The following is a 57,671-nucleotide window of genomic DNA, read 5'->3' as shown; positions in this document are numbered from 1 at the left end:
GGGCCATCGCACTGCCCGCGGATATGTTCGCAGAAATAAACCAGCACGTCGTCGCCTGCGGAATGGCCCCAGCGATCGTTGATTTGCTTAAAGTGATCAAGATCGATCATCAGCATCACAAAATGGGTATCATACTGTTCAGTCTGGCAATTATCGAGGCAGTGCTGGAGATGATCGAGGATCGCCAGTCGGTTATAGCAGCGGGTCAACGCATCGGTGGTCGCCTGAAACGCCAGCAAATTTTCGGCACGTTTACGCTCGGTAATATCCACACCAATATTCATGATCTCACCATCCGGCAACAGGATATTAGACCACAGCGTGGTAAGCACGACCCCATCACGGCGGTGCGGATACCATTCGTGCATCTCAAGCGTGGGAGAACAATTGACGGAATCCCTCACTCGTCGTCGCACATCCGGATCAGGGTAAAACAGCGCCAGCGGATCGGGCTGGTCATTTAATTCCTCCAGCGTCCAGCCAAATACCCGTTCACACTCGCCGTTCCACAACGTGCAGCGATTATGTTTATCAAACGAATTCATTAATACCGGCGCTTTATCAAAAAGCATGCGGTACTGGTTAAGAATATTTTTTAATTCGACGGCGGTACGCTGGCGGGAAATAATTTCCGTCATCGAATCATGGAGTTTCTCAGCAATGATCTGCGCCACGCTGCGCAAAACGGCGGGCGCTAACAAAGGCTGGTCGAAGGCCAGAAAAAGATAAGCGCGGGCATCGTCCTGCATCGGAAATATTCGGCAGAGCACGCCGCATTTTAATTCCTGCGCTAAAGGATTGCCTTCGGAATAAAGCAGCTTGCCGACGTCACGGTGCCAGCATTTTACGCGCCACGGCGTCTGATGCTTTCGCAGCGCCGCCAGAAGGCGTTCAGCGCTGTCACTCGTCAGCCGTTCGCCCTGCACTTCCAGATGGCGTAAATCCTCTGACTCCAGCATGATCCAGGAGAGGCGTGCGCCAAAGACATCATGGATAAGCAGCAACACATCGGCAAGTGAGCGATGTGCTGAGAGTCCAGGCATAACTCTGGCCAGCCGGCGCAGGCAAAGTTCTGCATCGTTAATTGCTGCGTGTAGTTTCTCTTTTTTCATGGCTTCAATCACAGGTTTGTTAGGGGCAAAACCTGCAATGAATAAATCAGATACTGATTTGCATGATTAAGCACAGGTTAATCATAAATCTGTAAGCCAGAGAGAACAAAAAAAAAGTGTGTTGTCTTAAAAGAATTACAAAATATTAAAATAGCCAATAAAATCAATAGCTGATTGATTGATCGCAAGTAAAATATATTGTCCAGAAAGCATAAGCCAACTATTTCCCGATGTAAATATTGTACAACCACTTAACTTTCGTGACAGTTTGCTATCTCACTGATATCTCAGTTAACCCCTTTCAAAACGGGCAAAGAATATATTCTCAATAGCAATAAGTCAGAGAACATTTCGGTCGGTGCCACAGATTTTTTTTACCATACCAGTGGCGAATAAAAGAACAAACGTGATATAGTTCACATTATCTTATGAAACGTAAAATACCGTTTCATTGTGTTGATCAATGCCTGCCGATAGCCAGAGTGTGATACACCTGATGAGCCACGTCGTGCTATCCCTGGCTTCGTTCTTTGAGGGTATGTTTCATGGTTTCTGTTACCACCGGCATGGTTCTCCTGCGCTGGCCGCTCGTGAGCGCCGTACTGATGTTCCTTGCCAGCACGTTGAAAATTCAGTTCCGTAAATCCGACTATGCCGGGCTGGCGGTTGTTTGCAGCGCTTTTGGCATCGCCGCCGCCTGCTGGTTTGCCACCGGGCTGCTGGGCATCACTCTTGTCGACATGACGCTTGTCTGGAACAACATTAAAGATGTGATGATAGAGGTAATGAGCCAGACTCCGCCAGAATGGCCGGTGATGGTGAGCTAAAAACCTGCTTCAGGCAGTACAAGCCAACAAAAAAGCGCTTCCCGAAGGAAAGCGCTTTTTTTATGTGATTTGTCCGTCAGACAATACGGGACATAATCAGAACGGGATATCGTCGTCGAAATCCATTGGCGGTTCGTTAGACGATGCCGGGGCTGCAGGCTGCTGCGGGCGAGACTGTGCACCACCGCTGAACTGGTTTCCGCCCTGAGGCTGCTGTGGCTGACCCCAGCCGCCGCCCTGCTGCTGACCGCCACCTGCCGGTGCGCCGCCGCCCTGACGGCCACCGAGCATCTGCATGGTGCCGCCTACGTTAACCACAACTTCCGTGGTGTATTTTTCAGCGCCGGACTGATCGGTCCATTTACGGGTACGCAGCTGGCCTTCGATATAGACCTGAGACCCTTTACGCAGATATTCACCGGCCACTTCCGCCAATTTGCCGAACAGCACAACGCGGTGCCATTCAGTCTGCTCTTTCATTTCGCCGGTCGCTTTATCACGCCAGGATTCGGAAGTAGCCAGCGTAATGTTGGCAACTGCGCCACCACTCGGCATGTAGCGTACTTCCGGGTCCTGGCCCAGATTACCGACGAGAATCACCTTGTTGACGCCTCTGCTGGCCATGATCGTGTCTCCTGAATACGTTTCTTAATAGTGTAAACGCGCGAGTGTACCATTTCCATGCGGCAATTTGCATAGTTGCGTAGCAGCTTCAGATATCTCACGCGGACTCGACATTATTGCACAGAGAATCAGAGCGCGCATTCCAATACTGTATATTCAAACAGGTCAAACTGTGTCATAATTAGCCGTTTCTGCCGTTTGTCCTTCTGACAAACCCGCATTCCGAGTCTCTACCGGGAAAGGTGAATGGATAAGATCGAAGTTCGGGGCGCCCGCACCCATAATCTCAAAAACATCAACCTCGTCATCCCTCGCGACAAACTGATCGTCGTGACCGGGCTTTCGGGCTCAGGTAAATCTTCGCTGGCGTTTGATACGCTGTATGCCGAAGGGCAGCGGCGCTACGTTGAATCACTCTCTGCTTATGCACGTCAGTTCCTGTCACTGATGGAAAAGCCTGATGTGGACCATATTGAAGGTCTGTCTCCGGCCATTTCTATTGAGCAGAAGTCCACGTCGCACAACCCGCGTTCCACCGTGGGGACCATTACTGAAATTCACGATTACCTGCGCCTGCTTTATGCTCGCGTGGGCGAACCGCGCTGCCCCGATCACGACGTGCCGCTGGCGGCGCAAACCGTCAGCCAGATGGTGGATAACGTTCTGTCGCAGCCAGAAGGCAAACGCCTGATGCTGCTGGCGCCGGTCATCAAAGAGCGTAAGGGCGAGCACACCAAAACGCTGGAAAACCTGGCAAGCCAGGGCTACATCCGCGCCCGTATCGACGGCGAAGTCTGCGACCTTTCCGATCCGCCGAAGCTTGAATTGCAAAAGAAGCACACCATCGAAGTGGTGATTGACCGCTTTAAGGTGCGTGACGATCTCACGCAGCGCCTTGCAGAGTCCTTTGAAACCGCGCTGGAGCTCTCCGGCGGCACCGCCATTGTCGCCGATATGGACGACGAGAAAGCGGAAGAGCTGCTGTTCTCCGCCAACTTTGCCTGCCCGATTTGCGGCTACAGCATGCGCGAACTGGAACCGCGCCTGTTCTCGTTCAACAACCCGGCAGGTGCCTGTCCGACCTGCGACGGCCTCGGCGTGCAGCAATATTTCGATCCGGATCGCATTATCCAGAACCCGGAGCTTTCCCTGGCAGGCGGCGCCATTCGCGGCTGGGATCGCCGAAACTTCTACTATTTCCAGATGCTGCGCTCGCTGGCGGAGCATTATGAGTTCGACGTCGAAGCCCCGTGGGGCAGCCTGAGCGCGCACGTGCAAAAAGTGGTGCTGTACGGTTCAGGAAAAGAGTCGATCGAATTCAAATATATGAACGACCGCGGTGATACTTCCGTGCGCCGCCATCCGTTTGAAGGCGTGCTGCATAACATGGAGCGCCGCTATAAAGAAACCGAATCTAACGCGGTGCGCGAGGAGCTGGCGAAATTCATCAGCAACCGCCCGTGCGCCAGCTGTGAAGGCACTCGCCTGAATCGTGAAGCGCGCCATGTGTTTGTGGAAAACACGGCGCTGCCAACCATTTCTGACATGAGCATCGGCCACGCCATGGACTTCTTCAATAATATGAAGCTGTCCGGCCAGCGCGCAAAAATCGCCGAAAAAGTGCTGAAAGAGATTGGCGATCGCCTGAAGTTTCTCGTTAACGTCGGCCTGAACTACCTGACGCTTTCCCGCTCGGCAGAAACGCTCTCCGGCGGTGAAGCTCAGCGTATTCGTCTGGCAAGCCAGATTGGCGCGGGGCTGGTTGGTGTAATGTACGTGCTGGATGAGCCGTCCATCGGCCTGCACCAGCGCGATAACGAGCGCCTGCTCGGCACGCTGATTCATTTACGTAATCTCGGTAATACGGTGATTGTGGTTGAGCACGATGAAGACGCCATTCGCGCGGCAGACCACGTGATCGATATCGGGCCAGGCGCTGGCGTGCACGGCGGTGAAGTGGTTGCAGAAGGCCCGCTGGAGGCCATCATGGCCGTGCCGGAATCGCTCACCGGCCAGTTCATGAGCGGCAAACGCAAAATCGAAGTGCCAAAAGAGCGCGTGCCTGCGAACCCGGAAAAAGTCCTGAAGCTGACCGGCGCTCGCGGCAACAACCTGAAAGACGTGACGTTGACGGTGCCGGTTGGCCTGTTCACCTGCATCACTGGCGTATCCGGCTCAGGTAAATCGACGCTGATTAACGATACGCTGTTCCCGATTGCCCAGCGCGCGCTGAATGGCGCAACCATTGTCGAACCAGCGCCGTACCGCGATATTAGCGGCCTGGAGCACTTCGATAAGGTCATCGACATCGATCAGAGCCCGATTGGCCGTACGCCGCGTTCCAACCCGGCGACCTATACCGGCGTGTTCACGCCGGTGCGTGAACTGTTCGCTGGCGTTCCTGAATCCCGTTCGCGCGGATACACGCCAGGTCGTTTCAGCTTTAACGTGCGCGGTGGTCGCTGTGAAGCCTGCCAGGGCGACGGCGTGATCAAGGTAGAAATGCACTTCCTGCCCGACATCTACGTGCCGTGCGATCAGTGCAAAGGCAAGCGCTATAACCGTGAAACGCTGGAGATTAAGTACAAAGGCAAAACCATCCACGAAGTGCTGGATATGACCATTGAAGAAGCACGCGAGTTCTTTGATGCCGTACCAGCGCTGGCGCGCAAGCTGCAAACGTTGATGGACGTGGGCCTGACGTACATTCGCCTGGGACAATCCGCCACCACGCTCTCCGGCGGGGAAGCGCAGCGCGTGAAGCTGGCGCGTGAGCTGTCAAAACGCGGCACGGGTCAGACGCTGTACATCCTCGACGAACCGACCACCGGTCTGCACTTTGCTGATATTCAGCAACTGCTGGAAGTGCTGCATCAACTGCGCGACCAGGGCAACACGATTGTGGTTATCGAGCATAACCTCGACGTGATTAAAACCGCGGACTGGATTGTCGATCTCGGCCCGGAAGGCGGCAGCGGCGGCGGGGAAATTCTCGTCTCCGGCACGCCTGAAACGGTCGCGGAATGCGAGGCTTCGCACACGGCGCGCTTCCTGAAGCCAATGCTGTAATTACTCGAGCTGCTGTCGGACCTCTTCCGGCAGCAGCCCCATCGCCTGCTGATACGACGCATCCACCAGGAAATAAATTTGTGAATCCGGCAGCGAGCCGTCAAGGTAAACCGTGCTCCAGTGCGCTTTATTGAGATGCTGACTGGGCCTCACGTCGCTGTGCTGCTCACGCAATAATTCCGCGAGTTCCGGGCTGGTTTTCAGCGAAGTCGCCGGACGGCCCTCCACTTCTTTCACCATCGCAAACAGCACATCCGATACCTTAATTTGCGTGGCCTTCCAGTCGCTGTGCACGCTCTGCTCAGCCCCCGGTTTATTCATGCAATATTGCAGCAGCTCCGAAATGGTCATGGCATTCCCCTGAAGAGACGTGAATCTTTTCTTAGTGTGCAACAAGAAAGGGGAAAGGGAAACGCTTCTGGTCAAAAAAACGGCAACCCCATGAATTGCCGTTTTCGCTGTCAATATTCTGAATTGACGATCACTTCTTCACCGTACGCTCCGGCATTCGGCAGCGGTTTGTAGGTGGAATTAGAGGCCCGCAGAACGCGGATGCCGCGGGCGCCTGCGTCATGGGCGGCGGTGATGTCATTATCAGAATCGCCGTAGAAGACCTTGATATTTTTTTCCTGCAGCCACTGCGTTTTGGTGTTCTGATCGGGTTTGTCGCCCGCGAAAATCACCGGATTCATGCTGGCCGCCGGGATCAGGAAATCATCCTGCAGCGTTTTGCTGACGGTTTCTGTCTTTGTCTGGCTGCGGCCGGTGACAAAGTAAATGGTATCACCGCGCTTAACGTGCATGGCGATAAGCGAGCGGGCCACCTCTTTCGGGATGCTGAATTCATCCCAGCCGTTATTCATTTTTTCCCAGAATTCGGGGTTCTTCAGATACGCTTCGCTGTCCGGCGACCAGATTTTTTTCCCACGCCAAAAGCCCGGGCTCGAGAAAAGCACCGTGTCATCGATATCAAAACCGACGGCTATCGGTGAGCGACCTAATAGACTGTTTTCGATCTGCGCCACCGAAACCCAATGGATCGGCGCCTGTTCGGCGAGTTTTGCGACATTTGTCCCCGCATAAAGCGGAGAAGGTGATGAGGCGTGAGCATCGACAACGGTGCTGTTTACGGTAAACAACAAGCAGATAGCGCTGAACGCTAAAGTAACCTTGCGCATAATTTTCCCTGAATCATCCGATTGTTATTATTGGAAAGTGTTGAGACGTCAAAAATCAACCTGACCTTAACCGTGATGCAGGATGAATGAAAGGAATATATGGATTGGATGCCATAGAAAAAGGTGATGATCACAATCAGGTTCTCATCACCTTGCAGAAAGGCTGCCAGGGCTCCTTAAAACAGAGCGCCAAAGTCAGTAAGTACTTACATCACAGCGGAGAACGCCTGGGCTACGCGCTGAACGTTGCGGGAGTTCAGGCCTGCCACGCACATGCGGCCGCTGGCAATCAGGTAAACGCCAAACTCTTCACGCAGGCGCTCCACCTGGGCGGCGCTCAGGCCGGTATAGCTGAACATGCCGCGCTGCTTCAGCAGGTAATCGAAATTACCCTCAGGCATGGTCTGCTTCAGCACGTTCACCAGCTCCTGGCGCATTGCCAGAATACGAGTGCGCATGGCTTCTACTTCCGCCAGCCAGGAGGCCTTGAGCTTCGCATCATTCAATACGGCAGAAACCACCTGCGCCCCGAAATTCGGCGGGCTGGAGTAGTTGCGGCGCACGGTTGCTTTCAGCTGACCCAGCACGCGGCCTGCGGTATCGCTGTCCTCACACACCACGGACAGGCCGCCGACGCGTTCACCGTACAGCGAGAAAATTTTAGAAAAGGAGTTGCTGACCAGCACCGGCAGGCCTGCGCTCGCAATGGTGCGAATAGCCCAGGCATCTTCCTCCATGCCTGCGCCAAAGCCCTGGTAGGCGATGTCGAGGAACGGAATCAGGTTGCGCGCTTTCAGTACTTCCGTGACGGCATCCCACTGCGCATTAGTCAGATCGGCCCCGGTCGGGTTATGGCAGCATGGGTGCAGCAACACGATGTCTTTTTCCGGCAGCGTACTCAGCTTTTCCAGCAGCGCGTCAAAACGCACGCCGTTCGTTTCGGCATCAAACCAAGGGTAAGTGCTTACTTCGAAGCCAGCACCTTCAAAGATGGCGATGTGGTTTTCCCAGGTCGGATCGCTGACCCACACTTTCGAGCCAGGGAAATAGTGCCTGAGGAAATCAGCGCCCACTTTCAGCGCGCCAGAACCCCCCAGTGTCTGAATAGTGGCCACACGTTTCTGTTGCAGGACCGGATGGTCTGCCCCAAACAGCAGCGGCGCAACGCCGTTACGATAGGTGTTAAGCCCTTCCATCGGCAGATAAACCGATGCGCCATGCGGCTGGGCATTCAGTTGTGCTTCAGCTTCAGTAACCGCCTGTAATTGCGGAATAATGCCGTCTTCGTTGTAGTACAGGCCAATGCTGAGGTTCACTTTGTCACTGCGGGGATCTTCTTTGAATTTTTCCATCAGCGAGAGGATGGGATCGCCTGCGTAGGCGTCGACGTTCTGAAACACGCGATGATTCTCCAGGGTTATACAGGGCAGGAATCACCACAATAAACCGGATGGAGGGGAAGATCGAGAGGATGTTGGGATCGAAGACTTGCGATGACAGATGGCGGCCTGTTAAGTCAGTAAACCTCGTAGGCCCGGTCAGCAGAGCGTCACCGGGCACAAAAGGCTATTCGTCGAGATACTTCATCGCCACCCTTGACGTCAGTCGCGTGATAAGTTCGTAAGCACTCACTTTTGTTATTTCGGCAATGCGCTCCACCGGCAGACCATCGCCCCAAAGAATAACCGGATCGCCGGCCTTTTCCTGGGCTTCCGGTCCTAAATCCACGCAGATCATATCCATCGCCACGCGGCCGACCATCGGCACTTCCCGGCCGTTTACCAGCACTGGCGTGCCAGACGGTGCTGCACGCGGGTAACCGTCGCCGTAGCCCATCGCCACCACGCCAAGGCACGTGTCCCGCTCGCTTGTCCAGGTACCGCCGTAGCCCACGGGCTCACCTGCTTTATGATCGCGTACAGCGATCAGGCTTGAGGTCAGCGACATCACCGGCCTGAAGCCAAAATCCGTGCCCCATGGTTTTCCTTCGAGTGGCGATACGCCATACAGAATAATGCCAGGGCGCACCCAGTCAAAATGGGACTGCGGGAACAGCAAGATACCGCCAGAGGCGGCGATAGAACGCTGGCCCGGCTTGCCTTCGGTGAAGGTGTTGAAGATATCCAGCTGCCGCTCGGTCGCACCGCATTCCGGTTCGTCTGCACGTGCGAAGTGGCTGACCACGTTTACCGGCTGGCGCACATTTTTGCACTGGCACAGGCGCTGATAAAAGGCATTCGCCTCTTCCGGGCGCACACCCAGGCGGTGCATACCCGTATCGAGCTTCATCCAGACGGTCACTGGTTCAGGTAACGTGGCCTGCTCCAGCGCTTCGAGCTGCTCAAGGTTGTGGATGGCGGTTTGCATCCCCTGCACGGAAATAACCGGTAAATCTTCGGCGTTGAAGAACCCTTCCAGCAGGAGAATCGGCTGAACGATACCGCCAGCCCGCAGGTGCAGCGCCTCTTCCAGGCGAGCGACGCCGAAGGCATCGGCATCAGGGAGCGTTCGCGCGGTCTCAAGAAGACCGTGTCCGTAGGCGTTCGCTTTCACCACCGCAACCAGCTTACTGGCGGGAGCCAGTTCACGCAGGCGTTGCAGGTTGTGTCGCAGAGCGCGGCGGTTAATCACTACAGTTGCCGCTTGCATTTGAATTCCTTGAAAAATATTTGCTTTGATGACCGGACTCAGATGACTGACTGCCCGTTACTCCATTTTGCCGGATGGCGGCATGAATGCCTTATCCGGCCTACAAAACTCTTCAATTTCAGATAATCGCCCGAATCTCGTAGGCCTGATAAGCGAAGCGCCATCAGGCAATGGGGCTTTGCCCTCAGTCTTCTGATTAGCGGTCGTTATTCGTCGTCGTACTGCGGACCCGCGTAATTATCAAAGCGGGACCATTGCCCGTTAAAGGTCAGGCGCACCGTACCGATTGGACCGTTACGCTGTTTACCAATGATGATTTCGGCGATCCCTTTCAGATCGCTGTTTTCGTGATACACCTCATCACGATAGATAAACATGATTAAGTCGGCGTCCTGCTCGATAGAGCCGGATTCACGCAGGTCGGAGTTGACCGGGCGTTTATCCGCACGCTGTTCCAGGGAGCGGTTAAGCTGCGACAGCGCCACCACCGGCACCTGAAGCTCTTTCGCTAACGCTTTGAGCGAGCGAGAAATTTCTGCGATCTCAAGCGTACGATTGTCCGACAGAGACGGCACGCGCATCAGCTGGAGGTAGTCAATCATGATAAGCCCGATGCCGCCGTGTTCACGGGCAATACGGCGCGCGCGGGAGCGCACTTCCGTAGGCGTCAGGCCGGAAGAATCATCGATATAGATATTGCGTTTTTCCAGCAGAATGCCCATCGTGCCGGAAATGCGCGCCCAGTCTTCATCATCAAGCTGGCCGGTACGAATACGGGTCTGATCGACGCGCGACAGCGACGCGAGAGAACGCATCATAATCTGCTCGGAGGGCATCTCGAGACTGAAGATAAGTACCGGCTTATCCTGCAACATCGCTGCATTTTCGACGAGGTTCATCGCAAATGTCGTTTTACCCATCGACGGACGTGCCGCAACAATAATCAAATCCGACGGCTGTAACCCGGCGGTCTTTTTATTGAGATCGTCGTAGCCGGTGTTTACGCCCGTCACGCCATCGTGCGGCTGCTGGAAAAGCTGTTCGATACGCGCAACGGTGGCATCAAGCACATCGGCGATATTTTTTGGGCCTTCGTCTTTATTGGCGCGGCTTTCGGCAATTTTGAAGACGCGCGATTCGGCTAAATCCAGCAGATCTTCACTGGTGCGGCCCTGCGGGTCAAAACCGGCTTCGGCGATTTCATTCGCTACTGAGATCATCTCACGGACAACGGCACGTTCACGTACGATATCAGCATAAGCGCTGATGTTCGCCGCACTTGGCGTATTTTTTGATAATTCCGCCAGATAGGCAAAGCCGCCGACGCTGTCCAGCTGCCCTTCCCGCTCCAGCGATTCCGCAAGCGTGATAAGGTCAATCGGGCTGCCCGTTTCCTGCAGGCGCGCCATCTCGGTAAAGATGTGGCGGTGTGGACGGGTATAGAAATCTTCCGAGACGACGCGTTCGGCGACATCGTCCCAGCGCTCGTTATCCAGCATCAAACCCCCCAACACCGACTGCTCCGCTTCAATCGAGTGCGGCGGCACTTTCAGCCCGGCAACGATGGGATCGCGCTCGCGTGGCTCAGTCTGCTGTTTGTTGAAGGGTTTATTTCCTGCCATAGTGAATGGAGTTACCGGTTAAAGAGTGGGCCGTAAGATTATCATATCTGAGGCTCCTTCACATCTGGAGGAAAAATGGCAACGCGAATTGAATTTCACCAGCACGGTGGGCCTGAGGTCCTGGCCGCCGTGGACTTTACCCCGGCGGATCCGAAGGAAAACGAGGTCCAGGTCGAGAACAAAGCCATCGGCATTAACTACATCGATACCTATATTCGCAGCGGGCTGTATCCACCGCCGTCCCTGCCGAGTGGTCTGGGTACGGAAGCGGCGGGCGTGGTCAGCAAAGTCGGCAGCGGCGTGAAGCACATTAAAGCAGGCGACCGCGTGGTGTATGCCCAGTCTGCTCTCGGTGCCTACAGCACCGTGCACAACGTTCCTGCTGATAAGGCCGCCATTCTTCCTGCCGCCATTTCTTACGAGCAGGCCGCGGCCTCATTCCTGAAAGGGCTGACGGTATTTTATCTGCTGCGTAAAACCCATGAAATCAAGCCCAATGAGCCATTCCTGTTCCACGCTGCCGCCGGGGGCGTGGGCCTGATTGCCTGCCAGTGGGCAAAAGCGCTGGGCGCACAGCTAATTGGCACCGTCGGTTCAGCGCAGAAAGCACAACGTGCATTGCAGGCCGGCGCCTGGCAGGTGATTAACTACCGCGAAGAAAATCTGGTTGAGCGCGTGAAGGAGATCACTCATGGCAAAAAACTGCGCGTGGTTTATGACTCCGTAGGCAAGGACACCTGGGAATCCTCGCTCGACTGTCTGCAACGCCGGGGCCTGATGATTAGCTTTGGCAACTCTTCCGGCGCGGTGACGGGCGTCAATCTGGGTATTCTGAACCAGAAAGGTTCGCTGTATGTGACCCGCCCTTCGCTTCAGGGCTACATCACTACCCGCGAAGAGCTGGAGGAGGCAAGTAACGAGCTGTTCTCGCTTATTGCCAGCGGCGTGATCAAAGTGGACGTGGCAGAAAGCCAGAAGTTTGCCCTGAGCGATGCGCGAAAAGCGCATGAGACGCTGGAGAGCCGGGCGACGGAAGGATCGAGCCTGCTGATCCCTTAATCGCAGATATAAGTAGGGCTTCCCGAAGGAAGCCCTTTTTTTCTCGTTAGCTGTATGTAGGGTACAGCACGATGAATTCGTTATCGTGCTAAGCATGACAGAATAATGATGGAGTGCCTAAGTGACTTTTCTCAGGTTGTGATACACCCCTCAATCCGTCAATAACGCCAGCGGTCATCCCGACGGTACTGCGGTATTTTTGGCGCTTTCACCGCCCGGATGATCCATACCACGGCAACGGCCAGCAGCAGCCATGGCAGGAGTTTGATCATCAATGCCAACAGGCCGCCAAAAAACATCACAATAGTTGCCACCACAATCGCCGCCAGAATGCCCAGCACCGACACACCGGTGACCAGCAGCATAACGAAGAATCCGATGATAAAGAGCAGTTCAAACATGGCTTTTCCCCTTAAAAATAACCCACTGCCCTTGTCTGTACAAAAATCATGCCAAAGCGTAATCCATTGAATAAAAACGAAAATGCCCCGCAGCGGTATGCGAGGCGTGGTCAACCTGACTAACTTTTAGCGTATTTATTAGCGCTTGTTCGCCACTAACTGCAGCGCCTGCTCCAGCACGTCAATGTTTGCGCCCGCTTTGTGCGCATTTTCGCTCAGATAGCGACGCCACTGGCGCGCACCGGGAATCCCCTGGAAAAGACCGAGCATATGGCGAGTCACGTGCCCAAGATAAGTACCTGCACTCAGTTCGCGTTCAATGTACGGATACATAGCGCGCACCACGTCTACCGGATCGGGGTCAACAGCGTCAACGCCAAAAATTTCACGATCCACTGACACCAGAATGCCAGGGTTCTGGTACGCCTCGCGCCCCACCATCACGCCATCCATATGTTCCAGATGCGCTTTGGCTTCTTCCAGCGACTTAATGCCGCCATTGATGGACATTGTCAGATGAGGAAAATCACGCCTGAGCTGATAGACGCGCGGGTAATCCAGCGGCGGTATTTCTCGGTTCTCTTTCGGGCTCAGGCCGGAAAGCCAGGCTTTACGCGCGTGGATGATAAACATCTCACACTCGCCGTTACCAGAAACGGTATTGATGAAGTCGCAGAGAAATTCGTAGCTGTCCTGGTCATCGATACCGATGCGGGTTTTCACGGTTACCGGAATCGAGACCACATCACGCATCGCCTTGACGCAGTCCGCTACCAGCTGCGCATTGCCCATCAGGCATGCGCCAAACATCCCGTTCTGTACACGATCGGACGGACAACCGACGTTGAGATTGATTTCGTCATAGCCACGCTCTTCTGCCAGCTTCGCGCAGTGGGCCAGCGCCGCCGGATCGCTGCCTCCAAGCTGTAATGCCAGCGGATGTTCGTCTTCGCTGTATGCCAGATAATCGCCTTTACCGTGAATAATGGCCCCGGTTGTTACCATTTCCGTGTACAGCAGCGTGTGGCGCGACAGCTGGCGCAGGAAATAACGACAATGCCTGTCCGTCCAGTCGAGCATCGGTGCGATGGAGAAGCGGTGTGCAGGATAAGCGGTGGATTGTGTTTCTGGCAGCATGGCGAAATTATGAGCGTTTTTGAGAAAAGGGCGGCTACTATAGCACAAAGAAGGTTCGGAGGAATTGCCCGGCAGCGCTTAGCTTACCGGGCCAACAAAAACAGCCAGGCCGGATCAGGCAAGGCCACAGCCGGACAAACGTCTAAAACGTCAGACCCAGCTGGACACCTGCACCCCAGGTTTGATCTTCGCCGTAAAGCCCCATCAGATCGACGTGAACGGTGTTCATCGGCGCAAAGCCGACGCCTGCGGTGAAGACGTTGCTGTCATTGCCTTTCACGTCGGCACGGTAGCCTGCACGTACCGCCAGCCAGCTGAGCGGTGTCACTTCGGCCCCAACGCCAACATACTGCGAATCATCTTCGCTCTTAAAGCCCTTAGTTTCGGTCAAATCACCATCGGCGCTCAGAGTGAGCAGATCGGTATGCCACGCGACACCCGCCGTCACTAACGGGCGAATCTGATAAGTGTCTTTGTAGTTGGTGGTGACGCCCGTTGTGCCATTGGTGATACGCACATCTTTGGTATCAATATCGCGAGACATCAGATTCTGCCCGCTCAGGCCCACCGTCCAGTTTTCACCGAAATCCGCCGCAATCCCGGCATCAACGTTAAAGCCGGTATCGTCGGTTCGGTATTTGTCCTTTTTCCAGTCGTCGCTGTGGTAGTTATCGATTGAAGTCGTGTAGTTATAGAGCCAGGTTTGCTGCAGTTTTGGCGTGACGCCGAGCGAAACCGGTACGCCGCCGATATCAAACTTTCGGGCAATCGCTACGCCGTAATCTGAAACGATGGCGGCTCTTCCTGAAGCGGTCGAATTAAGGTTTTTCTTCAGCTGATCGCTGCCGTTAATCAGAGCCTCGGCGGCCTGACCTGCGGCAAACGCATCTGAGTTCTGAATATTGTGCAGGTAGTCGATATCACTCTGATCGATATTGGAGCTGACGCGAGCATGCGCATAGGCTTTAGTGACGAAGGCCAGCGAAACGGCGGATGTCGGTACGCTGACCGCAATCCCTGCTCCCGCATTTGCCCGAGCGGTTTTGCCGCGCAGATCTTCAAGCTGTCCGGCCAAATCGCCCGCTGCGCCCTGGAACTGGTTTAACGTACCGGCGGGATCCTGCAGGATCCCCGACGGGGTCAGGCTATCAATCACATCTTCGTAATGATCGATATCGTTGCTGATATCATCAATCCGATCGCGCAGGTTGTCTTTGTCGGTAATCTGAGCGCCTACGGATGGAATTACGACGGAGACATCATCATCCGGTTTTGATTTTGCCAGCAGCGCGGGGTTAATCAGCACCGCGCTGCCGTAATTGGCCGATGCCACGCCGGTTCCCCCCATCGCATCGTTTCTTGCCTCTGACCAGGTATTGGCGGCCTCCGCCTGATTTGCCATAAAAAGTGAAACTGCAGCAGACACCACCGAATATTTAAATATTTTATTCACAGTATTCTCGTTATTTGCAGATGAAGTTTTTTCCGTTCCAGTTATGCGCTGAAAAGGGCCGAGCTATTGCTGTGAATAACGATGTAAAAGGCGCCTTATTGGCCGATTTAAGTTAAGAGGAGCACCGTTATCGGGGTTGGAATAGGTGGCGCCCCTCACTATTTATAGAAGAGAATGCTATTTCCGCGAGGGCCTGCCGTTGTGAGGGCCGAAAAACTGCGGTGGATGATCAACCCAGCGGTCCTGCCGCGTGGCGGCATACTCCTGATTTAATGGGTAGTAAATACGGTTATGCTTCTTATTCGCCTCCCCCACCACAATCAGATTTACCTCATCCTCACTGTTATTAATAAACGTATGACAAACGCCGGTTCCGGCGGGAAAACCGACGCAGTCGCCCGGCTCTAATTGCCACAAATAACCGTTAATCCACGCCTGCGGGCGGCCCTCAATCACATAAATAAATTCTTCTTCATCGCTTTCAGCATGGGGATAAGATGTACGTCTGCCCGGCGGAATACGTTCATGGTGAATACCGATATGCCTTAATCCCAGCTTTCGGGCAAGCGGTGCACCAATGGAAAAGAGTTCGTTGCTATCGGGATAGGTCGAATTATCCGGCTCTTCAAGTTCACGCCAGTGACGAATACAGTCTGGTCTTTTCATAAGGGTTCCTCAGAGGGCTATGCGTCAGGTATAGCATACCCGGCAGGATATCGGCGTTTCGGTCATAACATGATAAAGTAGGCGTTTACTTTACACCCGACCCGAGGCGCCTATGGATAAGATCACTCCACAAGACATGCTCGTACAGGCCGAAAGGCTGTGCGCACAACGTGGCGTTCGTCTGACCCCTCAACGCCTCGAAGTTTTACGCCTGATGACCCTGCAACAGGGCGCAATCAGCGCATACGATCTGCTGGACTTACTGAAAGTCAGTGAACCGCAGGCAAAACCGCCTACCGTCTATCGGGCGCTGGAATTCCTGCTTGAGCAAGGCTTTGTGCACAAGGTGGAGTCGACCAACAGCTACGTACTGTGCCATTTGTTTGATAATCCATCACACTCTTCTGCAATGTTCATTTGCGATCGCTGTGGCGTGGTGAAAGAAGAAGCGGCTGACGGGGTCGAGGATATTATGCATACGCTGGCAGCAAAGATGGGATTTGCGCTGCGCCATAACGTGATTGAAGCGCATGGGCTGTGCTCTGACTGCGTAGAAGTAGAAGCCTGCCGCAAGCAGGACTGCTGCGGTCATGACCATACCATTCAGATTAAAAGAAAGCCGGGCCAGAAGTAAGGCCCAAAAAGCGCGGGCGGCCTTAAGCCGCCCTGAGGGTTGTACTTCCGTATACGCACGGGTAGTGCTGTCGATTACCAGCGGTAATCGTTACGGGTTTCCCAGTCTTTGACCTCTTTCTCGGCCTGATCTTTCTGGTAGCCGTAGCGTTCCTGAATTTTCCCGACCAGCTGGTCGCGCTTCCCTTCAACAACTTGCCAGTCGTCGTCGGTCAGTTTACCCCATTGCTCTTTCATTTTACCTTTGAACTGTTTCCAGTTACCGCCGATTTCGTCTTTATTCATGATCCTTTCCTCATCGTTCGGTGGTGCAGGGTGAAGTAACATCGTCCGTAATGCCTGTTTCTGCTGGACGTGAGATTCAGTATAGGTAAGGATTTCGCCCTTCTGGAATTATTCAGAATCTTTAACCATCAGGCGAAACGAAATCACTACGAAAACCAGGTACCGTGCTGCCAGTGACGCCGCCATATCCACGCCAGTGACAGACCGCGCAATCCGAGGAATACCGCCAGCGCCAGCCACAGTCCGTGGTTACCCAAAACGGGCACGGTCAGCAGCGTCAGGGCAAATCCGGCTGCCGCCACCGCCATACTGTTACGCATTTCCGCCCCGCGCGTGGCGCCGATAAACATGCCGTCCAGCAGATAACACCACACGCCAATCACCGGCAAAATCACCTGCCAGACAACATAACGATCGGCCAGATCGCGCAGGGCGGAAATAGAGGTCAGCATAGCAACGATATGCTCGCCCAGGACGGCGTAAATCAGCGCAAAGGCCAGCGCCACCAGCCCGGATTGTCGACAGGCCGCACGCCAGACGTGCAGCAGCTGGCTGCCATCTCTTGCACCATATGCCTGCCCGGAATGCGCCTCTACCGCATACGCAAAGCCATCCAGCGCGTAGGCGGTAAACGTCAGCATAGTCATCAGGACGGCGTTAACCGCCACGATATCGCTGCCCAGCCGCGCCCCGAATACCGTTAACGCACCAAAGCAGAGCTGTAGCAGCAGCGAGCGCAGCATGATGTCGCGATTCAGCGCCAGCAGGCGGCGAATGTTGCCGCGCCAGGCGTCTTTAAGCAGTGTCAGTGAGATCCCACGCAAATGCAGTACGCGCCGCACCATCAGCAGGCCAATGAAGAACGTAGCATATTCGGCGCACACCGTTGCCAGCGCCGCGCCCTGCACGTTCATGTGCAGCCCCATCACCAGCCACAGGTCGAGCACAATATTCAGCACGTTGCCGACGACCAGCAAAATCACCGGCGCACGCGCATACTGAACGCCGAGCAGCCAGCCCAGCAGCACCAGGTTTGCCAGTGAAGCGGGCGCACTCAGCCAGCGGATAGACAGGAAGCGTCGGGCCTGTTCGAGTACCGCATCGCTACCGCCGACAATGTGCAGCGCCAGATCGATAAGCGGAGTACGAAGCAATACGATAGCGAGCCCGGCCCCGAGAGCCAGCAGCAGCGGCTGCACCAGCGCGCGCGCCAGACGAACGGGGTCTTTCGCGCCATAGGCCTGAGCCGTCAGGCCAGTGGTACTCATACGCAGGAACAGCAGCAGCATGAACAGGAAGCTGGTCGCCATGGAGCCGACCGCTACGCCGCCGAGGTAAACGGGGCTGTCGAGATGGCCGATCACCGCCGTGTCCACCAGCCCAAGCAGCGGTACGGTGATATTGGAGAAAATCATCGGCAGCGCAAGGCGCCACAATGCTTTGTCGGCAGCGGTGAAGAACGACATGAGAAACCTGTGCAAATAAGTTCAGAAACAGAAGCGGCGCCAGAGTAGCGCCGCTTAGAAGAAGATTAGCAGGCCCGCAGGAAGGTTACAGCCACTCGCCGTTACGGATCACGCCAACGGCCAGCCCCTCGATGGAGAAGTTCTGTTCGCGCAGATTCACCACAATCGGGGAGAACTCGCTGTTTTCAGGCAGGAGTTCAACAGTGCTGCCCTGCTTTTTCAGACGCTTCACCGTCACCTCATCGTCGATGCGCGCCACAACCACCTGGCCGTTACGCACATCCTGGGTTTTATGCACCGCCAGCAGGTCGCCATCCAGAATGCCGATATCGCGCATGGACATGCCGCTGACGCGCAGGAGGAAATCGGCGCTTGGTTTGAACATGGACGGATCGACCTGGTAATGCCCTTCGATATGCTGCTGTGCCAGCAGCGGCTCGCCTGCCGCCACGCGCCCGATCAGCGGGATGCCCGATTCTTCTTCAACAAGCAAACGAATTCCGCGAGATGCGCCGGAGACAATCTCGATCACGCCTTTACGCGCCAGCGCTTTCAGATGCTCTTCAGCCGCGTTAGGGGACTTGAACCCCAGGCGCTGCGCGATTTCCGCACGCGTCGGTGGCATGCCCGTCTGGCTGATGTGATCCCGAATGAGATCGAACACCTCTTGCTGCCTGGTCGTTAACGCTTTCATTCCGCCCCCTGGGTGTATATACAGTTATGCTGTGAGTATATACAGTTGATGGCGATTTTGGAACCGCTAAACGCACAAAAAACCAGACATTTGCCTCATTCTGCGGGCGTTATCGGAAATGTGACCACAGCAGCGTTGCCCAGGTGATAACCGCAATAAAAATAGCCAGCAGTACGGCGGCGGATCCCATGTCTTTTGCCCGACCGGACAGCTCGTGACGTTCGGTGCCGATACGGTCCACGACCGCTTCAATCGCACTGTTTAAAATTTCCACTATCATCACCAGAAGGACAGAGCCAATCAGCAAAACGCGGGTGATGGCATCCACATCCAGCCAGCAGGCGAGAATGACCGCGATGATGGCGACGCTGCCTTCCTGACGGAACGCAGCTTCGTTTTGCCACGCGGCACGGAATCCTTTCCAGGAGTAGCCTGCTGCTTTGACGATTCGGGTGAGCCCGGTGGTATCATTAGCCATCAAAAGAACCTTTTACATTATTTAGCGTCAATGTCACTGCGCGCCGGGCGTAGCAGAACAGATATTCTGTGCACTTTCTGTTATCCTTGCGGCGCATTTGCATGATTAACCAGAGGCTTTACATCGTTTATGTCTGGCTGGCCACGAATTTACTATAAATTACTGAATTTACCATTAAGCGTACTGGTAAAAAGTAAGTCCATTCCGGCAGAACCTGCTCAGGAACTGGGACTCGATACTTCGCGCCCTATTATGTACGTTCTGCCGTATAACTCGAAGGCAGATCTGTTGACCTTACGCGCCCAGTGTCTGGCGCACGATCTCCCGGATCCGCTGGAGCCGCTGGAAATCGACGGTACCGTGCTGCCGCGCTACGTGTTCATTCACGGCGGGCCGCGCGCGTTCACCTATTACACGCCAAAAGAAGAATCTATCAAGCTGTTCCACAACTATCTGGATCTGCATCGCAGCAATCCGGACCTCGACGTGCAGATGGTGCCCGTATCGGTGATGTTTGGCCGCTCTCCGGGCCGCGAAAAAGGCGACACCAACCCGCCGCTGCGCATGATGAACGGCTTCCAGAAGTTCTTCGCGGTGACATGGCTTGGTCGCGACAGCTTCGTGCGCTTCTCCCCTTCCGTATCGCTGCGCCGCATGGCTACTGAACACGGCACCGATAAAATTATCGCGCAGAAACTGGCTCGCGTAGCGCGTACCCACTTTGCACGTCAGCGCCTTGCCGCCGTAGGCCCGCGTCTGCCTGCACGTCAGGATCTGTTCAACAAGCTGCTGGCATCCAAAGCGATTGCCCGCGCCGTGGAAGATGAAGCGCGCAGTAAGAAAATCTCCCATGAGAAAGCGCAGCAGAACGCCATCGCGCTGATGGAAGAGATTGCGGCGAACTTCTCCTATGAAATGATTCGTCTGACGGACCGCGTGCTCGGCTTCACCTGGAACCGGCTGTATCAGGGGATTAACGTTCATAATGCCGAGCGCGTGCGCCAACTCGCGCACGACGGCCATGAAATCGTCTATGTACCCTGCCATCGCAGCCATATGGACTACCTGCTGCTCTCCTACGTGCTCTATCACCAGGGGCTGGTGCCGCCGCACATCGCCGCAGGCATTAACCTGAACTTCTGGCCCGCCGGGCCGATTTTCCGTCGCCTGGGCGCGTTCTTTATTCGCCGCACCTTTAAGGGTAACAAGCTCTATTCCACCGTGTTCCGCGAATACCTCGGCGAGCTGTTCAGCCGCGGCTACTCTGTAGAATACTTTGTGGAAGGCGGTCGTTCCCGCACGGGCCGCCTGCTCGATCCGAAAACCGGCACCCTGTCGATGACCATTCAGGCAATGCTGCGCGGCGGCACACGCCCAATCACGCTGGTGCCAATTTACATCGGCTATGAGCACGTGATGGAAGTGGGCACCTACGCCAAAGAGCTGCGCGGTGCGACAAAAGAGAAAGAGAGCCTGCCGCAGATGCTGAAAGGCCTGAGCAAGCTGCGCAATCTCGGTCAGGGCTACGTCAACTTCGGCGAACCTCTGCCGCTGATGACCTACCTCAACCAGCACGTACCAGAGTGGCGTGAGTCTATCGACCCTATCGAGGCCATTCGCCCGGCCTGGCTGACGCCGACGGTAAACAACATCGCCGAAGACCTGATGGTCCGCATTAACAACGCAGGCGCGGCGAACGCCATGAACCTGTGCTGTACTGCGCTGCTGGCCTCACGTCAGCGCTCCCTGACGCGTGAACAGCTGACCGAACAGCTCGAATGCTACCTGCAGCTGATGCGCAACGTGCCGTATTCCCCGGATTCCACGGTGCCCGCGGTCACCGCCAGCGCATTGATCGATCATGCGCTGCAGATGAACAAGTTCGAAGTCGAGAAAGACACCATCGGCGACATCATCATTCTGCCTCGCGAGCAGGCAGTGCTGATGACCTACTATCGCAATAACATCACGCACATGCTGATGATCCCATCGCTGCTGGCGGCAATTGTCACCCAGCATCGCAACATCTCTCGCGAAGCAATGGTGCAGCACGTTGAAGCGCTGTATCCGATGCTGAAAGCCGAGCTGTTCCTGCGCTGGGAGAAAGCCGAGCTGGCGGGCGTGATTGATTTGCTGCTGGCAGAGATGCAGCGTCAGGAACTGGTGGCCGTTGAGAACGATCAGGTGCGGGTGAACCCATCTCACTCCCGCACGCTGCAGCTGCTGGCGGCCGGTGCGCGTGAAACGCTGCAGCGCTATGCCATCACCTTCTGGCTGCTGAGCGCTAATCCGTCCATCAACCGCAGCACGCTGGAAAAAGAGAGCCGCACCGTGGCGCAGCGCCTGTCGGTTCTGCACGGCATTAACGCGCCGGAGTTCTTCGACAAAGCCGTGTTCAGCACCCTCGTGCTGACGTTGCGCGACGAAGGCTACATCAGCGACACCGGCGATGCCGAACCTGCTGAAACAATGAAAATCTACCAGATGCTGGCAGAGCTCATCACTTCAGACGTGCGTCTGACGATTGAGAGCGCATCGCAGGATTAACGTCGCATAAGCAACGCGGAAAAAGTGGAAAGTAAACTGCACCCCAAAGGCTGGTTATCCGGCGGATTAAGGTGCAGTTTTTTATGCCCGATTAAAGGTGCTGGCGGAACCAGGAGAGCTGAACACCGATAACCTGATCGAAGTTCTGACCGCTATACATGTCGTAATGGCGGGCATCCGCCTGCTCATGCAGCTTTTTCTCGACAGCACCTGTGGCTTCGAACAGCGCGCGTCCCTGCTCCGGTGGATTGACGGTATCTTTGCCTGCAGTCACCACCAGCGTCGGGCAGGTCGTGCGAGCTGCGTACTGCGCAGGCTTATAGTTAAGCGTTTCACGCACGGTCAGGAAAGGAATTTTGATATCCATTGCCGGGAAGCGCGCTTTATTCTCTTCAAAGAAAGCCTTCGACTCGTCATCGCCCAACACCCGGGTTACGCCGACAAACATCTCTTTTCCGGTTGCCTGCTGTTTATCCGCCATTTTTTGCAGCGTTGCCACAAAACCCGCCTTCTCATCCGGGCTCATTTTGCCGGTGACAATCTGTTCGCCATCAGCGAAAGCCAACTGGCTGACGACGCAGCGAATGGCACTGTCCGCCGCCGCCGCCGCAAACACATGGCAACCGCCGAACGATGTTCCCCACAGCCCTACGCGCTGTGGATCAAGCCCCGGCTGCTGACGAGCCCAGCCAATCACGGTGTGAATATCCTCAATCTGCATCGCTGGCACGAGTCGGCCACGCTCGCCTTCGCTAGCCCCAAAACCGCGATAGTCAAAGGTGATAGTGGCAAACCCGGCATCGGTAAAGGCCTGAGCAAAAGGAGGTAAAAGAATCTCCTGAATACCACAAAAGCCGTGACAGAGAATAATCACCGGTGCGTTGCCGACGGCCTCTGGTTTGCGCAGGGTCAGCGCAATACCGTTTTCCAGATTAAATGTTGTCGTTTCCATTGCTGTCATTCCCCTACAAAAGAAGTGAATATGCAGAACCTCTTTGTCTGACTCAAGATAAAACAGCGCATTACGTTAAATCACATCTGTTTTTTGTAACGATGGCAGCATTTTGGCCATAAAAAAACGGCGACCTGATGGCCGCCGTTTGATAACGAATCCGTTGAATTAAACCAGGTAACTCATCGCCAGACCGATAAACAGCACCAGTCCAACGTAGTTATTGTTCATAAACGCTTTAAAACAGGCGTTACGTTCGCGGTCTTTAATCAGCTTCTGCTGGTAAATAAACAGCGCTCCGGCGATGAAAAGCGACCAGTAAAATTCCCAGTGCAGCCCGCTGAGCCAGCCGACCACAGCCATTAACGCCAGCGTCATCACCTGCAAAATGCCGATGATCAGCTTGTCGTTTTTGCCAAACAGGATAGCGGTAGACTTCACGCCGATTTTTAAATCATCGTCCCGGTCGACCATCGCATATTGCGTATCATAGGCCACGGCCCAGCAGATATTGGCGATGAACATCAGCCAGCAGCTGAGCGGCAGCGTTTCGCTTACCGCAGCATAGGCCATTGGAATCGACCAGCCGAACGCCGCACCAAGCACCACCTGCGGCAAATGGGTGTAGCGCTTCATAAACGGGTAAACCCACGCCAGCGCAAGCCCGACGAAGGACAGCAAAATCGTCATCGTATTGAGCGTCAGCACCAAAAGGAACGACACCAGCACCAGCACGGTGAAGACAATGCGTGCCTCTTTTTCGCTGACGTCGCCGCTTGGCAGCGGGCGGTGGGCCGTACGCTTAACGTGACCGTCAAATTTGCGGTCGGCATAGTCATTTACGACGCAGCCCGCGGCGCGCATCGACCAGACGCCCGCCACAAACACCACCAGGATCCAAAGCGGCGGCACGCCAGGCGTTGCCACCCACAGCGCCCACAGCGTCGGCCACAGCAGCAGAAGTGCGCCGATCGGCTTGTCGGTTCGCATCAGGCGGTGATAGGCCAGCAGCTTATTTTGCGTCAGACTCCTCTCCATCATTCTCTTCCTCTCAGTACAGCGGCGACGCGGGCAGAAACAGCTCGGTTAACAGCAGCGGTTTACCGCTCAGGCGAAGGCGGGATCGACGTCCCCACAGATCTGCGTCTTTACCGATCTCAATAAAATCACGGGTTAAGGTAGATGAGGTAAACAGATAGCGCCCCAGCGGCGTGGTGCCAAGCTGCTGAAGCTGAAGCTCCGGCCCGCTGAGCGTGGATTCAGGGACCACCGTGCGTCCGGCAAGCCAGGGTTCGCCGTCGGCGCACAGCAAAATTTCACGCAGCCAGTAGCGCGACTCTTTCGGCAACAGGGCCAGCTCTTCGGCAACCTCATCCTGGCCGACAAAATCCTCACGGATAAGCGTCACGGTGACGCGCTTACCCTGCTGCTCAAAGCGTTTGGTCATGGAATCTTCCAGCAGCAGCCAGTCACGCAGCGCGGCGTCGAGTTCCGGAAGGGGGGTGTAATAGCGTAGCGCGCGCAGCTGCGCCAGCGCAGGGTGTGACATGCCAGACTCTCCGATACAAAACTTATCGGCATTGTATCCCAGAACGGCGCTCACGACAGGAAGAAACGCGAATATACGATCTTCCGCGCAACAGCGATGCAACATCGGCGGCGGCAGAATACCTGTCCTCCGGTACGGCCGCAGGATAAGTATTCAAACGCATGATGACTGACATCACTTCTGTGCAGGATGCCGCAGCAGAAAAAACGGTGCATCCGTAAGGATGCACCGAAAGGCCTGAGCCTGAACATCAGCACTGCGGGGAATGCTTACCCCTTGCCTTTGACACTGCTGATAAAGGTTGAACGCGCGGATGTCGAGCCGAGGCGCTCGGCTTCGTTCAGCAATTTGAGGGCCTTATCGATGTTACCTTCCTTCACTGCCTGCTTAATGCCGCGGTTAAAGTAGCTTTCCGTGTCATTGAGCATAGGTTCGCTTTTCGCCGCAGGGGCCGCAGCCACAGCAGCAGTTTGCGCTGGTGCGGCATAGGTCGCCGCAGGTGCAGGCGTATTGCCCACCACCACCGGTTTCGGATCCGGTGCGCCGAAGATCTTACCAATCATGATATTGCCGCTGTTCTGCTCGGTTTTCACCTTGACCGTCAGCGTTCCCTGGCCTGCGTGACGGGCAACCGGATCGGCCACGTCAGGAATCGCATTGTTAGCGCCTTCGGCATACAGCTTAGCCGGGTTGATCATGTGCGTGGTTTCGGCCAGATCGCGCGTTGTGGTGTAGACCAGCATATAAATCTGCTTCTGCCCCATCATCGGCGTCAGCTTCATCACGTTTTCCAGCCGGTTTCCGGAGGCGATCCCCGGTTTCTGATACTGGAAGTAGCTGCTTGGGAAGAAGGCCGCAGGCTGCATCTGCTCATCGAGGATCAGCACGTTGGGGGCGTAAACGCTTAAATCTTTAACCATGCTGGTGAGCGTGATCTCCAGCGATCCCTGGTCAGCGGGCAGAACAACCGCCGCCACGCCGCCGGAGATATTACCGATATTCAGGCTGGGCGACGATGCGTCCAGCACGATGTCCTGGTTTACCGGCGGCATCAGCGTCTGCCATGGTAAACCCTGTAATTTTTCCGCCGGGATGGCCGGGGCGGTGGAAATATTCTGCGGATTCACCGGCGTGGCGGCAAATGACGCGGGCAGTACGCTAAGGCTGAGCACCGGAAACAGGCACAGCGCAAGAAGATGTTTTTTCATTATTTTATCCTCGAAGTACGAAATCCGTCTCCTCCAGGCAATAAGGAGACGGACCAATTATCAACACTGGCGGGCGCTAAGCGCCCGCGCTGTCGGCTGGCTTACCACCAGGCTTCCATCTGAATACCGAAGGAGAACTCGTCGTCGTTACCGCGGCTGAAGGTATGCGCGCTGGTATCGCTGAAGGCAATGCCTGAAGCGGTACCCGGAACATAGTTATCGCCGTTGGAGTCGGTGGAGTAACCCCATTTCTCATCCCACTTGGCGTAGGTCGCGAATACGCGGATTGCCGGACGAGACCAGATGCTGTTGCCCGCCTGCCACTGCTGGGCAAGGGTAATTTTGTACTGGTTGTTGGTGTCGTCGGTACGCTGAGATTTCACGTTGTCGTAGCCCACTTCCAGCAGGGTGCTCATGATCGGCGTCCACTTGTACATTGGGCGTACGCCGACGGTCCACCACTTGGTACCGTTGTTGTCATCACGATCGACGTTCTGGTACATACCTACGTACATCAGGCCCCAGCTATCGTTGAAGTCGATAGCACCGTGGTCGATCACGCGCAGCATGTGGCCGTCGTTGTTCTGGTCAGTATTCGGACGACCGGTGGTACGGGTCATCGCGTCGGTCGCATACTGAAGAACGAATTTGTTCATGCTGGTGCCAAGGAAGGTCTGGGTGTGCTCAATGGTACCCATCCAGCCATCTTTGGTGGCATTGTCATTCACCGCATGGTAGCCGTCGGTTTCATTGGAGCTGCCGTAGTCGAAGCCGACTTCCAGCGAGCCGCCCGGGTTCACTTCCATCTGACCTAAACGCACATCAAAGATATCGTTGGACAGCGCTTTGGTACGGGTCTGGCCGTTGATGAAGCTCTCGGAACCGCCGGCTTCGCTGTTACGGGTTGCCGCCAGAGAGAGCTTGCCGAAGCCCAGATCGATATCTTCGATACCGCCGCCAGGGCCGGAAACGTCCCAGTAGTAGAAGTCGATCATATGAACGTCATGACGTTTGTAGTAACGCTTACCGGCCCAGATGTTGGCGCCCGGCAGCGAATCAAACAGGTTTTTACCCACGACGTTAAACTGACGTACACGTGGCCCACCGTTGGTGTCTTCGTCATCGTTCAACTGGTCGGTGGCGTAGCCGATCATGGAGTCAACGTAGAAGCTTTTATCGCCTTCTTTCCAGGCTTCCTGACCTAATTCGATTTCGGCATAGGTTTCACATTCGTTACCGAGACGATATTTGGAATCGGCCCCGGTTGCCTTAAAGCATTGCTGTTCGCCGCCGCTACCGGTCCAGCCGATACCCGAACGGGCGTAACCTTTAAAGTCGACAGCGCCCGCGTGCGCAGACAGGATGCCTGCCGTCACGGCGATCGCCACGGGAAGTTTGCGCAGAGTAATCATCATTCTATCTCCTGAGACCATTGCTTTTCTTTTGTTATGGGATTTAAACGCCAGGTTCTTTGTGCAGCCGACGACACGCGGAGCCATCCTCACGGAATAAATGGCAGCGCTCTGGCGGCAAACCGATAGCGAATGTGGCTCCCTCTTCTACCAACACCACGTCAGTCTGGCGGTAAACCAGGTTCTGACGGATGGCGGGGATCTGGATATGAATTTGCGTTTCGTGACCGAGTTGCTCCACGACCTGAACGACGCCTTCAAGGGTGACATCAGCGATGTCGCTTGGCAGAAGATGCTCAGGACGAATACCTAATGACATGTTGGCGCCGGGCTGCACGCCGGTACTTTCCACCGGCAGCCAGATTTGCTGACGGTTAGGCAGTTCCACCTGCACCTGCTCAATGGCAGTGGCGGTGACCTTCACCGGCAGGAAGTTCATCTTCGGCGAGCCAATAAAGCCCGCCACGAATCGGTCTGCCGGATAGTGATAGAGCTCCAGTGGTTTGCCGATCTGCGCCACGCGGCCGGCATCCAGCACCACGATTTTGTCGGCGAGCGTCATCGCCTCCACCTGATCGTGGGTAACGTAAATCATCGTGCGGCCCAGACGCTTGTGCAGACGGGAAATCTCAATACGCATCTGCACGCGCAGCGCGGCGTCGAGGTTCGAGAGCGGTTCATCGAGCAGGAACACGCGCGGCTCCGCTACCAGCGTACGGCCAATCGCCACGCGCTGACGCTGGCCGCCGGAAAGCGCTTTCGGCTTACGCTCCAGCAGGTGCGCCAGCTGCAATACTTCAGCGACCTGGGTTACGCGCTGGTTGATAAGCGCTTTCTTCGCGCCCGCGAGCTTGAGGCCAAAAGACATATTTTCTGCAACGGAAAGATGGGGATACAGCGCGTATGACTGAAACACCATGCCAATGCCGCGTTCAGCGGGCGGCGTGTCGTTCATGCGTTTTTCACCAATCAGCAGCTCTCCGCTGGTGATGGTTTCCAGCCCGGCAATCATTCTCAGCAGCGTAGATTTTCCGCAGCCCGATGGCCCGACAAACACCACGAACTCTCCCTCGTGGATGTCGAGATTGATGTCTTTCGACACCACCATATCGCCCCAGGCTTTGGTTACATTTCGCAGCTGAACGCTCGCCATCCCCTTCTCCCTTCGTTACAACCTGTCACTGACGGAAACACTCAAGATGGGCGGACTATGCGCGATCGATAACTTTCGTGAATCCTCCACCCCCAAGGTTTTTTATGGGGGAGGAGACGGGAGGATGAGGAGGGCTGGTCTGCCCTCGCATTTGGCGCGACCTGGCAAAAATCGTGATGAACCTGGCAAAAAGCGGTGTCATTTTGTGTGCGCCAGGACTCATAACGTAAATTTATGTAACACAGATCACACAAACCGGGGGTGGGGCGTAGGGGCGGGGAGGATGGAAAGGGGTTGCTAAGAAAGGAAACTCATCGACGTCAAAGCCACCAGGCGTATCCACGAGCACATCACCAAACAGGACGGGATATATGAAAATCAAAACTGGCGCTCGCATCCTCGCGCTGTCTGCATTGACCACGATGATGTTTTCCGCCTCTGCCCTCGCGAAAATCGAAGAGGGCAAGCTGGTTATCTGGATCAATGGCGATAAAGGCTATAACGGCCTCGCGGAAGTCGGGAAGAAGTTCGAGAAAGACACCGGCATCAAAGTGACCGTTGAGCACCCGGACAAGCTGGAAGAGAAGTACCCGCAGGTTGCGGCGACCGGTGACGGCCCGGACATCATCTTCTGGGCGCATGACCGCTTCGGTGGCTACGCACAGTCCGGCCTGCTGGCTGAAGTCACCCCAGACAAAGCGTTCCAGGACAAGCTCTATCCGTTCACCTGGGATGCGGTACGCTACAACGGTAAGCTGATTGCCTACCCCATCGCGGTAGAAGCGCTGTCGCTCATCTATAACAAAGACCTGGTGCCGAACCCGCCAAAAACCTGGGAAGAGATTCCTGCACTGGATAAAGAGCTGAAGGCGAAGGGCAAATCGGCGCTGATGTTCAACCTGCAGGAGCCGTACTTCACATGGCCGCTGATTGCCGCCGACGGCGGATACGCGTTCAAGTTTGAGAACGGCAAGTACGACGTAAAAGATGTGGGCGTGGACAACGCAGGCGCGAAAGCGGGCCTGAATTTCCTGGTTGACCTCATCAAGAACAAACACATGAACGCGGACACCGACTACTCCATCGCGGAAGCGGCCTTCAACAAAGGCGAAACGGCGATGACCATCAACGGTCCGTGGGCGTGGGCAAACATCGATAAGAGCAAAATCAACTACGGCGTAACGCTGCTGCCAACCTTCAAAGGCAAAGCCTCTAAGCCGTTCGTGGGCGTGCTGAGCGCGGGCATCAACGCCGCCAGCCCGAACAAAGAGCTGGCAAAAGAGTTCCTCGAAAACTACCTGCTGACCAACGACGGCCTGGCAGAAGTGAACAAAGATAAGCCGCTGGGTGCCGTGGCGCTGAAAACGTATCAGGAACAGCTGGAAAAAGATCCGCGCATCGCAGCCACCATGGCGAACGCAAAAACTGGCGAAATCATGCCTAACATCCCGCAGATGGCTGCCTTCTGGTACGCCACCCGCACCGCAGTCATTAACGCCGCCAGCGGCCGTCAGACCGTGGACGCTGCGCTGAAGGACGCTCAGGGTCGTATCACTAAGTAAGGCCGTAGTAGATGTGCCGGATGGCGGCACAAATACCTTATCCGGCCTACGCACTCCGTAGGCCTGATAAGCGCAGCACCATCAGGCACTGATGTGGCAAGTTTGCACTGTTGTCGAGGAAGATCCCCATGGATGTCGTTAAAAAAAGTCACTGGTGGCAAAGCGAAACGCTGAAGTGGTCCGTGATTGGGCTGCTGGGCCTGCTGGTGGGCTATCTTATTGTTTTAATGTACGCCCAGGGGGAGTACCTGTTCGCCATCCTGACGCTGATTTTGAGCGCCGTTGGCCTCTATATTTTCGCTAACCGCAAGGCATACGCCTGGCGTTACGTCTATCCGGGCATGGCCGGGATGGGCCTGTTTGTTCTGTTCCCGCTGATTTGCACCATCGCTATCGCCTTTACCAACTACAGCAGTACTAACCAGCTGACCCAGGAACGCGCGCAGCAGGTGCTGATGGACCGCTCTTATCAGGCGGGCAAAGCCTACAATTTTGGCCTGTACCCGGCGGGTGATGAGTGGAAGCTGGCGCTGACCGATGGCGACAGCGGTAAAAATTACGTCTCCGACGCCTTTAAACTCGGCGGCGAGCAAAAAATTGCGCTGAAAGAAGCAGATGCCTTGCCGGAAGGTGAACGCGGCAACCTGCGCATCATCACCCAAAATCGCCAGGCGCTGAATCAGCTGACCGCGATCCTGCCCGATGAAAGCAAAGTCATCATGAGTTCCCTGCGCCAGTTCTCCGGCACGCGCCCGCTCTACACCGAGGGGAAAGATGGCGAACTGACCAATAACCAGAGCGGCGTGAAGTATCGCCCGAACAATCAAATCGGTTTCTATCAGTCGGTGAACGCCGACGGTAGCTGGGGCGATGAAAAGCTGAGCCCGGGTTATACCGTCAGCATTGGCTGGGATAACTTCACTCGCGTATTTACTGACGAAGGGATCCAGAAGCCGTTCTTCGCCATTTTCGTCTGGACGGTGGTGTTCTCGGTCCTGACCGTGCTGCTGACCGTCGCCGTGGGCATGGTGCTGGCGTGCGTCGTGCAGTGGGAATCGCTGAAGGGTAAAGCTATTTACCGCGTGCTGCTGATTCTGCCGTATGCCGTGCCGTCGTTTATCTCGATTCTGATTTTCAAAGGCCTGTTTAACCAGAGCTTCGGCGAAATCAACATGATGCTGAGCGCGCTGTTTGGCATCAAACCCGCCTGGTTCAGCGATCCGACTACCGCGCGTTCGATGATTATTATCGTCAACACCTGGCTCGGTTATCCCTACATGATGATCCTGTGCATGGGCCTGCTGAAAGCGATTCCGGACGATCTGTACGAGGCCTCGGCGATGGACGGCGCAGGCCCGTTCCAGAACTTCTTTAAAATCACGCTGCCGCTGCTGATTAAGCCACTGACGCCGCTGATGATCGCAAGCTTCGCTTTTAACTTTAATAACTTCGTGCTGATTCAGCTGTTAACCAACGGCGGCCCGGACCGTCTCGGCACGACCACGCCGGCGGGCTACACCGACCTGCTGGTGAGCTACACCTACCGTATCGCCTTTGAAGGCGGCGGCGGTCAGGATTTCGGACTGGCAGCGGCCATCGCAACGCTCATCTTCCTGTTGGTCGGGGCACTGGCGATTATTAACCTCAAAGCTACGCGCATGAAATTCGATTAAGGGAGCAGTCGACATGGCTATGGTTCAACCAAAATCTCAAAAAATGCGCCTGTTTATCACGCACCTGCTGCTGCTGATTTTTATCGCCGCGATCATGTTCCCGCTGCTGATGGTGGTCGCCATCTCGCTGCGCGAAGGCAACTTCGCCACCGGCAGCCTGATCCCGGATCAAATCTCCTGGGAACACTGGAAGCTGGCGCTCGGCTTTAGCGTCGAGCACGCCGACGGGCGCGTCACGCCGCCGCCGTTCCCGGTCCTGCTGTGGCTGTGGAACTCGGTCAAAATCGCGGGCATCACCGCGGTCGGGATTGTGGCGCTCTCCACCACCTGCGCCTATGCCTTCGCCCGCATGAAGTTCCCGGGCAAAGCGACGCTGCTGAAAGGCATGCTGATTTTCCAGATGTTCCCGGCGGTGCTGTCGCTGGTGGCGCTGTACGCGTTGTTTGACCGCCTGGGTCAGTACATTCCGTTTATTGGGCTCAACACACACGGCGGCGTAATCTTCGCCTATATGGGCGGTATTGCGCTGCACGTGTGGACAATCAAGGGCTATTTCGAAACCATCGACGGCTCGCTGGAGGAAGCCGCTGCGCTGGACGGCGCAACGCCATGGCAGGCCTTCCGTCTGGTGCTGCTGCCGCTGTCGGTGCCGATTTTAGCCGTCGTGTTTATTCTGTCGTTTATCGCCGCCATCACCGAAGTCCCTGTCGCCTCGCTGCTGCTGCGTGACGTAAACAGCTACACCCTGGCGGTCGGGATGCAGCAATATCTCAACCCGCAAAACTACCTGTGGGGCGACTTTGCCGCCGCGGCGGTGCTCTCCGCCATTCCCATCACCGCCGTGTTCCTGCTGGCCCAGCGCTGGCTGGTTAACGGCCTGACCGCAGGCGGAGTAAAAGGTTAAGTTTCATCGTTATACCCTGTAATGCCACTGTTATCCTCATTACTTGTGACTGTTGTCAGGCGCTCTTCGGAGCGCCATTTTTTTATTCCCGCTTCAGGCGCTTCGAGTTACACAGCCAAAGGGTGATAACCAGCAGCAGGATCGCCGCAGAGTAGATCAGGACATCAAGAGGGGATTTATGATCGACGATGATCAGCCGCACAATGGCGGTGATCCCGATATAGACAAAATAGCGCAGCGGAAAGTGAAAGCCGGACTGAAAGTACTTCACAATCAGGGCGATAAATTCAAAATAGAGGAAATAAACCACCAGCCCTTCCACCAGCGCATATTTGCTGGTTTGCTCAGGGGCGAACAGCACATCCGCAAGATGGACGGTTTCTTTACCCAAAAACACCACCAGAATCAGGCCGAGGCTGAGCAAGCCCAGGTTCAGCACGGTCTGCAAAACGGTAGAAATAAACTCTACGCGAGGACGAGTGAGCGACGTCATACAGCACCTCCTTCATCAGGGCGAGATCTCTGTATAGCGTAGAAATGTGACGGGGATCTATATTTTTTAATTATGTTTTATGTAATCGGGCCGGGAGTGCCCGGTGGCGCTAACGCTTACCGGGCCTACAACCCCAGGCCCGGAAATGCAGGCTTCGTAGGCCGGGCAAACATCGTGCCGCCCGGCAATTCCCGTCAGCGGAAATTCAGACTCTTGTCGCTGGTCATATCGTACAGCTGGAACTTACGCCCAAGCTGCTGACCGCCGTCGCGGGTGAGCGGCGTCCAGCCAATGGCTGCACGGCTGCGGGTCGGGCCGGACAAGAAGAGATCCAGCGGTACGGAAACGTATACGCCTTTGGTGAAATCGCCTTCACCGTATTCCTGTGCCGAAACGTTGGTAATGGTTGCATAGGCCCCCACCACCACGCCGCTGTCGAAGTGCTTCGACACCTCCAGCGTGCCGCCCTTATCGCCCGCCAGATACTGCCCGACGCTGGCTTTAATCAGCACGTCCTGGGCGAACGGTGGCGTCCAGTAAGCGGCAAGGTTGCCGACTTTCGCGCTGTAATCGGTGAACTTCATCATGTCCATCGAGCTGCGCCAGTCACGCTGTTTCACGTAGTTAGCATCAACACCAAACGCCCAGTTGCTGTCGACCGGACGCCACAGCACTTCTGCCCCGACGCCGCCGTACATGGTTTCCAGATAGCCGCCGTATACCTGACCATAGAAATTATTTCCCAGATACTGGAGATAGTTCGCCTGAAGGTTGTTCACGTACACGTCGTTTTCGACGTAGTCACGTACGTGAGTTCGCACGCGCGGCAGCGTCGAGTCGTTTGGCGGGTTGGTGTAGTTAAATTTGTCGTAGTTATTGGCAATGTTGCCGAACAGGCTGCCGGTGGTCAGCAGGTGATCGGTCACCCACCAGTCGGCGGTCGCCATGACCCCGAGCTGGTACATGTAGAAACTTTCCGGCCCGCCAAAGGACTGGCTAAGCACCGGGTCGACATGGAAATCAAAGCTGGATTTGTCGATATACCAGCCCTGCTCGGTTTTCTCCGGCACGATCGGCGTTTCGCGTTTCTGCACCAGTTCGGTTTCATGACCCAATGGCTCACCTTCCAGATGGCGCTTGAGGCTGGCGACGTTAGTTTCAGTCGTCACCTGCGGCAGATTGAGGCGGTTTTCCGTGATGCGAATCGTTGAGATACCGTCCGGCAGATCGTTCATGATGATGCGGTTTGCGCGCTCGATACCTTCACGTGAATCACGGTATTTTACCTGCTCGCCCGTCACGTACAGCGTGTCACCTTTGACCTGTATTTTCGGGTCAGCAAGCCCGGCGTTGTACTTCAGCAGCGTCAGCTGATTCGCCACTACCGAGTGTTGCAAAATGGCGTCCTGCGGCTCTGGCTGGTATTTCGGGCGCGGATTATCGTTATACGATGGGCGCAGGTCGTTAAAGTTGGTGCGCAGCGTCACGCCAAACATAAAGGTGTTGCCGCGCTCGTAGCTAAGGTTAACGTCGGCCCAGTCGGTCACGCGATAAATGGCCCCGACGTTAAACTTACTTTTTTGATCGAGCTTGCCGGCAAAGTCCTGGCTGTAGTCGTTCCCTTCATATTCCAGCTTCAGGCGCAGCGGCTGCCACGGCGTCTGGTACTCCACGCCGCCGAACAGAGAGGCCGGGCCGTGGAACATCTGACTGCTGTCCATCGAGCCCGCCTGGCGGTAGCTGTTGTTGCGATAGCAAAACTTATCGTCGTAGCTGCAAAACGGATTTTTCACGTTGCCGCTGGTGCCGAGATAGCCCCAGCCGAGTCCGAGGCTGAAATCAAACGGTCCCCAGGCTTTGTTCGCCACCAGGTATTCCGCATCGAACAGGCCCGTCCCGCCGATATCCCGCGCCCCCACGGCCACCTGCGGCAACCAGTAGCTCTCTTCCCACAGACGCAGCTTCAGGTCGAAGGCCTTGTCCTTGTAGGTCTGGTTTCCGGAGAACGCTTCGACGCTGCTGTACCGTTTGGTGCGCACGTCGGTGTAGCGCAGAGTGGTTTCGAGCCACGGGAAAAGCTGTACCGAGGCGGAGTAATAGCGGTATTGATCGTTATCGCGATAGTTCAGGCTCATCTCGCCGTCACGCGCCATGCGCGCGGTGGGGGTCTGCAACAGGCCGACACCACCAAAATCAGACTGCGAAGGGCCAATCGGGGCCGGGTACGTTTCCGCATGACAGGCCGCGCTGACGCCCAGCGCCAGCAGGCTGTAGAGAAATCTGTTTTTCATTATTCCGGGATCCGCTGTGCAAGGGCACGAAGAAGCGCGGCGTTCAGGTCGGCATACTTCTTCGTCCAAAGTGAGTCGGCGAAACCGACAAAGATCGTGCTGCCGGGCATGGGTTCGATGTGACGTTTATTCCAGTAAGCCACCGGGGCCTTTTCGCTGCGCCCGTCGGGATAGACCACCCATGCATAGCTGCGATCGGCGCCGCTCAGCAAATTCATCGCATCGAGATAGCCTGCCACGTCCTGACCGGGTACAAAGGCCGTATTACCCGGGCGACTGACCAGCCCAAAAACGGTGACGGTCGTTGGCTGCTGACCGACCCACAGGCTGTACTGTCCTTCCAGCGGCGGGTTGCTGCGACGGCCCAGGCGGACCGTGTCCGGATCGAGGCTGACAAACTGTCGTCCCGTCACGTTCAGCGCCTGGAGCTGCTGGCGCAATGTGCGAATGGCAGCGGCATCATCACCGCTTTCGTCGGCGGCCAACGCATCCAGCCGGGCCAGCAGAGTCTGTTTTTGCTGCTGCGCCACGGCGGTGGCCTGCTTTTCGGCAATCACCGCACCCGGCCACCAGCTGTTAGCCAGCCGGGGTTGAGCCACTAAGTCCGCCAGATGACCGGCGTTAGTCAGCGTTTTAGGCGTTTTTGCACCATTGCTATAGACATCGACGCTGCCCGCAGCGAAGGCCAACGGTGCGGCAAGCACCATGATAAGCACGGCAAGGAAGGTGGTTTTCATGACTTCGCCGCCTTAATCAACGTGGTTTTTACCGGGAAGAAGTTCGCGCCCAGGCATTGCTCGGACTGGCGAATTTGCCCGTCGCTGTCGACCCAAAAGCGGTTCTGCCAGCGGGCCTGGTCGGTGCTCGCTTCTTCCACCAGCACGCGGACAACGGTCTGGTCACCCGCAAGCGTCAGGGTATCTGTTCCTTCCCAGTGGAAAGTCGAGCGGGCGGTGGCGTAGCGCGTCTGTTTGTGCTCCGTCCAGCCCATCGTGCGGGTCCAGCTTGCGCCGTCGATAATCTGGTTGGGCTTAGTCAGCGGGTCAGCATCAAGATTGTTGACGCTCAGCAGGTTGTCGCCGCCGAGAAGCGTTTTCACGATGCGCCCGTGCTGGGTGACAATCGTGGCCCGATCCTGCGTCACCCATTTCTGTTGGCCGTTTTCGGCAAAGGCGAGCACCACAAAAAGCTGCGGCCCGTTGTTGAGCTGCATGTACTGGCTGGCGTAGGGCATCTCACGGATATCCTCGGCGGTCAGCTGCACGCCGGGAGTGCCAAACAGGCTGTCCCAGAGCGATTTTCCGAGTCCCTGGGTACTGGCGGAACAGGCCTGAAGCAGCAGGCAAAGTGTGATGATGATGGGTCGCTTCACGACTCTTCTCCGAAGGGGCAAAATAACCACACCGAAGTGTGGTTAGGATTAATGACCCGCGAGACTTAACGGGTACTTGTGGTTGTGGTGGTCGTGGTTCCGGTATTGGAGCCATCACCACTACCGGTCGCCGCCAGTGCGACCCCCACGGCCGAGCTTACGGCGCTGGCGCTGGTGGCAGCAGAGCTACCCGCAGACACCGACGTCGCCGCCGAGCCTGCCGCTTCACCGGTTTCCACCGGGTCAGCAAAGGCAGACGTCGCCACAAGCGCGGAAATGGCAAAAATGCCATACAGAGCTTTTTTCATTGCTATTTCCCTTCATTGGTTGAATGAATGGAGAATCACCTGAGAAATTCAGGCGTCATCGAGTATACACAACTGAATGGGCTGATTTACGGTGCAGGAAATAAGCATCGCGGTTTTAGGACTAGAAGAGAAAAAGAGATTAAAACGCTTAATTAAAATAAATGAACATTTAAAATTCATTAACTTATAAAATAACCAGCATAAAGATAGTCCTAAAAATTAAAATATAGATGGGGAGTCACAATCATTTTTAGGATTAACCTGAACCCTCCCGATAGAATAGCCATCAGCCCTTCCGTTCCTTATTTCCATAAAATTTAAGAGGGAAAGTATTCCTTCAATTCCCAACGGCATCATCAGGATAACCAATCTGCGATCCGGATACTCCTCTCCTCTGCCAGAGTGCCACCCTCCCCTTTACGCTGTCCATCAGCAACAGGTTTCACCTCCTTTCCCTGCGTAAAATGACAGCATTCCGTAGCCCTGTTCTGAGGAACGCCATGAAAACATTTAGCGTTGGTTTGTTCGGCATTGGTCTCGATACGTACTGGCCGCAGTTTCACGGCCTGCGTGCACAGCTCGAAGGTTATCTCGCCCAGGTGGAGCACCGCCTGCAGGACCAGGAGGTCCGGGTGGTGAACGCCGGGTTGGTCGATAATCCGCAAACAATGGACGCTGCCGCCACGCAGTTTGCGGAACAGCGCGTTGATGCGCTGGTGCTGTATATCACCACCTATGCGCTGAGTTCGACCGTACTGCCGCTGGTGCAACAGCTCAACGTGCCGGTGCTGATCCTGGCGCTTCAGCCAGAGAAAAAAGTGCCCTGTTCAACCATCAACCAGCTTGAAGATCGCGGTGAGCGCACCGGGCAGTGGCTGGCACATTGTCAGGCCTGTAGCGCACCGGAGCTGATGAACGTCTTCCAGCGCGCAAATATCGGCTACACGCTGGTACCAGGTTATCTGGACGATCCGCAAGCATGGCAGGAAATTAACGGCTGGCTTGCCGCCGCCGCCGTTGTAAAAACGCTGAAAACAACCAACGTCGGCGTGCTCGGCCACTATTACAACGGCATGTATGACGTCTATTCGGACATGACCAACCTCTCCGCTAAATTTGGCGTACGTTTCAAGGTACTTGAGGTGTGCGAGCTGGCGGCGTCACTTCCTTCAGCGTCAGACGCTGAGCGGCAGCAGAAACGCGCCGAGGTGTTTGAAGCGCTGAACGTTGACTCGTCCTGCGAGGAGTACGAATTGCAGCGCGCCGTCGCCACGTCTGTCGCGCTGGATAAGCTCGTGGCGAAGCATCAGCTGGGCGCGATGGCGTATTACTACGAAGGCGCATCCGGCTCACCTCAGGAAAATATCATCACCTCGGTCATCCTCGGCAATACGCTGCTGACTGAGCGTGACATTCCGGTGGCGGGGGAGTGTGAAATCAAAAACGTGATTGCGATGAAAATCCTCTGCCTGCTGAAGGCGGGCGGCTCGTTCTCGGAACCCTACGGCATTGATTTCGAAAACGACACCGTACAGTGGGGGCACGATGGCCCGGCGCATCCGCTGATGTCGGCCGAAAAAGTACGCCTGGTACCGCTGCCGGTGTACCACGGTAAGCCGGGGAAAGGCGTGTCGATTCAGATGACCGTCAAGCCGGGTCCGGTGACGTTTTTATCCGTGGTCGAGCATCGTGACGGCGGCGTAACGCTACAGTATGCCGAAGGGGAAGCCGTGTCAGGCGAAGTGCTGGATATCGGCAACACTAACAGCCATTACCGCTTTGCGCTCTCTGCGCGCGAGTTTACCCGCCAGTGGTGTGAGGGTGGACCAGCGCACCATTGCGCGATTGGGATGGGTCACGTGGGGGATAAGCTGGAGGCTGTGGCGAAGCTGTTGGGAATTAAGAGCTTGCGGATTGGTTGACGAACGGTTCCCTCGCCCCTCTGGGGAGAGGGTTAGGGTGAGGGGAACAAGAGCTGTGCGGCCTGATGCCCTCACCCCGGCCCTCTCCCACAGGGAGAGGGTGCAAACATTAAAAAACCTTCCCGAAGGAAGGTTTTTGCAGTTTATTCCGCCACCGGGCAGCAGGGTTTACTTCCAGGCTTTATAACGGTTAATCAGACCGTTAGTCGAGCTGTCGTGGCTGCTAATGTCTTTATCGTCGGTCAGCTCCGGCAGGATGCGGTTTGCCAGCTGTTTACCCAGCTCCACGCCCCACTGATCGAAGGTGAAGATGTTGAGGATGGCGCCCTGGGTGAAGATTTTATGCTCATACAGCGCAATCAGCGCGCCCAGGCTGAACGGCGTGATTTCGCGCAGCAGGATGGAGTTGGTCGGGCGGTTGCCTTCAAACACTTTGAACGGCACCACGTGATCCAGCGTCGCCGGATCTTTACCCTGGTCGCGGTATTCCTGCTCAACCACCTCACGGGATTTACCAAACGCCAGCGCTTCGGTCTGGGCGAAGAAGTTAGACAGCAGCTTCGGATGGTGATCGGAGAGCGGGTTGTGGGTGATCGCCGGGGCAATGAAGTCACAAGGAACCATTTTGGTACCCTGGTGAATCAGCTGGTAGAACGCGTGCTGGCCGTTAGTGCCAGGCTCACCCCAGATGATTGGGCCGGTCTGGTAATCCACGGCGTTGCCGTTACGGTCAACGTATTTGCCGTTGGATTCCATGTTGCCCTGCTGGAAGTAAGCCGGGAAACGGTGCATGTACTGGTCGTACGGCAGAATCGCTTCGGTTTCAGCGCCGAAGAAGTTGTTGTACCAGATGCCGATCAGCGCCAGCAGAACCGGCAGGTTTTTCTCCGGTGCGGTGGTGGAGAAGTGTTTGTCCATCGCGTGCGCGCCGGACAGCAGCTCAACAAAGTTATCGAAGCCAACGGACAGGATAATCGACAGACCAATCGCCGACCACAGGGAGTAACGACCGCCGACCCAGTCCCAGAACTCGAACATGTTGGCGGTGTCGATGCCAAATTCGCCGACCGCTTTACCGTTGGTTGAGAGCGCGGCGAAGTGCTTCGCCACGTGCTTCTGGTCACCGGCGGTTTTCAGGAACCAGTCGCGCGCGCTGTGGGCGTTAGTCATGGTTTCCTGAGTAGTGAAGGTTTTCGAGGCCACCAGGAACAGGGTGGTTTCCGGGTTCACCTCTTTCAGCACTTCGGCGATGTGAGTGCCATCGACGTTGGACACAAAGTGCATATTCAGGTGATTTTTGTACGGACGCAGCGCTTCGGTCACCATGAACGGGCCAAGGTCGGAGCCGCCGATACCGATGTTCACCACGTCAGTGATCGCTTTACCGGTGTAGCCTTTCCAGCTGCCGGAGATGATCGCTTCGGAGAAGTGCTTCATCTTTTCCAGCACCGCATTCACTTCCGGCATCACGTCTTTGCCGTCAACGATGATTGGCGTATTGCTGCGGTTACGCAGCGCAACGTGCAGTACGGCACGGTCTTCGGTGCGGTTGATTTTCTCACCGGAGAACATTGATTTGATGGCACCGGCCAGATCGGTCTCTTTCGCCAGCGCCTGCAGCTTGCTCAGCGTCTCTTCGGTGATGCGGTTTTTGGAGAAGTCCACCAGCATCTGATCGTCGAACGTCGCGGAGAATTTGGCGAAACGGTCGCCATCTTTCGCGAACAGGTCGGCAATCGACACGTCCTTCATTTCATCATAATGTTTTTGTAGTGCCTGCCAGGCAGAGGTCTGCGTTGGATTGATGTTTTTCATAGCAATACTCTTCTGATTTGAAAAATGTGACTTCGGTCGATTGTAGCGCCTGCGGCGCTTTTTGTGATGATTTTTGTGTCATTGCCTGTTTCCATGACAAACCAGGCGAAACGCAGCAGAAAACGGCCCTGTTATAAGTCCTGTTTCTGCGCCCGATGACAGCATGAAAAATCCGCATAATCCCATCGTTGACAGCATCGGGCTCAGCTTTTATTTATGAATACGGTATTTGCGCCTGCACCGGTTACTGTTTTGTCCTTGTGCCAGGGTCGCTCCTTCATTTCCTGACACGAGGTTGTTATGACAGATTTAGTTGTGGCCAAATTTGGTGGCACCAGCGTCGCCGATTATGATGCCATGAACCGCAGCGCCGACGTGGTGCTCGCTGATTCCGGTGCCCGCCTGGTGGTCCTTTCCGCCTCTGCTGGCGTCACAAACCTGCTGGTTGCGCTGGCTGAAGGTCTCGAGGCCACCGAGCGCTTCGTGAAGCTCGATGCACTGCGTAAAATTCAGTTCGATATTCTCGAACGCCTGCAAAACCCCAACGTTATCCGTGAAGAAGTGGAACGCCTGCTGGAGAACATCACCACGCTCGCCGAAGCCGCTTCTCTTGCCACCTCCACCGCGCTCACCGATGAGCTGGTCAGCCACGGCGAGCTGATGTCGACGCTGCTGTTTGTGGAAATCCTGCGCGAGCGCAACATTGCGGCCCAGTGGTTCGACGTCCGTAAAGTCATGCGCACGAGCGACCGCTTTGGCCGCGCCGAGCCGGACATTGCCGCGCTGGCAGAACTCACCGGGCAGCTGCTCGCACCGCGCCTGGAAGAAGGCCTGGTCATCACTCAGGGTTTCATTGGCAGCGAGGCCAAAGGCCGCACCACTACGCTAGGCCGCGGCGGCAGCGACTACACTGCCGCACTGCTTGGTGAAGCGCTGCATGCGACTCGCGTTGATATCTGGACCGATGTACCGGGCATCTACACAACCGATCCACGCGTCGTGCCAGCCGCACACCGCATTGATGAAATTGCCTTCGAAGAAGCCGCCGAACTGGCCACCTTCGGCGCGAAAGTGCTGCACCCGGCAACGCTGCTGCCTGCGGTGCGCAGCGATATTCCTGTCTTCGTCGGCTCAAGCAAAGATCCAAAAGCAGGTGGGACGCTGGTATGCAATAAAACTGAAAACCCACCGCTGTTCCGCGCGCTGGCGCTGCGCCGTAAGCAAACGCTGCTGACGCTGCACAGCCTGAATATGCTGCACTCACGCGGCTTCCTCGCTGAAGTGTTCGGCATCCTGGCACGCCATAACATCTCGGTCGATCTGATCACCACGTCGGAAGTGAGCATCGCGCTGACGCTCGACACCACCGGATCCACCGCCACCAGCGAAACATTACTGACGCAGTCTCTGCTGATTGAACTTTCCGCACTGTGCCGCGTGGAAGTGGAAGAGAACCTGGCGCTGATCGCGCTGATTGGCAACGACCTTTCAAAAGCCTGCGGCGTGGGCAAAGAGGTGTTCGGCGTGCTCGACCCGTTCAATATCCGCATGATTTGCTATGGCGCGTCCAGCCATAACCTCTGCTTCCTCGTACCGGGCAGCGAAGCCGAGCAGGTCGTGCAAAAACTTCATCACAATCTGTTTGAATAAAATCCCTTAGCAGGATAAATATCAGACAAGGCCGGGCTCGAACCCGGCTTTTTTATACCTATAAAAAACAACACAAACTGCAAGGAATACAATATGCTCGCTAAATTCACGCGGCTGTTCCCGCTCTGGGCCGTGCTGCTCTCTATCCTCGCCTACAAAACACCTGCGACCTTCACGCCGATTGGCCCGTGGGTCACTACGCTGCTGATGCTGATCATGTTCGGCATGGGGGTTCATCTGAAGCTCGACGACTTTAAGCGCGTGCTGTCACGCCCGGCCCCCGTTGCTGCGGGCATTTTTCTGCACTATCTGGTGATGCCGCTCGCAGCATGGCTGCTGGCGATACTGTTCAGGATGCCGCCGGAGCTCTCTGCCGGAATGGTGCTGGTCGGCAGCGTTGCCAGCGGTACAGCATCGAACGTAATGATTTTTCTGGCAAAAGGGGATGTTGCACTTTCTGTCACCATTTCATCCGTCTCCACGCTGGTCGGCGTTATCGCCACGCCGCTGCTGACGCGGCTCTATGTCGACACCCATATTCAGGTTGACGTGATGGGCATGCTACTCAGCATCCTGCAAATCGTGGTGGTACCGATTGCGCTGGGGCTGGTCGTGCATCATCTCCTGCCACGCGTGGTGAAAGCTATTGAGCCTTATCTGCCCGCTTTCTCGATGGTCTGCATTCTGGCCATCATCAGCGCCGTGGTTGCCGGTTCTGCTTCGCACATTGCCTCCGTGGGCTTTGTGGTGATTATCGCGGTGATCCTGCATAACACCATTGGCCTGCTCGGCGGTTACTGGGGCGGACGCCTGTTCGGCTTTGACGAATCCACCTGCCGCACGCTGGCGATTGAAGTCGGAATGCAGAACTCCGGCCTTGCCGCCGCGCTCGGCAAAATCTACTTCGGCCCGCTCGCCGCCCTGCCCGGTGCGCTGTTCTCGGTCTGGCACAACCTTTCCGGCTCGCTGCTGGCGGGATACTGGTCCGGTAAACCCGTCAGGAAAGAGAAGATTACTGTTGCGAAGAAGAGTTAGCTCCGTGGGTGAATGGCTGCATCAGTAGCCATTCACTCAGAAGAGGAAGAGCTCATTTTCTATTTCCTTATAGTGTGAAGCCCCAGCCAACACGGCTTTCTGACACAGATAAGGCGTAAAATGAGGAATTGCGAGGCGCTTTCCAGAATAATTCTGTACATTGAACTGAGTACTCATTTATTTGGAAGCTTCATCATGGCAATCGCCCGTCTGACCCAGCAGGACATGACCGAGAAAGAACAACGCGAGCTGAAAACCCTCCTCGACCGCGCCCGTATTGCCCATGGTCGCCCGCTGACCAACGCAGAAAACAACCATCTCAAAAAAGAGTATATCGACAAGCTGATGGCCGAACGGGAAGCCGAGGCGAAGAAGGCGCGTCAGCTGAAGAAAAAGCAGGCTTATAAAACGGATAAAGAAGCGACGTTTTCATGGTCGGCGAATACGCCGGTGCGGGGAAGGCGGTGATTTAAGAGAGTATTACCACCATATTGCCTGATGGCGCTGCGCTTATCAGGCCTACAAAGTCTAACCAAGCTATAACGTAGGCCGGGTAAGGCGTGCAGCCGCCACCCGGCAATTTCACAGGCGGCTTAACGCCCCTTTTTCTTTCTTCCCGGCGACGTAAAGCGCTTACGGTTAGCCAACTCCGCCGGCGTTTTCGCCATATTTTTTCCGCCGCTGCTGGCCGGTTTTTTCGCCGCGGCTGTCGCCGTCTTTGGCTTCGCTTTCGGTTTGGCTTTGGCCTGCGGCGCTTCTGAGGATGAGTTTTCAATCAGCTTAAACAGCTCAATCAATTCGTCATCGGTCAGATCGCGCCATTCACCGAGCGGCAGACCCTTCAGGCTGACGTTCATAATGCGCGTACGCTCGAGCTTAGTGACCTCAAAACCGAAGTGCTCGCACATGCGGCGAATCTGACGGTTCAGCCCCTGCACCAGCGTGATGCGGAAGGTGAACGGCGCTTCTTTCTTCACCTTACATTTTTTGGTCACCGTACCGAGAATCGGCACGCCACGGCCCATTCCCAGAATAAACTCATCGGTCACCGGTTTGTTTACCGTGACCAGATATTCTTTCTCATGATCGTTCCCGGCACGCAGGATTTTGTTCACCAGGTCGCCGTGGTTAGTCAGGAAAATCAGCCCCTGAGAGTCTTTGTCGAGGCGGCCAATCGGGAACACGCGGCTGCTGTGGTTGACGAAATCGACAATATTGTCTCTCTCGCCGTCTTCGGTGGTGCTGACGATGCCGACGGGCTTATTCAATGCGATTAACACCAGGTCGTCTTCCTGACGCGGCTCGATGAGCTGGCCGTTAACCTTCACCACGTCGCCCACGTTAACCTGATCGCCAATGGTGGCGCGTTTACCGTTGATAAACACGTTCCCTTGTTCGATGTAGCGGTCAGCCTCACGACGCGAGCAGATGCCGCTTTCGCTGATGTATTTGTTTAATCGGATGGATGAGTTCGGCAGCATAGTTTCTCCTGTAGAGGGCGAACTATACCGCAGGCTGCCGGGCTTAGAAAATACCCGGCAGCCTTCAGGCAGGGTTAATAGTCGTCGCGATCGTCGTCTTCGTCCGGCTGCTCCATCACGCTATAGGCGACAGCGCAGAACAGAGAGTTGAGACGCTTCATGTCGCCAAGCAGTCCCAGATGCACAGAACTGGTTTCGATACTCTGCACGTTTTGCTGGTGCAGGCGGTCAACGTGCGCATGCGAGTAACGGCGGTTCAGGATGCGGAAACGGTGCTTGTTACGGCGCAGACGGCGGGCGCTGTCAACGTCACCGGAGAAGAACACTGACATCGCCAGCTGCAGGTTGCTGAGCAGCTGATCGTACAAACCATCCAGCTCTTTTAGTCCTTCAACGGAGAAGGCCCGCCGTGCGGCAAGGGATTTGTCAGCAATTTCGCTGCCCATGCGCTCGATGATGTCCGAAGCCTGCTCGAGGTTAAGCGACATCTCGATAATTTCCGCCCAACGGCGCGACTCTTCCTCCGCCAGCTCGTCCTTTGGCATCCGCGCCAGATAGAGCTTAATGGCGGTGTAGAGCACGTTGACGTCATCGGCAATTTTACGCAGCTCTTTCTCTTCGCGCGGCTCACCATGCATCACTTTGCGCAGGCCATCCATCATGTTTTCCATGGCGTCGCCAATACGCAGCGTTTCCCGGGCGGCATTTGCCAGGGCGAGCGTCGGCGTGTCCAGCGCCGTGGGGTCCAGATGCTTAGGCTTAAGGCGAGCATCAAGCTCCGGGACATCCTGAATAATGCGCTTACAGAAGCGCGCCATCGGCTCGGCAAACGGCACCATCGCCAGGCAGCGAATCAGGTTGTAGAACACGTGGAAGTAGATAACCAGCTCAGATTTCGCTACCGGCAGACGCGCCATGACGTCCGCCAGGATGTGCACGAACGGCAACACAATCAGGCTACCCACCAGCTTAAACAGCAGGCTGCCGAGCGCCACGCGTCGCGCCGCCGCATTCGCGGTGCTGTTGTTCAGCATCGCCAGCAGGCCCGAGCCGAGGTTGGCACCAATCACCAGACACAGCGCCACGGGGAACGAAATCACACCCGTGGCGGTAAGCGTGGCAGTCAGCAGCACAGCAGCAAGGCTTGAGTAGGTAATCACCGCGAACAGCGCGCCAATCAGCGCATCCAGCATAATATCGCCGGTAAGAGAGGCGAAAATCACCTGTACGCCGTTGGCCTGGGTAATCGGGTGGACGGCCTGAACGATGAGCTCCAGCGCCAGCAGGATCAGGCCAAGGCCAATCCCCACGCGCCCGAGCTGCCCGGCGCGGGTCTGTTTGCGCCCGAGGAAGAAGATCACCCCGATAAAAATCAGCAGCGGCGACAGCCAGGAGAGGTCAAACGTCAGCACTCGCGCCATTAAGGCGGTACCCACATCGGCGCCCAGTACAATCACCAGCGCGGGCGTGAGCGCCACCAGATCCTGCGCGACAAACGACGTCACCAGCATGGTAGTGGCGTTGCTGCTTTGCACTAACGCGGTAACGCCAATCCCCGCACAGAAAGCGAGTGGTTTTTTCTCGACGCTACGGCTGAGGACCGTTCGCAGGCGAGCGCCAAAGACGCGCATTACGCCAGTCCGGACAATATGAGTCCCCCACACCAGCAGGGCGACGGCAGAAAGCAGATGTAACAGAGTCAGCACGGATTTTTGTTCTCCTTATCGTTATAGGTATTCCATCGGATATCCCCCTCTCCCCGGCCCTCTCCCAAAGAGAGAGGGAGAATATACGGCACCGTTCCGGTTCCCTCTCCCTTTGGGAGAGGGTTAGGGAGAGGGAGAGGGAAAAAATAATCCTCATATCAGTATAGGGGTTTACGCCCCGGAAAGAGACAGGGCACCGCTGCGGTGCCCTGTTTGTTGTAAGGAAAGATGACAGTTTTATGACTTAATCAGCGTCATAGCCCAGATTGGGTGCCAGCCAGCGCTCGGCTTCGGCGACGCTCATCCCTTTGCGGAACGCATAATCCTCCACCTGATCGCGCTGGATTTGCGCCACGGCGTAGTATTTGCTGTCCGGATGGCTGAAGTACCAGCCGGAAACCGACGCACCCGGCCACATGGCGTAGGACTCAGTCAGCTTCATGCCCGTATGCGTTTCTGCATCCAGCAGCTGCCAGATGGTCGCCTTCTCAGTGTGCTCCGGGCAGGCCGGATAACCCGGCGCCGGGCGGATGCCCTGATAGTTTTCGCGGATCAGTTCCTCATTGCTGAGGTTCTCGTTGGCGGCATAGCCCCAGTACACCTTACGCACGCGCTCGTGAAGATACTCGGCGAAGGCTTCCGCCAGGCGGTCCGCCACGGCTTTTATCATGATTTTATTGTAATCATCATGCTGCGCATCGTATGCCTCTGCCAGCGCGTCCTCTTCAAGACCGCCGGTCACCGCGAATGCGCCGATGTAATCCGCTTTTCCGGACGTTTTTGGCGCAACAAAATCGGACAGGCAGTAGTTCGCGAAGCCGGTTTTTTCCGTCTGCTGGCGCAGATGATGACTCACCGCCAGCACGTGGGTGCGCGTTTCATCGCGGTAAATTTCGATGTCATCGCCTTTGCGGTTCGCCGGGAACAGCCCGACCACGCCGCGCGGGTTCAGGGATTTTTCCGCGCTGAGCTTGTCCAGCATCTCGTTAGCGTCGGCAAACAGGCGTTTCGCCTCTTCGCCCACCACTTCATCTTCCAGGATGCGCGGATATTTCCCCGCCAGCGACCAGGTCATAAAGAACGGCGTCCAGTCGATGTAGTTGCGCAGGGTTTCGATGCTGGCGCTGACCGCCTGCACGCCGAGTCGATGGGCCACCGGCGGCGTGTAGCTTTCCCAGTCGAAGGCCAGGTCGTTATCACGCGCAGCCTGCAAGGATACAGGCGGCGTACGCGGTTTTTTACGCCCGTGCTGAATGCGTACGGTCTCATATTCCTGGCGGGTGCGGGCAACAAAATCATCTCGCTGCGTTGCGGAAAGCAGGGATGACACCACGCCAACGGTGCGCGAGGCGTTCTGCACATACACCGTCGGGCCGCTGTAGTTCTGCTCGATTTTCACCGCCGTGTGCGCCTTAGAGGTGGTCGCACCGCCAATCAGCAGCGGGATGGTGAAGCCCTGACGCTCCATCTCTTTCGCCACGTTGACCATCTCGTCGAGCGACGGCGTAATCAGTCCGGAGAGGCCGATCAGGTCGGCATTCACTTCGCGCGCGGTTTTAAGGATTTTGTCCGTCGGCACCATCACGCCAAGATCGATAATCTCGTAGTTATTGCACTGCAGCACCACGCCAACGATATTTTTGCCGATATCGTGCACGTCTCCTTTTACAGTGGCGATCACCATCTTGCCGTTGCTGCTGCCCTTCTCTTTGCTGGCTTCAATAAACGGCTCAAGGTAAGCCACCGCCTGCTTCATCACACGCGCGGATTTCACCACCTGCGGCAGGAACATTTTGCCTTCGCCAAACAGATCGCCGACCACGTTCATGCCGTCCATCAGCGGGCCTTCAATCACCTCAATCGGGCGTGCTGCCTGCTGGCGAGCCTCTTCGGTATCGGCTTCGATAAACTCGGTGATGCCTTTGACCAGCGAATACTCCAGACGTTTTTTCACGTCCCAGCCGCGCCATTCTGCCTGCTGAGTATTGGCTGCTTCGTCAGTTTTGCTGCCACGGTATTTTTCCGCCAGATCCAGCAGGCGTTCTGTGCTGTCATCACGGCGGTTAAGGATAACGTCCTCGACCGCATCGCGCAGTTCGGCGGGCAGGTCATCATAAATCGCCAGCTGCCCGGCGTTGACAATCCCCATGTCCATGCCGTTGCGAATGGCGTAGTAGAGGAACACGGCGTGAATGGCTTCACGTACCGGATCGTTGCCGCGGAATGAGAATGATACGTTAGAAACGCCGCCGGAAATCAGCGCATGCGGCAGTTCGCGTTTGATATCTTCACAGGCGCCGATAAAGTCCTGCGCGTAGTTGTTGTGCTCTTCGATGCCCGTTGCGACCGCAAAGATATTCGGGTCGAAGATGATATCTTCCGGCGGGAAGCCGACGTCTTTGGTCAGGATGTCGTAAGCACGGCGGCAAATTTCGATTTTACGCTCGCGGGTGTCGGCCTGGCCGACCTCGTCAAAGGCCATCACCACCACGGCGGCACCGTAGCGACGCACTTTTTTGGCATGGTGGATAAAGGCGTCCACGCCCTCTTTCATCGAAATGGAGTTAACAATGCCTTTCCCCTGAATGCACTTCAGGCCTTTTTCGATAACGTCCCATTTCGAGGAGTCGATCATGATCGGCACGCGGGCGATATCCGGCTCGCCGGCAATCAGGTTGAGAAAACGCATCATCGCCGCTTCGGCGTCGAGCATCCCTTCATCCATGTTAATGTCGATAATCTGCGCACCGCTTTCCACCTGCTGACGCGCCACGTCGAGCGCTTCGGCGTATTTTTCTTCTTTGATAAGCCGTTTAAATTTGGCCGAACCGGTAACGTTGGTGCGCTCACCGACGTTCACAAACAGGCTGTCATCGCCGATGTTCAGCGGCTCAAGCCCGGCCAGACGGCAGGCGACAGGGATTTCAGGCAGCTGACGTGGCGCAAGGCCTTCCACTGCACGGCTCATGGCGGCGATGTGCTCCGGCGTGGTGCCACAGCAGCCGCCAACGATGTTGAGGAAACCCGACTCCGCCCACTCCCTGATTTGCGTCGCCATCGTCGCGGCATCGAGATCGTACTCGCCAAAGGCATTCGGCAGCCCGGCGTTCGGGTGCGCGGTGACGTAGCATTCGGCAATGCGTGACAGCTCCTGCACGTACTGGCGCAGCTCATCCGGCCCCAGCGCACAGTTCAGGCCAAAAGAGAGCGCATCTGCGTGGCGCAGCGAGTTATAAAATGCTTCGGTGGTTTGCCCGGAGAGCGTGCGCCCGGAGGCGTCGGTGATGGTGCCGGAAATCATGATCGGCAGATCGACGCCCAGCGCATCCAGCTCTTCTTTCACCGCGTAAATCGCCGCTTTGGCGTTCAGGGTGTCGAAGACAGTTTCGATAAGAATCAGGTCTGAGCCGCCTTCCACCAGCGCTCTGGTAGATTCACGGTAGGCCGCCACCAGCTGATCGAAGGTGATATTGCGGAATGCCGGGTCGTTTACGTCAGGTGAGATAGATGCGGTACGGTTAGTGGGGCCAAGCACGCCCGCCACGTAGCGCGGCTTGCCCGGCGTTTTTGCCGTCCATTCATCGGCGCAGGCACGAGCCAGCTTTGCCGCCGCGAAGTTAATTTCCGCCGACAGCGATTCCATCTCATAGTCCGCCATCGCGATGGGGGTCGAGTTGAAGGTGTTGGTCTCGACGATATCCGCCCCGGCCTCAAAATAGGCATTGTGGATAGCGGCGATGATGTCCGGTTGGGTCAGCACCAGCAGATCGTTGTTGCCTTTCAGATCGCAGGACCACTGGGCAAAGCGTTCGCCACGGTAGTCCTCTTCGCTCAGGCGATAGCTCTGGATCATGGTGCCCATGCCCCCGTCCAGAACCAGGATTCGGTCTTTTAACTGCTGCTTCAGCTGCTTTTCAATGGTGCTCACGCGGACTCCCGACAACGCTCTTATCAACAAGCCATAGTGGCATAATCAACCAGCGTGGAAAAGAGAGCCAGCGCGAACATGAGAGATGCTCACGACCACTGCTCCGATCAGTTCCGATAACGGTTGCATTATAATCAAATAAAACGAAAATGATTTCCACGATACAGAAAAGGAGTCCGTCATGGTGGCGACCGTTCCCGCGAAACGCGGCAGAAAACCGGCCCCTGCAGCCGCCGCTCCGGCTGGCGGGCAGGTTCAGTCTTTAACCCGCGGCCTTAAACTCCTCGAATATATTGCCGAGTCACACGGTGACGTGGCGCTGACCGAGCTCGCCCAGCAGGCAGGCTTGCCCAATTCCACCACCCACCGTCTACTGACCACGATGCAGCAGCTTGGATTTGTCCGTCAGGTGGGTGATTTAGGTCACTGGACGGTCGGGGCGCACGCCTTCATCGTCGGCAGCAGCTTCCTGCAAAGCCGCAACCTGCTGGCGATTGTCCATCCGATTCTGCGCAAGCTGATGGAAGAGTCCGGCGAAACCGTCAACCTGGCGGTGCTGGACCAGAGTGACCATCAGGCGATTATCATCGACCAGGTGCAGTGCACGCAGCTGATGCGTATGTCTGCGCCGATCGGCGGCAAGTTACCGATGCACGCCTCCGGGGCGGGCAAAGCCTTTTTAGCTCAGCTGAGTGAAGAACAGGTGAGCGGCCTGCTGCATCGCAAAGGGCTGCACGCCTACACGCACGCCACGCTGGTTTCTCCGGTGCATCTGAAAGAGGATTTAGCGCAGACGCGCAAGCGCGGCTATTCATTCGATGATGAGGAACACGCGCTCGGCCTGCGCTGCGTGGCTTCCTGCATTTATGATGAACATCGTGAGCCGTTTGCCGCCATTTCTATCTCCGGCCCAATTTCCCGTATGACCGATGACCGCGTGACGGAGTTGGGGGCGCTGGTGATTAAAGCGGCGAAGGAAGTCACTTTGGCTTACGGTGGAATTCGGTAAAGTGAGTGCGGTCTGATGCCCTCACCCCGGCCCTCTCCCACAGGGAGAGGGAGCAAACACTAAAGGCCTTCTTCAAAAGAAGGCCTTGCTGTTTACCTCGCGCAGCGCCATCAGGCAATTAGCTATATTTCACACAAAAACGCTGGCGCTTACGGTAGGCAAACACATCTTCGACGTGACCGTCACGGATCCGCGCCTGTAATCCTCGCCAGTATTCCGCGCGCAGCAGATCCGCATGCATCTCCTCAAACAGCGGCCCGATACGCGCATCCGCGCACAACCAGTGGCGAAACTCTTCCGGAAACACATCGCCCGGCGACACGCTGTACCACGGTTCGCTGGCAAGCTCATCTTCCGGATAACGCGGCGGTGGAATATCGCGGAAATTCACTTCGGTCATGTAGCAAATTTCATCGTAGTCGTAGAACACCACCCGGCCATGGCGCGTCACGCCGAAGTTTTTAAACAGCATATCGCCGGGGAAAATATTGGCCGCCGCCAGCTGGCGAATGGCGTTCCCGTATTCCTCCACGGCATCACGCAGCGGTTGCCCGTCAACCTGCTCAAGCCATAAATTCAGCGGCACCATCCGTCGTTCAATATAGAGATGGCTGATGGCAATCCTGTCGCCCAGGTCGGTGAGCTTTTGTGGCACTTCCTGCCAGAGCAGGTCGAGCAGAGCCGGGGATATTTGCCGTTTCTCCAGCACGAAGTTTTCAAACTCCTGAGTGTCAGCCATACGCCCGACGCGGTCGTGCTCTTTAACCAGCTGATAGCAGGCGCGCACGTGGGCGGCGGTCATCTCTTTTTGCGGCGCAAAGCGGTCCTTGATCACCTTAAACACCCGGTCGAATCCAGGCAGGGTGAACACCAGCATCACCATGCCACGGATGCCGGGCGCCTCGATAAACTGCTCGTCGGTCTGGCGGATATACGTCAGGTATTCGCGATAGCTCTCGGTTTTGCCGTGCTTCTGGCAGCCAATGGCCATATACAGTTCTGCGGTGGTTTTGCCGGGCAGGATTTCGCGCAGCCACTCCACCAGGGCGGCGGGCAGCGGCGCATACACCATAAAGTAGGAACGGGCGAAGCCGAAGACGATGCTGGCCTCAGCGCTGGTCGTCAGGCAGGTATCAATGAACAGCTCGCCTTCATCGCTGCGATAAATGGGCAGCAGCAGCGGCACCATGCCCTGAGGCGTATGCAGCTTGGCAACCAGCCATGCCGCCTTATTGCGATAAAATAGCTCATTCGCCACCTGCAAATGCGATTCACGCAATACGCTGTAGCCGAAGGTTTCAGTCAGGTGCGCCACGATGTAGCCCACATCGCGGGGCTTATCCTGCCATTGCAGCCGCAGTGGTAAATCAGTTAATACCCGGCTGAGCAGGGTTTCCCAGCCTTTATCAGGATAAAAATCTTTCGCCAGCGGACGAGGGATCGTGCGAAAGCGCCGCTCAGGCTGAGAGCTGAAGATAAAAAGCCGCTCGGGAGTCAGCGAGCGGTGATCGAAGAGTCGACAATACACAGAGTTAAAAAAGCTTTCGGCAATTTCAAAGCGCGGGTAGTCGGGCAAAAGCGCGGTGTAATGCTCTTTCACCCGCAGCAGAAAGTCAGCGTCGGGGCTTTTACCGTCTGTGATGCAGCGCAGCTGCTCGACAACCAGCCCCACATGGTGATCGTAGAGATGGATACGCTGCTTCATCGCCTGTTGCACGGCGTGCCAGTCGGCCTGTTCAAAGCGCTGCTGCGCGCCGGAAGTGACTTCCAGAAAGCGACCATACTGCGCGTCAAAACCTTGCAGGATGGTTTGGGCAATCAGTAATTCCAGGCCACGCGGCATACATTCCCCTCACTTTGCCCTCTCCTTGAAAGGGCAACGGAGAAAAGCAGTATTGAACAGCAACTGTAGGCCCGGTAAGCATTGCGCCACCGGGCATCCGTACAATCAGAACTGCGACTCTTCCGTTGACCCGGTCAGCGCGGTAACGGACGAGGTCCCACCCTGAATAATCGTTGTGACCTTGTCGAAATAGCCCGTACCCACTTCCTGCTGGTGCGAGACGAAGGTGTAGCCCTCTTTGCCGGACTCGAACTCTGGCTGCTGCACTTTCTCAACGTAGTGGCGCATGCCTTCGCCCTGCGCATACGCGTGGGCCAGGTCAAACATGTTGAACCACATGCTGTGGATGCCCGCCAGGGTGATGAACTGATATTTGTAGCCCATCTCCGAAAGCTGCTGCTGGAAGCTGGCGATGGTTTTATCGTCCAGATTTTTCTTCCAGTTGAACGACGGTGAGCAGTTATAGGCCAGCAGTTTACCCGGATATTTCGCATGGATAGCATCGGCAAAGCGACGGGCCAGTTCCAGATCCGGCGTGGACGTTTCACACCACACCAGGTCTGCGTAAGGCGCGTAGGCCAGTCCGCGGCTGATGGCCTGCTCGATGCCTGCGCGAGTGCGATAGAAACCTTCGCTGGTGCGCTCACCGGTAATAAATTCGCTATCGTACGGATCGCAGTCGGAGGTGATCAAATCGGCAGCGTCTGCGTCAGTACGGGCGATCAGCAGCGTAGGCACGCCGAGAACGTCCGCCGCCAGACGTGCGGCTACCAGTTTCTGAATCGCTTCCTGAGTCGGCACCAGCACTTTGCCGCCCATATGCCCGCATTTCTTCACTGAGGCCAGCTGGTCTTCAAAGTGAACCGCCGCCGCCCCGGCTTCAATCATCGACTTCATCAGCTCAAATGCGTTGAGTACGCCGCCAAACCCGGCTTCTGCATCAGCCACGATCGGCAGGAAGTAATCAATAAAACGCGGATCGTTTGGCTCAATGCCGGACGCCCACTGGATCTGATCCGCCCGACGGAAAGTATTGTTGATCCGATCGACCACGCACGGCACGGAGTTTGCCGGGTAGAGCGATTGATCCGGGTACATACTGGAGGCCAGGTTGGCATCTGCCGCAACCTGCCAGCCGGAGAGATAAACGGCCTCAATACCGGCCTTCGCCTGCTGCAGCGCCTGACCGCCCGTCAGCGCCCCGAGGCTGTTCACATACCCTTTTTTCGATTCGCCGTGCAGCAGACGCCACATTTTTGCAGCACCGCGCTGCGCCAGCGTGCATTCCGGGTTCACCGAACCACGCAGCTTCACCACCTCTTCCGCGCTGTACGGGCGACGGATGCCTTCCCAGCGTGGGTTTGTCCATTCCTGTTGTACTTCTTCGATTTGTTGGGTACGGGTTTTCATGGCAGATGCTCCATTTTTATTATCGGTGATGTGATCAGGCCAGCAGGCGGTAGCCGGGCAGCGTTAAGAAGTCGACGAGTTCGTCGGAGGTCGTAATTTGCTCCATCAGGCGCGCGGCTTCGTCGAAGCGGCCGCTGCTGAAGCGATGTTCGCCCAGTTCGTCCTGAACAATCATCAGCTCCTCAGCAAGCATCTGGCGGAACAGAGCCTTAGTCACGGGCGTACCGTTACTGAGCGTTTTTTGGTGGTGGATCCACTGCCAGATTGACGTACGCGATATTTCCGCCGTCGCGGCATCTTCCATCAGGCCGTAAATCGGCACGCAGCCGTTGCCGGAGATCCACGCTTCGATATACTGCACGGCCACGCGAATGTTGGCGCGCATGCCTTCTTCCGTGCGCTCCCCTTCGCAAGGTGCAAGCAGCTGTTCCGCGGTAATCGGCGCATCTTCATCGCGAGTCACAAACAGCTGGTTAGGGTTATCACCTAAAACCTCGTTGAATACGGCCATCGCGGTATCCGCCAGGCCCGGATGAGCAATCCAGGTACCATCGTGTCCGTTGTTCGCTTCCAGCGCTTTATCGGCTTTGACCTTGGTCAGCACCTGAGCGTTACGCCCGGCATCTTTGCTGGGGATGAAAGCTGCCATGCCGCCCATCGCAAACGCACCGCGCTTGTGGCAGGTTTTGATCAGCAGACGCGAATAGGCATTGAGGAAGGGTTTATCCATCGTCACCACCTGGCGATCCGGCAGCACGCGGTCGGGATGGTTCTTCAGCGTTTTGATATAGCTGAAGATGTAATCCCAGCGACCGCAGTTGAGGCCAACGATGTGGTCACGCAACGCGTGCAGGATCTCATCCATCTGGAACACGGCAGGCAGCGTTTCAATCAGCAGCGTGGCCTTGATGGTGCCACGCGGTAACTCGAAACGATCTTCGGTAAAGCTAAAGACCTCGCTCCACCACGCCGCTTCCTGCCAGGCTTGTGTTTTCGGCAGATAAAAATAGGGGCCGCTGCCTTTGGCCAGCAGATTTTTGTGGTTGTGGAAGAAATAGAGGGCGAAATCAAACAGACTGCCCGGGATAGCCTCCCCGCGCCAGATCACGTGTTTTTCCGGCAGGTGCAGGCCGCGCACGCGGCAAACCAGAACGGCGGGATCGGGCTTCAGCTGATAGATTTTCCCGTCTTCGTTGGTGTGGCTGATCGTGCCATTGACCGCATCGCGCAGGTTGATCTGCCCGTCGATCACCTTATGCCAGTTCGGCGCCAGCGAGTCTTCAAAGTCGGCCATGAAGACTTTCACGTTGGCATTCAGCGCGTTAATCACCATTTTGCGTTCAACCGGGCCGGTTATCTCTACGCGGCGATCGAGCAAGTCCTGAGGAATACCGCGAATATTCCACTCGCCGTTTCTAATGGAATCCGTTTCCGAAATAAAATCAGGAAGCTTTCCGTCGTCAATATCCTGCTGCTGCTGGATACGCGCTGCCAGCAGCTTATTGCGCTTCGGGGTAAACCTCGTCACCAGTTCACTCAGAAAATCGATCGCTTCCGGCGTCAGGATCTGCTGCTCCTGCGCGCCAAACGGCTGGCTAAAGGCCAGTTCTTCGGTGGTTGTTGCCTGTTGTGTCATTGCGCGGCTCCTCATCTTGATCCCAGGTCACTTCCCAAAGCAAACAAAGATCGTTGTCGGTTTTTCGTTCAGCTCAGTTAAGCCTACGCAATAATTTTCCAAAATCAAAAACAATTTCCATTTTTAAAATTAATTAAATATAACCTATTGATAACAGTGAATTTAAAGTTACCATTAAATTTGGTGTGACTTTCGGAAACAAAAAAGGCACCCGAAGGTGCCTGATATGGAGTGCTGAATCGCTTTACGATCGTTTAAACGGTGAATTACTCCAGCGTCGGATTCATATGGCGCAGATCGTACGGCGTGATCTGGTAGACGTAATAGTTCAGCCAGTTAATGAACAGCATGTTGCCATGGCTGCGCCAGGTCGCTCGCGGTTTGTTCTGCGGATCGTTTTGCGGGAAATAGTTGTACGGTATTTCAGGTGACAGCCCGGCTTCTTCATCACGGAAATATTCGCTTGCCAGGGTGTGAGCATCATACTCCGGATGCCCGGTGACAAAGGCGATGCGCTTGTCTTTGCTGGCAAACAGGTAGGCGTCTCCGTCTTCCGTTTCGGCCAGAATATCGAGATCGGTGTAGTCGCGGATAAGCGCCGCCGGGAAATCAGCATAGCGGGAATGCGGTGCCAGAAATGAATCATCAAAACCACGCGTCAGCAGTGCGTGAGGATGCAAAATATGGTGCTCATAGACGCCTGAGAGTTTTTCCGTACGGGTCTGTTTCGGAATGCCATACAGAATATTCAGCGCCGCCTGAACCGCCCAGCAGACGAACAGCGTTGAAGTGACGTGATCTTTTGCCCATTCCAGCACCTGTTTGATCTGCGGCCAGTAGGCAACATCATTGAATTCAACCAGGCCCAGCGGCGCGCCGGTGACAATCAGGCCATCGAAATTATCGTGCTGAATGTCCTCAAAATTACAGTAGAAATTGTTGAGATGCTCCGCTGGTGTGTTGCGGGATTCCCGCGCATCGATGCGCAGCAGCTGCACGTCGACCTGGAGCGGTGAGTTCGATAACAGGCGAAGAAACTGGTTTTCCGTCTCAATTTTTTTCGGCATCAGGTTGAGGATCAGCACCTTCAGCGGGCGAATTTCCTGGTTGGTCGCACGCGATGCCGTCATTACGAAGACGTTCTCATTACGTAAGAAATTAACGGCTGGCAGCTCGTCCTGCACCCGAATCGGCATAACCTTATTACCTCACAGCATACGTTTACACGTTTAGACATCCAGATAGCTGAAGATAACCAGAAATACGGCAAATGTCGAGTCTGCATGCTGAAGGTGAGAAAGTTTCACGACGTAATTTACGAAAAGTGTTGTGGATATAGCTGTGGGAATGATGTGGATGAGCAGTAAAAATGGCTATCGATAAAACTGCATTTTGGGCAAAGAAAACAAAAAAACCCCATGCTTTCGCATGAGGTTTCTCTGTTTATTTGATGCCTGGC

At 55.9% G+C, this 57,671-nt stretch carries 47 protein-coding genes (1 of these 47 running past the window's edge); 13 read left to right on the top strand and 34 right to left on the bottom strand.

The window, feature by feature from the left end:
* Window positions 1–1,043 carry the 5' portion of a diguanylate cyclase gene (locus RTU33_RS11875; RefSeq protein ID WP_312627568.1) on the bottom strand. It extends 283 nt beyond the left edge of the window, so the window shows 1,043 of its 1,326 coding nt (coding positions 1–1,043); its start codon is at window positions 1,041–1,043; the stop codon falls past the left edge of the window.
* 614 nt (window positions 1,044–1,657) lie between these two features.
* On the opposite strand from RTU33_RS11875, the gene RTU33_RS11870 reads away from it, so the two are divergent.
* Window positions 1,658–1,939, top strand: coding sequence for a YjcB family protein (locus RTU33_RS11870; protein ID WP_312627567.1), 282 nt, complete (start codon window positions 1,658–1,660; stop codon window positions 1,937–1,939).
* Window positions 1,940–2,035: 96 nt separating this feature from the next.
* Here the strand turns inward: RTU33_RS11870 and ssb1 are convergent, their stop codons facing one another.
* Entirely contained in the window at window positions 2,036–2,563 is a 528-nt protein-coding gene (ssb1, locus tag RTU33_RS11865; RefSeq protein ID WP_312627565.1) for a single-stranded DNA-binding protein SSB1, read from the bottom strand.
* A gap of 246 nt (window positions 2,564–2,809) precedes the next feature.
* Here ssb1 and uvrA point away from each other — a divergent pair, with 246 nt between their 5' ends.
* Window positions 2,810–5,632 (top strand): excinuclease ABC subunit UvrA, encoded by a 2,823-nt coding sequence (uvrA, locus tag RTU33_RS11860; protein WP_312627563.1) that lies wholly within the window; start codon window positions 2,810–2,812, stop codon window positions 5,630–5,632.
* Here uvrA and RTU33_RS11855 read toward each other — a convergent pair whose 3' ends face one another.
* The 5 genes from RTU33_RS11855 to dnaB form a co-directional block, all read right to left on the bottom strand.
* Window positions 5,633–5,983 (bottom strand): MmcQ/YjbR family DNA-binding protein, encoded by a 351-nt coding sequence (locus tag RTU33_RS11855; RefSeq protein ID WP_312627561.1) that lies wholly within the window; start codon window positions 5,981–5,983, stop codon window positions 5,633–5,635. It abuts the gene before it with no gap.
* A 110-nt stretch (window positions 5,984–6,093) separates the two neighbouring features.
* Window positions 6,094–6,810 (bottom strand): acid phosphatase AphA, encoded by a 717-nt coding sequence (aphA, locus tag RTU33_RS11850; RefSeq protein WP_312627559.1) that lies wholly within the window; start codon window positions 6,808–6,810, stop codon window positions 6,094–6,096.
* 206 nt (window positions 6,811–7,016) lie between these two features.
* Window positions 7,017–8,210, bottom strand: coding sequence for an aromatic amino acid transaminase (tyrB, locus tag RTU33_RS11845; RefSeq protein WP_312627558.1), 1,194 nt, complete (start codon window positions 8,208–8,210; stop codon window positions 7,017–7,019).
* Window positions 8,211–8,376: 166 nt separating this feature from the next.
* Window positions 8,377–9,459 (bottom strand): alanine racemase, encoded by a 1,083-nt coding sequence (gene alr, locus RTU33_RS11840; protein WP_312627556.1) that lies wholly within the window; start codon window positions 9,457–9,459, stop codon window positions 8,377–8,379.
* A 206-nt stretch (window positions 9,460–9,665) separates the two neighbouring features.
* The gene (gene dnaB / locus RTU33_RS11835) at window positions 9,666–11,081 is read right to left on the bottom strand and encodes a replicative DNA helicase (RefSeq protein WP_312627554.1); all 1,416 of its coding nucleotides are present in this window, start codon (window positions 11,079–11,081) and stop codon (window positions 9,666–9,668) included.
* Between the two features lie 75 nt (window positions 11,082–11,156).
* Between dnaB and RTU33_RS11830 the strand changes: the two genes are divergently transcribed.
* Window positions 11,157–12,140 (top strand): quinone oxidoreductase, encoded by a 984-nt coding sequence (locus RTU33_RS11830; RefSeq protein ID WP_312627552.1) that lies wholly within the window; start codon window positions 11,157–11,159, stop codon window positions 12,138–12,140.
* A gap of 158 nt (window positions 12,141–12,298) precedes the next feature.
* On the opposite strand, the gene pspG is transcribed toward RTU33_RS11830, so the two are convergent.
* The 4 genes from pspG to RTU33_RS11810 all read right to left on the bottom strand — a co-directional run bounded on the left by pspG (window position 12,299) and on the right by RTU33_RS11810 (window position 15,797).
* On the bottom strand, window positions 12,299–12,541 hold the full coding sequence (gene pspG / locus RTU33_RS11825) for an envelope stress response protein PspG (RefSeq protein WP_312627550.1): 243 nt from the start codon (window positions 12,539–12,541) through the stop codon (window positions 12,299–12,301).
* A 138-nt stretch (window positions 12,542–12,679) separates the two neighbouring features.
* Window positions 12,680–13,678, bottom strand: coding sequence for a tRNA dihydrouridine(20/20a) synthase DusA (gene dusA, locus RTU33_RS11820; protein WP_312627548.1), 999 nt, complete (start codon window positions 13,676–13,678; stop codon window positions 12,680–12,682).
* A gap of 142 nt (window positions 13,679–13,820) precedes the next feature.
* Window positions 13,821–15,131, bottom strand: a complete 1,311-nt coding sequence (traF, locus tag RTU33_RS11815) for a conjugal transfer protein TraF (RefSeq protein ID WP_312627546.1) — start codon at window positions 15,129–15,131, stop codon at window positions 13,821–13,823.
* A 177-nt stretch (window positions 15,132–15,308) separates the two neighbouring features.
* The gene (locus RTU33_RS11810; protein ID WP_312627544.1) at window positions 15,309–15,797 is read right to left on the bottom strand and encodes a cupin domain-containing protein; all 489 of its coding nucleotides are present in this window, start codon (window positions 15,795–15,797) and stop codon (window positions 15,309–15,311) included.
* A gap of 112 nt (window positions 15,798–15,909) precedes the next feature.
* On the opposite strand from RTU33_RS11810, the gene zur reads away from it, so the two are divergent.
* Complete coding sequence (gene zur, locus RTU33_RS11805; RefSeq protein ID WP_312627543.1) at window positions 15,910–16,431, top strand: zinc uptake transcriptional repressor Zur; 522 nt, start codon at window positions 15,910–15,912, stop codon at window positions 16,429–16,431.
* 74 nt (window positions 16,432–16,505) lie between these two features.
* On the opposite strand, the gene RTU33_RS11800 is transcribed toward zur, so the two are convergent.
* From RTU33_RS11800 to RTU33_RS11785, 4 genes are all read right to left on the bottom strand, one after another.
* Window positions 16,506–16,715 carry a CsbD family protein gene (locus tag RTU33_RS11800; protein WP_312627541.1) on the bottom strand — a complete coding sequence of 70 codons (210 nt, stop codon included), beginning with the start codon at window positions 16,713–16,715 and terminating at the stop codon, window positions 16,506–16,508.
* A gap of 146 nt (window positions 16,716–16,861) precedes the next feature.
* Window positions 16,862–18,181: an MATE family efflux transporter DinF gene (dinF, locus tag RTU33_RS11795; protein WP_312627539.1), complete on the bottom strand. Its 1,320-nt coding sequence runs from the start codon at window positions 18,179–18,181 to the stop codon at window positions 16,862–16,864.
* 85 nt (window positions 18,182–18,266) lie between these two features.
* The gene (gene lexA, locus RTU33_RS11790) at window positions 18,267–18,875 is read right to left on the bottom strand and encodes a transcriptional repressor LexA (protein ID WP_312627537.1); all 609 of its coding nucleotides are present in this window, start codon (window positions 18,873–18,875) and stop codon (window positions 18,267–18,269) included.
* 109 nt (window positions 18,876–18,984) lie between these two features.
* Window positions 18,985–19,353, bottom strand: coding sequence for a diacylglycerol kinase (locus RTU33_RS11785; RefSeq protein WP_312627535.1), 369 nt, complete (start codon window positions 19,351–19,353; stop codon window positions 18,985–18,987).
* A 129-nt stretch (window positions 19,354–19,482) separates the two neighbouring features.
* On the opposite strand from RTU33_RS11785, the gene plsB reads away from it, so the two are divergent.
* On the top strand, window positions 19,483–21,900 hold the full coding sequence (plsB, locus tag RTU33_RS11780; protein ID WP_312627534.1) for a glycerol-3-phosphate 1-O-acyltransferase PlsB: 2,418 nt from the start codon (window positions 19,483–19,485) through the stop codon (window positions 21,898–21,900).
* Window positions 21,901–21,991: 91 nt separating this feature from the next.
* Here plsB and RTU33_RS11775 read toward each other — a convergent pair whose 3' ends face one another.
* The 6 genes from RTU33_RS11775 to malK form a co-directional block, all read right to left on the bottom strand.
* Window positions 21,992–22,852, bottom strand: a complete 861-nt coding sequence (locus RTU33_RS11775) for an alpha/beta fold hydrolase (protein WP_312627532.1) — start codon at window positions 22,850–22,852, stop codon at window positions 21,992–21,994.
* A 168-nt stretch (window positions 22,853–23,020) separates the two neighbouring features.
* On the bottom strand, window positions 23,021–23,890 hold the full coding sequence (gene ubiA / locus RTU33_RS11770; protein ID WP_312627632.1) for a 4-hydroxybenzoate octaprenyltransferase: 870 nt from the start codon (window positions 23,888–23,890) through the stop codon (window positions 23,021–23,023).
* A gap of 13 nt (window positions 23,891–23,903) precedes the next feature.
* On the bottom strand, window positions 23,904–24,401 hold the full coding sequence (ubiC, locus tag RTU33_RS11765) for a chorismate lyase (protein WP_312627530.1): 498 nt from the start codon (window positions 24,399–24,401) through the stop codon (window positions 23,904–23,906).
* A gap of 269 nt (window positions 24,402–24,670) precedes the next feature.
* Window positions 24,671–25,609 carry a maltose operon protein MalM gene (malM, locus tag RTU33_RS11760; RefSeq protein WP_312627528.1) on the bottom strand — a complete coding sequence of 313 codons (939 nt, stop codon included), beginning with the start codon at window positions 25,607–25,609 and terminating at the stop codon, window positions 24,671–24,673.
* 101 nt (window positions 25,610–25,710) lie between these two features.
* Window positions 25,711–27,021 carry a maltoporin gene (locus RTU33_RS11755; RefSeq protein WP_312627630.1) on the bottom strand — a complete coding sequence of 437 codons (1,311 nt, stop codon included), beginning with the start codon at window positions 27,019–27,021 and terminating at the stop codon, window positions 25,711–25,713.
* Between the two features lie 43 nt (window positions 27,022–27,064).
* Window positions 27,065–28,174: a maltose/maltodextrin ABC transporter ATP-binding protein MalK gene (gene malK, locus RTU33_RS11750; RefSeq protein WP_312627526.1), complete on the bottom strand. Its 1,110-nt coding sequence runs from the start codon at window positions 28,172–28,174 to the stop codon at window positions 27,065–27,067.
* 371 nt (window positions 28,175–28,545) lie between these two features.
* Here malK and malE point away from each other — a divergent pair, with 371 nt between their 5' ends.
* The 3 genes from malE to malG all read left to right on the top strand — a co-directional run bounded on the left by malE (window position 28,546) and on the right by malG (window position 32,313).
* Complete coding sequence (gene malE / locus RTU33_RS11745; RefSeq protein WP_312627525.1) at window positions 28,546–29,736, top strand: maltose/maltodextrin ABC transporter substrate-binding protein MalE; 1,191 nt, start codon at window positions 28,546–28,548, stop codon at window positions 29,734–29,736.
* Between the two features lie 128 nt (window positions 29,737–29,864).
* On the top strand, window positions 29,865–31,409 hold the full coding sequence (gene malF / locus RTU33_RS11740) for a maltose ABC transporter permease MalF (RefSeq protein ID WP_312627522.1): 1,545 nt from the start codon (window positions 29,865–29,867) through the stop codon (window positions 31,407–31,409).
* A gap of 13 nt (window positions 31,410–31,422) precedes the next feature.
* A complete protein-coding gene (gene malG / locus RTU33_RS11735; RefSeq protein ID WP_312627520.1) occupies window positions 31,423–32,313 on the top strand; it encodes a maltose ABC transporter permease MalG in 891 nt (296 codons plus the stop codon).
* Between the two features lie 82 nt (window positions 32,314–32,395).
* Here malG and psiE read toward each other — a convergent pair whose 3' ends face one another.
* The 5 genes from psiE to yjbE all read right to left on the bottom strand — a co-directional run bounded on the left by psiE (window position 32,396) and on the right by yjbE (window position 36,777).
* Window positions 32,396–32,806 (bottom strand): phosphate-starvation-inducible protein PsiE, encoded by a 411-nt coding sequence (psiE, locus tag RTU33_RS11730; protein WP_021242727.1) that lies wholly within the window; start codon window positions 32,804–32,806, stop codon window positions 32,396–32,398.
* 194 nt (window positions 32,807–33,000) lie between these two features.
* Complete coding sequence (locus tag RTU33_RS11725) at window positions 33,001–35,097, bottom strand: YjbH domain-containing protein (protein WP_312627518.1); 2,097 nt, start codon at window positions 35,095–35,097, stop codon at window positions 33,001–33,003.
* Window positions 35,097–35,834, bottom strand: a complete 738-nt coding sequence (locus RTU33_RS11720) for a capsule biosynthesis GfcC D2 domain-containing protein (RefSeq protein WP_312627516.1) — start codon at window positions 35,832–35,834, stop codon at window positions 35,097–35,099. The genes RTU33_RS11725 and RTU33_RS11720 overlap by 1 nt, the downstream gene beginning before the upstream one ends.
* Complete coding sequence (locus RTU33_RS11715; protein ID WP_312627514.1) at window positions 35,831–36,469, bottom strand: YjbF family lipoprotein; 639 nt, start codon at window positions 36,467–36,469, stop codon at window positions 35,831–35,833. Before RTU33_RS11715 ends, RTU33_RS11720 begins: the two co-directional genes overlap by 4 nt.
* Window positions 36,470–36,534: 65 nt before the next feature.
* The gene (yjbE, locus tag RTU33_RS11710) at window positions 36,535–36,777 is read right to left on the bottom strand and encodes an exopolysaccharide production protein YjbE (protein ID WP_312627512.1); all 243 of its coding nucleotides are present in this window, start codon (window positions 36,775–36,777) and stop codon (window positions 36,535–36,537) included.
* Window positions 36,778–37,277: 500 nt separating this feature from the next.
* Here yjbE and RTU33_RS11705 point away from each other — a divergent pair, with 500 nt between their 5' ends.
* Complete coding sequence (locus RTU33_RS11705) at window positions 37,278–38,699, top strand: L-fucose/L-arabinose isomerase family protein (protein ID WP_312627510.1); 1,422 nt, start codon at window positions 37,278–37,280, stop codon at window positions 38,697–38,699.
* A 168-nt stretch (window positions 38,700–38,867) separates the two neighbouring features.
* Here the strand turns inward: RTU33_RS11705 and pgi are convergent, their stop codons facing one another.
* The gene (gene pgi / locus RTU33_RS11700) at window positions 38,868–40,514 is read right to left on the bottom strand and encodes a glucose-6-phosphate isomerase (protein ID WP_312627509.1); all 1,647 of its coding nucleotides are present in this window, start codon (window positions 40,512–40,514) and stop codon (window positions 38,868–38,870) included.
* 300 nt (window positions 40,515–40,814) lie between these two features.
* Between pgi and lysC the strand changes: the two genes are divergently transcribed.
* The 3 genes from lysC (at window position 40,815) to RTU33_RS11685 (ending at window position 43,667) form a co-directional block, all read left to right on the top strand.
* A complete protein-coding gene (gene lysC, locus RTU33_RS11695) occupies window positions 40,815–42,164 on the top strand; it encodes a lysine-sensitive aspartokinase 3 (protein ID WP_312627508.1) in 1,350 nt (449 codons plus the stop codon).
* A gap of 93 nt (window positions 42,165–42,257) precedes the next feature.
* A complete protein-coding gene (panS, locus tag RTU33_RS11690; protein WP_312627506.1) occupies window positions 42,258–43,199 on the top strand; it encodes a ketopantoate/pantoate/pantothenate transporter PanS in 942 nt (313 codons plus the stop codon).
* Window positions 43,200–43,394: 195 nt separating this feature from the next.
* Entirely contained in the window at window positions 43,395–43,667 is a 273-nt protein-coding gene (locus tag RTU33_RS11685; RefSeq protein ID WP_312627504.1) for a DUF3811 domain-containing protein, read from the top strand.
* 125 nt (window positions 43,668–43,792) lie between these two features.
* Here the strand turns inward: RTU33_RS11685 and rluF are convergent, their stop codons facing one another.
* From rluF to metH, 3 genes are all read right to left on the bottom strand, one after another.
* Entirely contained in the window at window positions 43,793–44,680 is an 888-nt protein-coding gene (gene rluF, locus RTU33_RS11680; protein ID WP_312627502.1) for a 23S rRNA pseudouridine(2604) synthase RluF, read from the bottom strand.
* Between the two features lie 74 nt (window positions 44,681–44,754).
* Window positions 44,755–46,386 (bottom strand): Na/Pi cotransporter family protein, encoded by a 1,632-nt coding sequence (locus RTU33_RS11675; protein ID WP_312627500.1) that lies wholly within the window; start codon window positions 46,384–46,386, stop codon window positions 44,755–44,757.
* A gap of 244 nt (window positions 46,387–46,630) precedes the next feature.
* The gene (gene metH / locus RTU33_RS11670; protein WP_312627498.1) at window positions 46,631–50,314 is read right to left on the bottom strand and encodes a methionine synthase; all 3,684 of its coding nucleotides are present in this window, start codon (window positions 50,312–50,314) and stop codon (window positions 46,631–46,633) included.
* A 181-nt stretch (window positions 50,315–50,495) separates the two neighbouring features.
* On the opposite strand from metH, the gene iclR reads away from it, so the two are divergent.
* Complete coding sequence (iclR, locus tag RTU33_RS11665; protein WP_312627497.1) at window positions 50,496–51,323, top strand: glyoxylate bypass operon transcriptional repressor IclR; 828 nt, start codon at window positions 50,496–50,498, stop codon at window positions 51,321–51,323.
* Between the two features lie 118 nt (window positions 51,324–51,441).
* On the opposite strand, the gene aceK is transcribed toward iclR, so the two are convergent.
* The 4 genes from aceK to metA all read right to left on the bottom strand — a co-directional run bounded on the left by aceK (window position 51,442) and on the right by metA (window position 57,408).
* Window positions 51,442–53,166 (bottom strand): bifunctional isocitrate dehydrogenase kinase/phosphatase, encoded by a 1,725-nt coding sequence (gene aceK / locus RTU33_RS11660; RefSeq protein WP_312627496.1) that lies wholly within the window; start codon window positions 53,164–53,166, stop codon window positions 51,442–51,444.
* A 105-nt stretch (window positions 53,167–53,271) separates the two neighbouring features.
* On the bottom strand, window positions 53,272–54,576 hold the full coding sequence (gene aceA, locus RTU33_RS11655; protein ID WP_312627495.1) for an isocitrate lyase: 1,305 nt from the start codon (window positions 54,574–54,576) through the stop codon (window positions 53,272–53,274).
* A 34-nt stretch (window positions 54,577–54,610) separates the two neighbouring features.
* A complete protein-coding gene (aceB, locus tag RTU33_RS11650) occupies window positions 54,611–56,212 on the bottom strand; it encodes a malate synthase A (protein WP_312627494.1) in 1,602 nt (533 codons plus the stop codon).
* A 266-nt stretch (window positions 56,213–56,478) separates the two neighbouring features.
* Window positions 56,479–57,408 (bottom strand): homoserine O-succinyltransferase, encoded by a 930-nt coding sequence (gene metA, locus RTU33_RS11645; protein WP_312627493.1) that lies wholly within the window; start codon window positions 57,406–57,408, stop codon window positions 56,479–56,481.
* Between the last annotated feature and the right edge of the window lie 263 nt (window positions 57,409–57,671).

The organism is Scandinavium sp. (genome assembly GCF_032012665.1).
Lineage (GTDB): Bacteria > Pseudomonadota > Gammaproteobacteria > Enterobacterales > Enterobacteriaceae > Scandinavium.
Note: the sequence above shows the minus strand (reverse complement) of the source record. Positions and strands in the feature narration are given on the sequence as shown.

What these genes read in the sequence shown, in the direction of transcription:
- RTU33_RS11870 (WP_312627567.1), top strand. Translation starts at nt 1,658, where the DNA reads ATGGTTTCTGTTACCACCGGCATGGTTCTCCTGCGCTGGCCGCTCGTG.
- ssb1 (WP_312627565.1), bottom strand. Translation starts at nt 2,563, where the DNA reads ATGGCCAGCAGAGGCGTCAACAAGGTGATTCTCGTCGGTAATCTGGGC.
- uvrA (WP_312627563.1), top strand. Translation starts at nt 2,810, where the DNA reads ATGGATAAGATCGAAGTTCGGGGCGCCCGCACCCATAATCTCAAAAAC.
- RTU33_RS11855 (WP_312627561.1), bottom strand. Translation starts at nt 5,983, where the DNA reads ATGACCATTTCGGAGCTGCTGCAATATTGCATGAATAAACCGGGGGCT.
- aphA (WP_312627559.1), bottom strand. Translation starts at nt 6,810, where the DNA reads ATGCGCAAGGTTACTTTAGCGTTCAGCGCTATCTGCTTGTTGTTTACC.
- alr (WP_312627556.1), bottom strand. Translation starts at nt 9,459, where the DNA reads ATGCAAGCGGCAACTGTAGTGATTAACCGCCGCGCTCTGCGACACAAC.
- dnaB (WP_312627554.1), bottom strand. Translation starts at nt 11,081, where the DNA reads ATGGCAGGAAATAAACCCTTCAACAAACAGCAGACTGAGCCACGCGAG.
- RTU33_RS11830 (WP_312627552.1), top strand. Translation starts at nt 11,157, where the DNA reads ATGGCAACGCGAATTGAATTTCACCAGCACGGTGGGCCTGAGGTCCTG.
- pspG (WP_312627550.1), bottom strand. Translation starts at nt 12,541, where the DNA reads ATGTTTGAACTGCTCTTTATCATCGGATTCTTCGTTATGCTGCTGGTC.
- dusA (WP_312627548.1), bottom strand. Translation starts at nt 13,678, where the DNA reads ATGCTGCCAGAAACACAATCCACCGCTTATCCTGCACACCGCTTCTCC.
- RTU33_RS11810 (WP_312627544.1), bottom strand. Translation starts at nt 15,797, where the DNA reads ATGAAAAGACCAGACTGTATTCGTCACTGGCGTGAACTTGAAGAGCCG.
- zur (WP_312627543.1), top strand. Translation starts at nt 15,910, where the DNA reads ATGGATAAGATCACTCCACAAGACATGCTCGTACAGGCCGAAAGGCTG.
- RTU33_RS11800 (WP_312627541.1), bottom strand. Translation starts at nt 16,715, where the DNA reads ATGAATAAAGACGAAATCGGCGGTAACTGGAAACAGTTCAAAGGTAAA.
- dinF (WP_312627539.1), bottom strand. Translation starts at nt 18,181, where the DNA reads ATGTCGTTCTTCACCGCTGCCGACAAAGCATTGTGGCGCCTTGCGCTG.
- lexA (WP_312627537.1), bottom strand. Translation starts at nt 18,875, where the DNA reads ATGAAAGCGTTAACGACCAGGCAGCAAGAGGTGTTCGATCTCATTCGG.
- RTU33_RS11785 (WP_312627535.1), bottom strand. Translation starts at nt 19,353, where the DNA reads ATGGCTAATGATACCACCGGGCTCACCCGAATCGTCAAAGCAGCAGGC.
- plsB (WP_312627534.1), top strand. Translation starts at nt 19,483, where the DNA reads ATGTCTGGCTGGCCACGAATTTACTATAAATTACTGAATTTACCATTA.
- RTU33_RS11775 (WP_312627532.1), bottom strand. Translation starts at nt 22,852, where the DNA reads ATGGAAACGACAACATTTAATCTGGAAAACGGTATTGCGCTGACCCTG.
- ubiA (WP_312627632.1), bottom strand. Translation starts at nt 23,890, where the DNA reads ATGGAGAGGAGTCTGACGCAAAATAAGCTGCTGGCCTATCACCGCCTG.
- ubiC (WP_312627530.1), bottom strand. Translation starts at nt 24,401, where the DNA reads ATGTCACACCCTGCGCTGGCGCAGCTGCGCGCGCTACGCTATTACACC.
- malM (WP_312627528.1), bottom strand. Translation starts at nt 25,609, where the DNA reads ATGAAAAAACATCTTCTTGCGCTGTGCCTGTTTCCGGTGCTCAGCCTT.
- RTU33_RS11755 (WP_312627630.1), bottom strand. Translation starts at nt 27,021, where the DNA reads ATGATTACTCTGCGCAAACTTCCCGTGGCGATCGCCGTGACGGCAGGC.
- malK (WP_312627526.1), bottom strand. Translation starts at nt 28,174, where the DNA reads ATGGCGAGCGTTCAGCTGCGAAATGTAACCAAAGCCTGGGGCGATATG.
- malE (WP_312627525.1), top strand. Translation starts at nt 28,546, where the DNA reads ATGAAAATCAAAACTGGCGCTCGCATCCTCGCGCTGTCTGCATTGACC.
- malF (WP_312627522.1), top strand. Translation starts at nt 29,865, where the DNA reads ATGGATGTCGTTAAAAAAAGTCACTGGTGGCAAAGCGAAACGCTGAAG.
- malG (WP_312627520.1), top strand. Translation starts at nt 31,423, where the DNA reads ATGGCTATGGTTCAACCAAAATCTCAAAAAATGCGCCTGTTTATCACG.
- psiE (WP_021242727.1), bottom strand. Translation starts at nt 32,806, where the DNA reads ATGACGTCGCTCACTCGTCCTCGCGTAGAGTTTATTTCTACCGTTTTG.
- RTU33_RS11725 (WP_312627518.1), bottom strand. Translation starts at nt 35,097, where the DNA reads ATGAAAAACAGATTTCTCTACAGCCTGCTGGCGCTGGGCGTCAGCGCG.
- RTU33_RS11720 (WP_312627516.1), bottom strand. Translation starts at nt 35,834, where the DNA reads ATGAAAACCACCTTCCTTGCCGTGCTTATCATGGTGCTTGCCGCACCG.
- yjbE (WP_312627512.1), bottom strand. Translation starts at nt 36,777, where the DNA reads ATGAAAAAAGCTCTGTATGGCATTTTTGCCATTTCCGCGCTTGTGGCG.
- RTU33_RS11705 (WP_312627510.1), top strand. Translation starts at nt 37,278, where the DNA reads ATGAAAACATTTAGCGTTGGTTTGTTCGGCATTGGTCTCGATACGTAC.
- pgi (WP_312627509.1), bottom strand. Translation starts at nt 40,514, where the DNA reads ATGAAAAACATCAATCCAACGCAGACCTCTGCCTGGCAGGCACTACAA.
- lysC (WP_312627508.1), top strand. Translation starts at nt 40,815, where the DNA reads ATGACAGATTTAGTTGTGGCCAAATTTGGTGGCACCAGCGTCGCCGAT.
- panS (WP_312627506.1), top strand. Translation starts at nt 42,258, where the DNA reads ATGCTCGCTAAATTCACGCGGCTGTTCCCGCTCTGGGCCGTGCTGCTC.
- RTU33_RS11685 (WP_312627504.1), top strand. Translation starts at nt 43,395, where the DNA reads ATGGCAATCGCCCGTCTGACCCAGCAGGACATGACCGAGAAAGAACAA.
- rluF (WP_312627502.1), bottom strand. Translation starts at nt 44,680, where the DNA reads ATGCTGCCGAACTCATCCATCCGATTAAACAAATACATCAGCGAAAGC.
- iclR (WP_312627497.1), top strand. Translation starts at nt 50,496, where the DNA reads ATGGTGGCGACCGTTCCCGCGAAACGCGGCAGAAAACCGGCCCCTGCA.
- aceK (WP_312627496.1), bottom strand. Translation starts at nt 53,166, where the DNA reads ATGCCGCGTGGCCTGGAATTACTGATTGCCCAAACCATCCTGCAAGGT.
- aceA (WP_312627495.1), bottom strand. Translation starts at nt 54,576, where the DNA reads ATGAAAACCCGTACCCAACAAATCGAAGAAGTACAACAGGAATGGACA.
- aceB (WP_312627494.1), bottom strand. Translation starts at nt 56,212, where the DNA reads ATGACACAACAGGCAACAACCACCGAAGAACTGGCCTTTAGCCAGCCG.
- metA (WP_312627493.1), bottom strand. Translation starts at nt 57,408, where the DNA reads ATGCCGATTCGGGTGCAGGACGAGCTGCCAGCCGTTAATTTCTTACGT.